General features: G+C 67.2%; 46 protein-coding genes (2 of these 46 only partly in view). 21 read left to right on the top strand and 25 right to left on the bottom strand.

Going from position 1 to position 57,671, the window contains the following annotated elements; translation table 11 throughout:
• The 5 genes from ACFWF1_RS09025 to ACFWF1_RS09005 all read left to right on the top strand — a co-directional run.
• Positions 1 to 1,572 carry the 3' portion of a magnesium chelatase subunit D family protein gene (locus tag ACFWF1_RS09025; RefSeq protein WP_379284865.1) on the top strand. It extends 432 nt beyond the left edge of the window, so the window shows 1,572 of its 2,004 coding nt (coding positions 433-2,004); its start codon lies beyond the left edge, outside the window; the stop codon is at positions 1,570 to 1,572.
• 58 nt (positions 1,573 to 1,630) lie between these two features.
• The gene (gene cobO / locus ACFWF1_RS09020) at positions 1,631 to 2,245 is read left to right on the top strand and encodes a cob(I)yrinic acid a,c-diamide adenosyltransferase (RefSeq protein ID WP_379284632.1); all 615 of its coding nucleotides are present in this window, start codon (positions 1,631 to 1,633) and stop codon (positions 2,243 to 2,245) included.
• A gap of 97 nt (positions 2,246 to 2,342) precedes the next feature.
• Positions 2,343 to 3,890, top strand: a complete 1,548-nt coding sequence (locus ACFWF1_RS09015; RefSeq protein WP_379284864.1) for a cobyrinate a,c-diamide synthase — start codon at positions 2,343 to 2,345, stop codon at positions 3,888 to 3,890.
• A 189-nt stretch (positions 3,891 to 4,079) separates the two neighbouring features.
• On the top strand, positions 4,080 to 4,472 hold the full coding sequence (locus ACFWF1_RS09010; RefSeq protein WP_379284631.1) for a cobalamin biosynthesis protein: 393 nt from the start codon (positions 4,080 to 4,082) through the stop codon (positions 4,470 to 4,472).
• Positions 4,473 to 4,536: 64 nt separating this feature from the next.
• On the top strand, positions 4,537 to 4,905 hold the full coding sequence (locus ACFWF1_RS09005) for a VOC family protein (protein WP_379284630.1): 369 nt from the start codon (positions 4,537 to 4,539) through the stop codon (positions 4,903 to 4,905).
• A 1-nt stretch (position 4,906) separates the two neighbouring features.
• Here the strand turns inward: ACFWF1_RS09005 and ACFWF1_RS09000 are convergent, their stop codons facing one another.
• Positions 4,907 to 6,004 (bottom strand): hypothetical protein, encoded by a 1,098-nt coding sequence (locus tag ACFWF1_RS09000; RefSeq protein WP_379284629.1) that lies wholly within the window; start codon positions 6,002 to 6,004, stop codon positions 4,907 to 4,909.
• Between the two features lie 9 nt (positions 6,005 to 6,013).
• Positions 6,014 to 7,144, bottom strand: coding sequence for a phosphotransferase family protein (locus ACFWF1_RS08995; RefSeq protein WP_379284628.1), 1,131 nt, complete (start codon positions 7,142 to 7,144; stop codon positions 6,014 to 6,016).
• A 320-nt stretch (positions 7,145 to 7,464) separates the two neighbouring features.
• On the opposite strand from ACFWF1_RS08995, the gene ACFWF1_RS08990 reads away from it, so the two are divergent.
• Complete coding sequence (locus ACFWF1_RS08990; protein ID WP_379284627.1) at positions 7,465 to 8,844, top strand: DoxX family protein; 1,380 nt, start codon at positions 7,465 to 7,467, stop codon at positions 8,842 to 8,844.
• Positions 8,845 to 9,411: 567 nt separating this feature from the next.
• Positions 9,412 to 10,179: a class I SAM-dependent methyltransferase gene (locus ACFWF1_RS08985; protein WP_379284626.1), complete on the top strand. Its 768-nt coding sequence runs from the start codon at positions 9,412 to 9,414 to the stop codon at positions 10,177 to 10,179.
• Here ACFWF1_RS08985 and ACFWF1_RS08980 read toward each other — a convergent pair.
• From ACFWF1_RS08980 to ACFWF1_RS08965, 4 genes are read right to left on the bottom strand one after another with little or no spacing between them, the layout of a single operon-like run.
• Positions 10,172 to 11,464, bottom strand: coding sequence for an ATP-grasp domain-containing protein (locus ACFWF1_RS08980; protein WP_379284625.1), 1,293 nt, complete (start codon positions 11,462 to 11,464; stop codon positions 10,172 to 10,174). The two genes, ACFWF1_RS08985 and ACFWF1_RS08980, sit on opposite strands and share 8 nt — an antisense overlap.
• Positions 11,465 to 11,467: 3 nt before the next feature.
• The gene (locus ACFWF1_RS08975) at positions 11,468 to 14,623 is read right to left on the bottom strand and encodes an amino acid adenylation domain-containing protein (protein ID WP_379284624.1); all 3,156 of its coding nucleotides are present in this window, start codon (positions 14,621 to 14,623) and stop codon (positions 11,468 to 11,470) included.
• A gap of 5 nt (positions 14,624 to 14,628) precedes the next feature.
• Positions 14,629 to 16,458 (bottom strand): amino acid adenylation domain-containing protein, encoded by a 1,830-nt coding sequence (locus tag ACFWF1_RS08970; protein WP_379284623.1) that lies wholly within the window; start codon positions 16,456 to 16,458, stop codon positions 14,629 to 14,631.
• Positions 16,459 to 16,499: 41 nt separating this feature from the next.
• A complete protein-coding gene (locus ACFWF1_RS08965; protein WP_379284622.1) occupies positions 16,500 to 17,687 on the bottom strand; it encodes a cytochrome P450 in 1,188 nt (395 codons plus the stop codon).
• A gap of 199 nt (positions 17,688 to 17,886) precedes the next feature.
• Here ACFWF1_RS08965 and ACFWF1_RS08960 point away from each other — a divergent pair, with 199 nt between their 5' ends.
• Genes ACFWF1_RS08960 through ACFWF1_RS08945 form a run of 4 tightly spaced genes read left to right on the top strand, consistent with a single transcriptional unit; the run spans position 17,887 to position 22,958 of the window.
• Positions 17,887 to 19,155 carry an MFS transporter gene (locus ACFWF1_RS08960; protein WP_379284621.1) on the top strand — a complete coding sequence of 423 codons (1,269 nt, stop codon included), beginning with the start codon at positions 17,887 to 17,889 and terminating at the stop codon, positions 19,153 to 19,155.
• Positions 19,156 to 19,169: 14 nt separating this feature from the next.
• Entirely contained in the window at positions 19,170 to 19,913 is a 744-nt protein-coding gene (locus ACFWF1_RS08955; RefSeq protein WP_379284620.1) for a thioesterase II family protein, read from the top strand.
• A gap of 13 nt (positions 19,914 to 19,926) precedes the next feature.
• Positions 19,927 to 21,702: an amino acid adenylation domain-containing protein gene (locus ACFWF1_RS08950; protein WP_379284619.1), complete on the top strand. Its 1,776-nt coding sequence runs from the start codon at positions 19,927 to 19,929 to the stop codon at positions 21,700 to 21,702.
• Complete coding sequence (locus ACFWF1_RS08945) at positions 21,699 to 22,958, top strand: cytochrome P450 (protein ID WP_379284618.1); 1,260 nt, start codon at positions 21,699 to 21,701, stop codon at positions 22,956 to 22,958. The genes ACFWF1_RS08950 and ACFWF1_RS08945 overlap by 4 nt, the downstream gene beginning before the upstream one ends.
• Here ACFWF1_RS08945 and ACFWF1_RS08940 read toward each other — a convergent pair.
• The 5 genes from ACFWF1_RS08940 to ACFWF1_RS08920 are packed head-to-tail and all read right to left on the bottom strand — an operon-like array spanning position 22,945 to position 29,198.
• Positions 22,945 to 24,204, bottom strand: a complete 1,260-nt coding sequence (locus ACFWF1_RS08940) for an acetyl-CoA carboxylase biotin carboxylase subunit family protein (protein WP_379284617.1) — start codon at positions 24,202 to 24,204, stop codon at positions 22,945 to 22,947. The two genes, ACFWF1_RS08945 and ACFWF1_RS08940, sit on opposite strands and share 14 nt — an antisense overlap.
• A 2-nt stretch (positions 24,205 to 24,206) precedes the next feature.
• Positions 24,207 to 25,760: a condensation domain-containing protein gene (locus tag ACFWF1_RS08935; protein ID WP_379284616.1), complete on the bottom strand. Its 1,554-nt coding sequence runs from the start codon at positions 25,758 to 25,760 to the stop codon at positions 24,207 to 24,209.
• Between the two features lie 11 nt (positions 25,761 to 25,771).
• Positions 25,772 to 26,419 carry an FMN-binding negative transcriptional regulator gene (locus ACFWF1_RS08930; RefSeq protein ID WP_379284615.1) on the bottom strand — a complete coding sequence of 216 codons (648 nt, stop codon included), beginning with the start codon at positions 26,417 to 26,419 and terminating at the stop codon, positions 25,772 to 25,774.
• Complete coding sequence (locus ACFWF1_RS08925) at positions 26,416 to 27,684, bottom strand: lysine N(6)-hydroxylase/L-ornithine N(5)-oxygenase family protein (protein ID WP_379284863.1); 1,269 nt, start codon at positions 27,682 to 27,684, stop codon at positions 26,416 to 26,418. Before ACFWF1_RS08925 ends, ACFWF1_RS08930 begins: the two co-directional genes overlap by 4 nt.
• A gap of 20 nt (positions 27,685 to 27,704) precedes the next feature.
• Positions 27,705 to 29,198: a condensation domain-containing protein gene (locus ACFWF1_RS08920; protein WP_379284614.1), complete on the bottom strand. Its 1,494-nt coding sequence runs from the start codon at positions 29,196 to 29,198 to the stop codon at positions 27,705 to 27,707.
• A 174-nt stretch (positions 29,199 to 29,372) separates the two neighbouring features.
• Between ACFWF1_RS08920 and ACFWF1_RS08915 the strand changes: the two genes are divergently transcribed.
• Complete coding sequence (locus ACFWF1_RS08915; protein ID WP_379284613.1) at positions 29,373 to 29,600, top strand: MbtH family protein; 228 nt, start codon at positions 29,373 to 29,375, stop codon at positions 29,598 to 29,600.
• Positions 29,597 to 31,423, top strand: a complete 1,827-nt coding sequence (locus ACFWF1_RS08910) for an amino acid adenylation domain-containing protein (RefSeq protein ID WP_379322165.1) — start codon at positions 29,597 to 29,599, stop codon at positions 31,421 to 31,423. The genes ACFWF1_RS08915 and ACFWF1_RS08910 overlap by 4 nt, the downstream gene beginning before the upstream one ends.
• On the opposite strand, the gene ACFWF1_RS08905 is transcribed toward ACFWF1_RS08910, so the two are convergent.
• From ACFWF1_RS08905 to ACFWF1_RS08875, 7 genes are all read right to left on the bottom strand, one after another.
• Entirely contained in the window at positions 31,405 to 31,536 is a 132-nt protein-coding gene (locus tag ACFWF1_RS08905) for a hypothetical protein (RefSeq protein WP_379284612.1), read from the bottom strand. The two genes, ACFWF1_RS08910 and ACFWF1_RS08905, sit on opposite strands and share 19 nt — an antisense overlap.
• Before the next feature lie 26 nt (positions 31,537 to 31,562).
• Positions 31,563 to 33,398, bottom strand: coding sequence for a carbamoyltransferase (locus ACFWF1_RS08900; RefSeq protein WP_379284611.1), 1,836 nt, complete (start codon positions 33,396 to 33,398; stop codon positions 31,563 to 31,565).
• Positions 33,398 to 35,449, bottom strand: coding sequence for an iron-containing redox enzyme family protein (locus tag ACFWF1_RS08895; protein ID WP_379284610.1), 2,052 nt, complete (start codon positions 35,447 to 35,449; stop codon positions 33,398 to 33,400). The genes ACFWF1_RS08900 and ACFWF1_RS08895 overlap by 1 nt, the downstream gene beginning before the upstream one ends.
• A 197-nt stretch (positions 35,450 to 35,646) precedes the next feature.
• Positions 35,647 to 36,423 (bottom strand): hypothetical protein, encoded by a 777-nt coding sequence (locus tag ACFWF1_RS08890; protein WP_379284609.1) that lies wholly within the window; start codon positions 36,421 to 36,423, stop codon positions 35,647 to 35,649.
• Between the two features lie 303 nt (positions 36,424 to 36,726).
• Positions 36,727 to 37,269 (bottom strand): LmbU family transcriptional regulator, encoded by a 543-nt coding sequence (locus ACFWF1_RS08885; RefSeq protein WP_379284608.1) that lies wholly within the window; start codon positions 37,267 to 37,269, stop codon positions 36,727 to 36,729.
• A 692-nt stretch (positions 37,270 to 37,961) separates the two neighbouring features.
• Complete coding sequence (locus ACFWF1_RS08880) at positions 37,962 to 38,921, bottom strand: isopenicillin N synthase family dioxygenase (RefSeq protein WP_379284607.1); 960 nt, start codon at positions 38,919 to 38,921, stop codon at positions 37,962 to 37,964.
• A 6-nt stretch (positions 38,922 to 38,927) separates the two neighbouring features.
• Positions 38,928 to 39,410 carry a nucleoside deaminase gene (locus tag ACFWF1_RS08875; RefSeq protein ID WP_379284606.1) on the bottom strand — a complete coding sequence of 161 codons (483 nt, stop codon included), beginning with the start codon at positions 39,408 to 39,410 and terminating at the stop codon, positions 38,928 to 38,930.
• A gap of 84 nt (positions 39,411 to 39,494) precedes the next feature.
• Here ACFWF1_RS08875 and ACFWF1_RS08870 point away from each other — a divergent pair, with 84 nt between their 5' ends.
• Entirely contained in the window at positions 39,495 to 41,030 is a 1,536-nt protein-coding gene (locus ACFWF1_RS08870) for a PucR family transcriptional regulator (protein WP_379284605.1), read from the top strand.
• A 233-nt stretch (positions 41,031 to 41,263) separates the two neighbouring features.
• On the opposite strand, the gene ACFWF1_RS08865 is transcribed toward ACFWF1_RS08870, so the two are convergent.
• Both ACFWF1_RS08865 and ACFWF1_RS08860 read right to left on the bottom strand, forming a co-directional pair.
• On the bottom strand, positions 41,264 to 42,649 hold the full coding sequence (locus tag ACFWF1_RS08865; protein ID WP_379284604.1) for a purine-cytosine permease family protein: 1,386 nt from the start codon (positions 42,647 to 42,649) through the stop codon (positions 41,264 to 41,266).
• A gap of 94 nt (positions 42,650 to 42,743) precedes the next feature.
• Positions 42,744 to 43,715, bottom strand: a complete 972-nt coding sequence (locus tag ACFWF1_RS08860; protein ID WP_379284603.1) for a hypothetical protein — start codon at positions 43,713 to 43,715, stop codon at positions 42,744 to 42,746.
• A 239-nt stretch (positions 43,716 to 43,954) separates the two neighbouring features.
• On the opposite strand from ACFWF1_RS08860, the gene cobA reads away from it, so the two are divergent.
• Complete coding sequence (gene cobA, locus ACFWF1_RS08855; RefSeq protein ID WP_379284861.1) at positions 43,955 to 45,145, top strand: uroporphyrinogen-III C-methyltransferase; 1,191 nt, start codon at positions 43,955 to 43,957, stop codon at positions 45,143 to 45,145.
• A 321-nt stretch (positions 45,146 to 45,466) separates the two neighbouring features.
• Complete coding sequence (locus ACFWF1_RS08850; protein ID WP_379284860.1) at positions 45,467 to 46,927, top strand: MFS transporter; 1,461 nt, start codon at positions 45,467 to 45,469, stop codon at positions 46,925 to 46,927.
• A gap of 22 nt (positions 46,928 to 46,949) precedes the next feature.
• On the opposite strand, the gene ACFWF1_RS08845 is transcribed toward ACFWF1_RS08850, so the two are convergent.
• The 3 genes from ACFWF1_RS08845 to ACFWF1_RS08835 form a co-directional block, all read right to left on the bottom strand.
• Positions 46,950 to 47,363: a PPOX class F420-dependent oxidoreductase gene (locus ACFWF1_RS08845; RefSeq protein WP_379284602.1), complete on the bottom strand. Its 414-nt coding sequence runs from the start codon at positions 47,361 to 47,363 to the stop codon at positions 46,950 to 46,952.
• A gap of 96 nt (positions 47,364 to 47,459) precedes the next feature.
• On the bottom strand, positions 47,460 to 48,827 hold the full coding sequence (locus ACFWF1_RS08840) for an aspartate aminotransferase family protein (RefSeq protein ID WP_379284601.1): 1,368 nt from the start codon (positions 48,825 to 48,827) through the stop codon (positions 47,460 to 47,462).
• Between the two features lie 44 nt (positions 48,828 to 48,871).
• Entirely contained in the window at positions 48,872 to 50,362 is a 1,491-nt protein-coding gene (locus tag ACFWF1_RS08835; RefSeq protein ID WP_379284859.1) for a CoA-acylating methylmalonate-semialdehyde dehydrogenase, read from the bottom strand.
• A gap of 218 nt (positions 50,363 to 50,580) precedes the next feature.
• Between ACFWF1_RS08835 and ACFWF1_RS08830 the strand changes: the two genes are divergently transcribed.
• The 5 genes from ACFWF1_RS08830 (at position 50,581) to ACFWF1_RS08810 (ending at position 56,509) form a co-directional block, all read left to right on the top strand.
• Positions 50,581 to 52,149: a PucR family transcriptional regulator gene (locus ACFWF1_RS08830; protein ID WP_379284858.1), complete on the top strand. Its 1,569-nt coding sequence runs from the start codon at positions 50,581 to 50,583 to the stop codon at positions 52,147 to 52,149.
• 84 nt (positions 52,150 to 52,233) lie between these two features.
• Positions 52,234 to 52,911 carry an NADPH-dependent F420 reductase gene (locus ACFWF1_RS08825; RefSeq protein WP_379284600.1) on the top strand — a complete coding sequence of 226 codons (678 nt, stop codon included), beginning with the start codon at positions 52,234 to 52,236 and terminating at the stop codon, positions 52,909 to 52,911.
• 559 nt (positions 52,912 to 53,470) lie between these two features.
• Complete coding sequence (locus ACFWF1_RS08820) at positions 53,471 to 54,544, top strand: hypothetical protein (protein ID WP_379284599.1); 1,074 nt, start codon at positions 53,471 to 53,473, stop codon at positions 54,542 to 54,544.
• The gene (locus tag ACFWF1_RS08815; RefSeq protein WP_379284598.1) at positions 54,531 to 55,580 is read left to right on the top strand and encodes an iron-containing redox enzyme family protein; all 1,050 of its coding nucleotides are present in this window, start codon (positions 54,531 to 54,533) and stop codon (positions 55,578 to 55,580) included. Before ACFWF1_RS08820 ends, ACFWF1_RS08815 begins: the two co-directional genes overlap by 14 nt.
• A complete protein-coding gene (locus tag ACFWF1_RS08810) occupies positions 55,553 to 56,509 on the top strand; it encodes a DMT family transporter (RefSeq protein ID WP_379284597.1) in 957 nt (318 codons plus the stop codon). The genes ACFWF1_RS08815 and ACFWF1_RS08810 overlap by 28 nt, the downstream gene beginning before the upstream one ends.
• A 73-nt stretch (positions 56,510 to 56,582) precedes the next feature.
• Here ACFWF1_RS08810 and ACFWF1_RS08805 read toward each other — a convergent pair whose 3' ends face one another.
• Both ACFWF1_RS08805 and yaaA read right to left on the bottom strand, forming a co-directional pair.
• A complete protein-coding gene (locus ACFWF1_RS08805; RefSeq protein ID WP_379322164.1) occupies positions 56,583 to 56,795 on the bottom strand; it encodes a hypothetical protein in 213 nt (70 codons plus the stop codon).
• A 210-nt stretch (positions 56,796 to 57,005) separates the two neighbouring features.
• Positions 57,006 to 57,671, bottom strand: partial view of a peroxide stress protein YaaA gene (gene yaaA / locus ACFWF1_RS08800; protein WP_379284595.1) — the 3' portion only. Its footprint extends 78 nt past the window's final position; 666 of the gene's 744 nt are visible here — the last part of the coding sequence; its start codon lies off the right edge, out of view; it ends in the stop codon at positions 57,006 to 57,008.

The raw sequence follows: 57,671 nt of genomic DNA, 5'->3' as shown, positions 1-57,671 counted from the left end.
GCCGCGGCGATGGGCCGGGTGCACATCGAGCGCGACGGCGTCTCGCATTCGCATCCGGCGCGATTCGTGCTCGTCGGCACCATGAACCCCGAAGAGGGGGAACTGCGTCCGCAGCTGCTGGACCGGTTCGGGCTCACCGTCGACGTGGCCGCCTCACGGAACGTGGACGTGCGAATGTCGGTGGTGCGCAGGCGACTCGACTACGAGGCCGATCCGGCCGGGTTCGCCGACAGTTACGCCGCCGCCGACCGCGCGGTGGCCGAGCGCATCCTCGGCGCCCGGGATCGGGTCGCGCAAGTGCTGCTCGACGACGGCGAGTTGCGCCGAATTGCCGCGCTGTGCGCCGCATTCGACGTCGACGGCATGCGCGCGGACCTGGTGGTCGCGCGGACCGCGACGGCGCATGCCGCGTGGCGTGGTGCGGACGCGGTGACCGAGGAGGATGTGCGGATCGCCGCCGAACTCGCGCTGCCGCATCGGCGTCGGCGTGATCCGTTCGACGAGCCCGGTATCAGCGAGGATCAGCTCGACGACGCGATGCGCGATGCCGCTGAAGAAGTGGATCGCGAAGCGCAGTCGCCCAGTGCGACAGAAGAATTCGAGTCGAGCGAGTCACCCGGAGCGTCGGACGGTGCTGATCAGTCGCCGTCGGCGGGTGACAGCGATACCGATCCGGAGGACGACCCGGACTCGCCGCCCGACGGCCCCGGCGACGGGCAGCGGCCGAGCGCTCGCGAAGGCCGCAGTGGCGCACCGACTTCCGCCGCCGCGAAACCGCCGCGCTGGGAGGTGCCCGGCATCGGCGAAGGCGCTCCCGGCCGTCGTTCCAGGGCCGAGTCGCGGCACGGTCGTGTCGTTCGGCCCAGCACCGACACCGCCACCGGCCTGCACCTGCTCGGCACCGTCTTCGCCGCCGCGCCGCATCAATGGTCGCGTGGCCGTGGCGACGGTCCGCTGAAGCTGGCCGCCGAGGACCTGCGTGGCGCGTATCGCGAAGGGCGCGAGGGCAATCTGGTCGTCTTCGTGGTGGACGCCTCCGGGTCGATGGCGTCCAGGGATCGGCTGTCCGCTGTGACCGGCGCGGTCGTCACCTTGCTGCGTGATTCTTACCAGCGGCGCGACAAGGTCGCCGTCATCACCGTCCGTGGGCAGGAGGCGGAACTTGTACTGCCGCCGACGTCTTCGGTCGATATCGCCGTGCGCCGCCTGTCCGGGATGCGCACCGGCGGCAAGACGCCACTCGCCTCGGGTCTGGTGAAGGCGCGCGAGATCGTGCTGCGCGAGCGGGTCCGCGACCCGCGCCGCCGCCCGATGCTGGTGCTGCTCACCGACGGTCGCGCCACCGGTGGTGTCGACCCGCTGCCGCGGGCCCGTGCGGCCGCCGCGCGCCTCGCGAACGACGGGGTCACCTCGATCGTGGTCGACTGCGAGCGCGGGATGATCCGGCTCGGTCTCGCCGCCGAGCTGGCTCGCGAACTCCGCGGCGGATATCTGAAATTGGCCGAGCTGACCGGAGATTCGGTCGCCGACGTGGTGCGCTCGGGCGTCGGGTCCGCGACCCGCGCCGCGTGACCCGCGGCGTGCCGACGACGGTGCGGTAGCGGTTTACCAGGACTATCAAGGAGATTCGATGCCCAAGGGTGTTCCGGAGACCGTGCCCGAGGACGGACTCACCACGCGCCAGCGACGGAACCAACCGGTGTTCGCGGTGCATACGGGGCCGGGCAAGGGGAAGTCGACCGCGGCGTTCGGCATGGCGCTGCGGGCCTGGAACCAGGGTTTCGATGTCGCGGTGTTCCAGTTCGTGAAGAGCGCCAAGTGGAAGGTGGGGGAGGAGGCGGCTTTCCGCACCCTCGGCACCCTGCACGACGAGACCGGTGCGGGCGGCGCGGTCGAATGGCACAAGATGGGTGAAGGCTGGTCCTGGACCCGCAAGCCGGGCACCGACGAGGATCACGCGGCCGCCGCGCTCGCCGGGTGGCAGGAGATCGCCCGCAGGCTGAAGGACGAGCAGCACCGCTTCTACGTCCTCGACGAATTCACCTACCCGCTCAAATGGGGTTGGGTCGATGTCGATGAGGTCGTCGAAACGCTCACCACCCGGCCCGGCAACCAGCACGTGGTGATCACCGGCCGCGACGCCCCGCAGGCGCTCATCGACGCCGCCGACCTCGTCACCGAGATGACCAAGCTCAAACACCCCATGGACGCGGGCCGCAAAGGCCAGCGCGGCATCGAATGGTGAACTCCCGCACTCTCTCTCGGGATCCGCACCCGGTACGGGGCCCTAGAGCCGGTGCAGGTCCCGAGAGTCGGTGCGGATTCCGCTACCAGGGGCGTGGCTGGTGAGCGCGGGTGTGCCTGCGGTCGTGATCGCGGCGCCTGCGTCCGGGAGTGGGAAGACCACGGTGGCAACGGGGTTGATCGGGGCGCTGCGGCGGGTCGGGCATCGGGTCGCGCCGTTCAAGGTGGGGCCGGATTACATCGATCCCGGATACCACGGGCTGGCGGCGGGGCGGCCGGGGCGCAATCTCGATCCGGTGCTCGTCGGCGCGGAACGTGTTGTGCCGCTGTATCAGCACGGTGCGCGGGACTGTGATCTCGCGGTGGTCGAGGGTGTGATGGGGCTGTTCGACGGCCGCATCGATGAGAACCATGCGGGGTCGGTGGCCGAAGGGTCTACCGCGCAGGTCGCGAGTTTGCTCGGTGCGCCCGTGGTTTTGGTGGTCGATGCGCGTGGGCACAGTCAGAGTTTGGCCGCGCTGCTGCATGGTTTCGCCACCTTCGACAGCAGTGTTCGGCTAGGCGGAGTGATCCTGAATCGGGTCGGCAGCGAACGGCACGATCAGGTGCTGCGTGCGGCCTGTGATCGGGTCGGAATTCCGGTCCTGGGCTCGTTGCCCCGGATGACCGAATTGGAGGTGCCCTCGCGGCATCTCGGGCTGATCCCAGCCGTTGAGCACGGTACCGCCGCCACCGCCGCGGTATCCGCGATGACGGATCTTGTTGCGGCGCACGTCGACCTAGGTGCGATCGCGGCGCTGGCCCGCTCGACCGCGAGCGGTCCAGCCTGGGATGCGGTGGAAGCCGTGCGAGGGGAGTACGCCACGGACGGTGCGAATGGCGATACGGACAACACGGGAACTGTGCTCGGCGCCAACGAATTCGGCGTTGCGGATATATCGACCGGGGGAGTCGGCGGTCTGACGCACGGTCCGGTCGGAGACCGATCTGCTGCTATCGCGGACCTGTCCGTAGCCTCTGGACCGCTGATTGCGATGGCAGGAGGGCCCGCGTTCACTTTCGGCTATGCCGAGCACCGCGAACTGCTGCTGGCCGCTGGCGCGCAGGTGGTGGTGTTCGATCCGCTGCGGGACGAATTGCCCAGCGGGACGGCAGGTTTGGTGCTGCCCGGTGGGTTCCCGGAGGAGCATGCGCCGGAGCTGGCGGCGAACACGGAGCTGCTGACCGCCGTGGCGGCGCACGCTCGGTGCGGCCTGCCCGTGCACGCGGAATGCGCCGGATTGCTCTACCTGACACGCTCACTCGACGGACATCCGATGGCCGGGGTGATCGACGCCGACACGGAGTTCGGCCCACGACTCACCCTCGGTTACCGGGATGCGGTGGCGCTGGCGGATTCCCCGCTGTGGCGTGCCGGGGAACGCGTCCGTGGGCACGAGTTTCATCGGACCCGCCTCACGGTCGCATCCTCGGCTACCCCGGCCTGGGGCTGGCACGGCAGCGACGGCGCACGCATGCTCGAGGGTGCGCTCGTCCACCAGGTGCATGCCTCTTACCTGCACACCCACCCTGCCGGAAACCCCCAAGCCACAACACGTTTCGTCGAAGTCGCGGCCGAGTACGCGGGTGCTCGTGCCAGCCGGTGAACGGACTGCTGCTCGTCGGCCGGAAATCCTGGAGCCACAAGTCTTTTCGCAGCGGCGTCGTCCGCGTATGAGGTTGTTCGGGTCAGTGGTTGGCTGATTCGCGCCCGGCAGTGCGACTGCTGCCGCAATTCCGTTTGTCGCACGCGTGCGACTTCTGGACTCTCCGCTCCACTGAGCTCGAAGGTGATGATGGCTGAATTGATCGTTGGACTGGGACTGCGTCCCGGTACTTCTGCTGACCGCATCGTGGTGGTGGTGCGTAAAGTGCTGGCTTTCAACGAGATAACCTGTTTGGCGACCATCGATCGACGTGCTGCCGAGCCCGGCCTGCTCGACGCGGCCGCTGTGCTCGGCGTGCCGATTCGGACCTTCACCGCCGCCGAACTGGCCGAAGTGTCGGTGCCCAACCCGGACTCGCGAACGGTGGCCGCGGTGGGCACCGCGAGTGTCGCCGAGGCGGCCGCCATCCTCGCCGCCGGGGGCGGCACCCTCGTGGTCCCCAAACGCACCGTGCACGGCGTCGTCATCGCTGCGGCACGACGTGACGTACCCCCGGCAGGGCGGCGGGGGCGGGTGTCCTGAACCAGGTGAGCCGACCGGCATCGAGTGGTTTGATGACGGAGTGGATATCCGAGGGATCGATAACGTGCTGGTTCCCGTTGGGGACCTGGCCGCAGCAGTGGAGTTCTACGAGAACCAGCTCGGGCTCTCGCTGCGGTTCACGGTGCCAGAGCGCGGGATCGCCCTGTTCGGGGTCGCGGCGGAAACGCCGGGCATCATGGCGATGGTCGACCCGGCCGCCGGGCAGGGCGCACCGCCCGCGATGCGGGTCTGGCTGGAGGTGCCGGACGCGCAGGCCGCCGCAGCCGAACTCGAAGAGCGCGGTGCCGAAATGCTCACCGCGCCCTTCGAAGTCGGAACCGGGTGGAGCGTGGAAGTCGCCGACCCGTGGGGCAATGTGATCGGGCTGACCGACTACAGCAAGCGCCCGGAACTGGCCCGCCCCGAGCTCTGACCTACGGCGCGACCGAACCCCAGTCGGCGAAGCCGGTGGGATCGTGCCGGCCGAGGCTGGCGTGTTCGAACAGCCCCCAGCCCTCGGCATCGCCGCAGCGGGCGCGGGCCACGTGGTCGATGACGCCATAGGGCGCGCGCGCGACGATGGCCGGATCGGTGAGGTCGTACCTGCTGGACAACGACCAGTCGCGCCCCTTCCACTGGCCGTGCTGCCAGTCCGGATCGCCGCCGTACCCGCAACCGACATGCAGCGGCACATTGGTGCCCGTGGTCACCTCGATCTCCAGCGGCTTGCCGTCCGGCGTGGTCAGCTCCAGCCGTGCGCCCACGGGATGCCTTGTGCCGGAACGGTAGTCGATCGAGATGCGCGGCCAGCCGAGCTGCTCGGTGCGCCCGTCCGGCCAGATCCGCACGGCGTCGTTGAGCGTGCGCTTGCCGTCCGGCTCCTCCTGCACGATGACCACGACCGCGAAATCGTCGAACCGCAGCGGCACATACATCCACCAGAAGCCGCCGGACGGCTCACTGGCGGTCCGGCCGGGCGGCTCGCTCTCGCCGACCGGGCGGATGCCCCACGACCGATCCCTGGTCCCGGTCCACACCGCCGGATCGACGGTGAGGTCGTCCCCGTCGACGTGCAGCGTGCCCGCCCACGAGCCGAGCTGGGCGAACCGGCTCGCCTCGATGATCGGCCGATTGCCCGACAGGATCAGATGCGGCTGCTCCTGCACGGTCGGGAAGGCGCCCTCCCAGGTGAGATCGAAGGACAGGTCGTCGTGCTCGCAGATCACCCGGATCCGCCGCAGCGGCTCGACCACCTCGATGCGATAGCCGCCCACCTTTTGCTCCAGGCTGCGGTCACCGAGCGCGTCGGAGAAGCGGACGGACCGCTGCGTATCACCGCGCCGGACCAGGGCGTAGGCATCGGTCACCCCGAGGTTCGGGTAGACACCGAACCCGGTGATGAAGAAGGTGCCGCCGTCGCGGTTGTGACCGTTGAAATAGCTTCGGTCATAGAAGTTTCGGTCGCTGCTGGCCACCCGGGCCAGCGATAGGCCGGTCTGGTGAATCGGGTACTCGTCCAACGGAACTGGCATGACTGAATCTCAATCCCACTCGTAGGTTCCATCGAGCAGCCGTTCCAGGCTCGCTCGGTGCATCACATAGTCGTCTCGGTCCGGAGTGTCGGTGTCCTCGCCGAAATGGATCATCCGGCGTTTCACCCTGGCCATCACGATGCCGTGCCGCAGTGCGGCGTAGACGATGTGCCAATCCAGGTTCCGCACCGTATGACCGGTCAGTTCTTCGTATTTCGCGACGACGTCGGCGCGGCGCAGGAAGTCGGGCAGGCCCGGCTGATCGAACCGGGTGGCGATGTCCTGGAAGAACCGGTGGATGAAGATCACCCAGGCGACGTCGAGTTCGCGCGGGCCCAGCGCGGCCATCTCCCAGTCCAGCACCGCGGCGGGCTCGAATTCGCGGAAGATGATGTTGCCGGGGCGCGCGTCGCCCCAGCTGAGGACATCAGGTCCGGGGTCCGCGGGCCAGTGCTCGTCCAGCCAGGCGAAAGTCCGCTCCAGCAACGGGATCTCGAAGCCGTCGTCGGCCAGAGCCCAGCGATACCACGCCTTCTGGGCCTCGACATGCCTGCGCAGCGACTGGCCGGGCCCGCGCAGGGCCGGGAAGCGGATCGCCGGATCGGGGATGGCATGCACCTTCGAGATCACCTCGACGGTGTTCGCGGTGAGCAGCGCGCGCTCCTCGGCGCTCGCGTCGAACAGCCAGCCGATGAACACGTACGGCGGATTGTCCGTCGGCACCCGTCCGTCGACCCGTTTCATCACGAAAAACGGTGTGCCGAGCGGCTTCTCGTCCTCCTCCAGCCAGCACAGGCCCGGCACCGGCACGTCGGTGGTCTCGGCGACACCGGCCATCACCTTGTACTGGGTGGCCAGATCGTAGGTCTCGAACACCGGGAACGACCCGGCCTCCGGCGCCATCCTGGCGACGAACGACCCGCTCTCGTGCCGCCCGTCCACGCTCCACTCGGCGTCGAAAAGGATGGACGTGCTCGACATCCCACCCGCCTGCGGGCGCGACAGATTGGCGACCGTCGGCGGATGATCGGCGGAGACCCTCGAATCCAGCCAGCGCGCCAAGTCCTCGGCGAGCACGTCGAGATCCCGCTCGCTGACGGTCAGCTGCTGCCGCTTAGCGGGATCCGGATCTTCGGCCATCGTTGTCCTCCTGACGCCATGACGCGCGGGCCTGCCTGCGCACAGCCCACATCAGCGGCGGTGCCGCGATACGCGACAGTAACGCGTTCCAGTCCGCCCGTGGGTGGAAAACGATCGAGGTTCTCGAACCCGCTCACTGGTCGGAACCGGGCCTTGACATGGGAGTACTCGGCGGTGCCCGGGCTGGCACGAGTGCCTGGGTGTGGGTAGCACGTACGACTGATTACCTAGGGAAAGACCGGGGATTTCCTGGAGGTTCGCGACTCGTCGCCGCAATACCGTTGCCTGCACGCGGAGATTGTCGGATTGAGGGGTTCGTTGTGAGTGCTGTCAGCACGGCGTCGGTTGATCGGGACAGTGGAGCGTTGGATGTCGGCCCGGACTCGCGGTGGAATCTGTTGACCCGCATCGCATTCCGGTTCTGCTTCACCTATTTCGGCCTGTTCTGCCTGATATTTCCGCAGTTCCTGTTCGTGTACAGCGGAGTGCTCGGGCCGAAGCTGCCCGAGCGGGCGATCAATGGACTTCTGGATCCGCTGAGTCCGATCTGGGAGTGGGTCGGTCGGCACGTCTTCGGCGCTGACGTCCAGTTGCATCTGGATTCCGGCAGCGGCGACCAGGCGATCATCTGGGTTTTCCTGTTCTGCGACCTCGTGGTCGCCGTACTGGCCACCGTGGTGTGGTCCGTACTGGATCGGCACCGCCCGAACTATCAGCGGCTGAACGCCTGGTTCATGCTCTTCATACGGCTCTGCCTCGCCGGGCAGATGCTGTTCTACGGCATGGCCAAGGTCATTCCCACCCAGATGCCGGAGCCGGCACTGACCACCCTGCTCACCCAGTACGGCGACTTCACGCCGGCGGCGGTGCTCTGGACGCAGGTGGGTAGTTCGCCCGTCTACGAAATCCTGCTCGGCTCAGCGGAAGTGCTCGGCGGCCTGCTGCTGTTCCTGCCGCGGACCGCAACGCTGGGCGCGATGCTCAGCCTGGTGAGCTTGGCCCAGGTGTTCGTGCTGAACATGACCTTCGATGTGCCGGTGAAGATCCTGGCCGGACACCTCATGCTGATTTCGCTGGTGCTGCTCGCGCCGCAAGCCCGGAGGCTGGCGAATGTGCTTGTGCTGCAACGTTCATCGGAGCCCGCTACACAGCCCGAACCGTTCCGTTCGCGTCGCATCCGGTGGATCGCGGTCGGTGTGCAGGCCGTGCTCGCCGTGTGGGTGCTACTCGGTCTAGTGCAACAAGACATGAAGTTCTGGAACGAAGGTGGCGGCGGCACCGAAAAGCCTGTTCTGTACGGGATTTGGACGGTATCGGAGTTCACTCAGGACGGTCGGCCGCTGGCGCCGTTGACCACCGACCAGGATCGTTGGCAGCGTGTGATTTTCGACATCGGCGGCATGACTTACCAGAAGATGGACGGCAGCCTGGTGCCCGTCGTCGGTGCGGTCGACACCGAGGCACACACCGTGATGGTGTCGAAGGCAGCAGACGATGCTTTGCCGGGCCAGATCGCCCAGGCTCAGCCAACCCGAATCGGCAACTTCACCTTCACCCAACCCGCACCGGATCGGCTGCGGCTGGACGGTCAACTCAACGGCCACCAGGTGACGCTGACGCTCGAGCAGGTGGACCTGAACTCATTCCCCTTGCGCAGCACCGGTTTCAAGTGGGTCCAGGACTACCCGCACTTCAACTGATCGACGCACGCCTTCCGATTGGCTGGGTTCAGCCGATGGTGATGGTGCCGAGGCGGGAGGGATATGGCTTCCGGTTGCCTTCGGTGCAGATCTCGACAGAAAAGCGAATGCACACATAGCGACCGGCTTGTTCAGCCCTCGAATGTTATTTCATATACACCTCAGCAGAATCCGGGGGCAGTGCGCAAGGCATCCGGATCGAAGTGCAAGGGCGGCCGCAGAGAATTGATCACCGGTCAGGATTTGTCGTAGGGTTAGACCGCAATAACCAGTTCGAGGCCGTCGATACAAGTGACTCCTTCTGGCAGAGAACGTCCATTCAGCAGCAAAGGTCTACGAATGTCTGCGACTAGTGAGTCCGCACTCAGGGCCGGAACACTTCGGCGATTCCGACGGTTTGCCGACGTCGTCTGGGATACGCGACCGGATATGAATTCAGTAGCTCGAATCATATCTGCCGGGAATGAGTTCGACGATGATACGACCGGGCGAGGCGACTCCTATCGGGAGGCGCAGCGGCGTATCGGCGTGCGCGCCAAGGGGATGCGGAACCTATTGGCGTTGGCCATGCCCGGAATATCGCTCCGGGAGGCGCCAGCGGATTTCCGATTGCTCGACGTGCTCGGCGGCGACGGCACCGTCGCCAAGACCGCGAGTCGGCTCTGGGGTGTCGACCCCATGGATACCTGGATCCTGACGGCAGATGTCTCCCTGCGGATGATCGACCGAGCCATAGCCGACGGACTGCCCGCGCTCTGCCAGCCGGCGCAGCGAATGATATTGCGAGACAGCACATTCGACGCGGTGCTCCTCGCCTATGGTACCCACCACATCCCGCTTGCCGAGCGGGCGATGGTCTATCGAGAGGCGTACCGCGTGCTCAAACCCGGCGGGCGGCTCGTGGTGCACGATTTCGAGGTGGGCGGACCGGTCGATCGCTGGTTCGCGGAAGTGGTCCACCACTACGCGACGGTCGGCCATCCGTATCCGCATTTCCAACGGAACAACCTGCACAGTGACCTCATTTCCGCGGGATTCTCCGAAGTCACTGTCCAAGATATATACGACCCCTTCGAAATTCACGGCGAGACCGAGTACGAGGCGCGGTCGGCGCTTTGCGACTATGTGTTCGACATGTACGGGCTGGTCAAGATCCGGGAGGAATGCGCGGGCCAGGCCGAGGTGCGGCACCGAACCGAACAGCTCATCACCAAACACTTGCGATACGGCTCGGACGGCCCGGCTGCGGTTGCGGCACTGACTGTGCGCCGCAACCACAACGGCGTGGTGGCGATCATGCCCCGGGTCGCGTTGGTCGGGGTCGGTGTCAAATGAGCGGATTCGCTGCCGGACGGGTGTGAATACGCACCATGGCCGCGCCCCGGTCGGCCGCCTTCGCCGCGGCCGCCGGGTTCTCGCCCACCGCGATCACGTGTGCTTTCCTGGCCAGCGCACTGGTCAACGGTTCCATCACATCGCCGACCCTGGTCTCAACCGCGACACCGACGACCCCGGCTACCCGTCTGGCCTCGGCGACTCCACTGATCTCGGTGACCACTCCGGGCGGCCCGGAACAAAACCGAATAGCCGCCGCACCCATCGGCCGGCTCGACACGCTCACCGGCTCGCCGCTCAACACCGAGACCAGGGCCTTGGTGATGTCTACTCCATAGACCAACCCGATCAGGAACATGAACCTGGCCCCGGGCGGGCGCGCGGCGCAGTCCACCACCACCGGTCCGGCCTCGGTGCGGATCCAGTCGCTGGTCATGATCGCGGTGCGCAGGCCGGTGCTGTCCACCAGGTGCCGCATCGCGGACAGCAGCTCGGCCTGGATCTCCTCGGTGATCGGGGCGGGAATCGTGTGGCCGCGCTCCAGCGGATACGCACCCGGATACAGCAGAGTTTCGCCTATCTTGTGGAACACCACCGCGCCGTCGCGTACTAGCAGGCCCACGGTGTACTCCGGTCCACGCATCCGCTGCTCCACCAGGAATCGGCGGTGCAGCGGTCGGGTGGGGATCAGCGGGTCGGAATCATCGCCGAGGGCGTGCACCCAGGCCTGCTCCAGATCGCTGTCCTGGTCGAGCAGTTGGACCCCGTGGCTACCCGCCCGATCGGCCGGCTTCAGCACGAAGTCACCCGCCACTTCGGCGGCGAATCGGGCCACATCCCGGACGCCGTGCACTTCCGCCCAACGGGGGGACGGCAGACCAGCGCGGTCGACGGCCTGGCGGAGCAGGATCTTGTCGCGGAAAATCGGCGCGACCGAGGCGCCGGCGCCCGGGAGGCCGAGGCGCTCGGCCAGCAGCGCCGCCGCCGGAACGGTGTACTCGCCGCCGGGAAGCACGGCGGTGAAGGGGCACCTCGCGTGTTCGGCGAGCGCTACCTCGAGGAATTCCTCGGATTGGATGTAGTCCGCACACACGACCTTCTCGACACATCGATAGTCCCCGTTCGGGCCGCTGAGCCCGCCCACCTGGCCGGTCCGGCGGTGCAGTACGCACTCCCGCGCGGCAAGCACACCCGGCTCTTCGAGCACCACGACGCTGCCCGGGGGCAGGAATTCGTTCATTGCCTCGAGCACTGTGGGATTCACGCTGAACAGCAGCACTCGCACGGCTCAGCCTCCTTGCCGTAGTTCCGCGGTGATCTGGGCCGCCGACATCGCCGCGATGTCGGCCACCACCCGCGCTTCGATGGCCGAGCCGAACAGAGCCACGGTGCGGTGGTCGAACAGCTCGCGCAGGGAGAGTTCGATATCGAAGGTGGCCCTGATCCTGGCCAGTAGCTTGGCCGCGATCATCGAGTTGCCGCCGAGCGCGAAGAAGTCGTCGCTGACACCGACCGAGTCGATGCCGAGCACCTCGCCCCACAAGTCGCAGAGCACGCACTCCACCTCGGTCCGTGGCGCGACACGGCCGTGCTGACCGGAATCGGCCGCAGGCAACCGCTTTCGATCCACTTTGCCACTCGTGGTCATCGGAAGGGAGTCGAGAACCACGACCACCTGCGGCACCAGATAGGCAGGCAGGACGGACGACAGTCCGGCCAGGAGCCGTTCGACGTCGAGCGATTCGGAGGCCGGCACCACGTAACCAACGAGCACCGGCTGTCCCGCTCGACTCTGGCCGGCCACCACGACCGCCTGGGCCACGCACGAGTCGGCCAAGAGGGCGGTCTCCACCTCGGTGGGCTCGACACGATAGCCCCGCACCTCGATCTGGTTGTCCGATCGGCCGAGGAACTGCAGCGTGCCGTCCGGCCGCCAGCGGGCCAGATCGCCGGTCCGGTACATCCTCGCTCCCGGCTCGCCGATGAACGGGTCGGGGAGAAACCGCTCGGCGGTCTGACCCGGTTTTCGCCAGTAGCCCATGGCCACCGAGTGCCCACCGAGGCACAGTTCTCCCACTGCGCCACGGGGCGCCAGGCGGAGTCGGCGGTCGACCAGATAGGCGCATACCCCGGTGATCGGCCGCCCTAGAGAACTCCCTGTCCACGGTGCGCGCAGCGACCGGGTCGCCGTGGCCACCACCACGTTCTCGGTAGGACCGTAGTGATCGACCACGGGGACTCCGGGGTCGGTGGTGGAGGTCGGCCGGAACACATCGCCCCCGGTGCGCAAGATCCGCAGCGCGGTGCGTTCACTGAGTGGCAGGCGGATCAGCTGCTCGGCGAGCGGGGTTGGCACGAATGTCTGGGTGCAGCCACGCTGGCCTAGCCAGGTCACCAACGCATCGGGGTTGCGCACGACCTGATCCGGACAGATCTCCAGTCGCGCGCCCGACAGCAAGGTCGGCCAGACCTCCCAGCCTGCTGCGTCGAAGGAACTGCTGGCGACCTGGCCGATCCGGTCGCCGGGACCGGTCGGGTAGCGGTCCAGATGCCAGCGGACCAGCGTGCCGAAGGCGGCGTGACTCACGACGACGCCTTTGGGTCGGCCGGTCGAGCCGGAGGTGTAGACCAGGTAGAGCGCGGCCCCGGCAACGGGGGGCGCCGGCTGCGAGACCGGGCCCGGATCGTCTTCCTCCTCGATGAGAAGCAGCTGGGCGGCTTCCGCGCCGAGCTTGTGGCTGGACGCACTGTCGGTGAGGACGACGCAGACTCCGGAGTCGCTGAGCAGATAATCGACACGCGCCGTGGGCAATTCGGTGTCGATCGGGAGGTACGCCGCGCCGGCCTTGACTACACCCAAAAGCGCCAGCACCCAGTCCACACCCCGAGGCAGGAAGATGCCGACCACACTCGCCGGACCGACCCCCGCCTTGCGTAGCCGCCCGGCCAGCCGCGCCGCCCGGTCGGCCAGTTCCCGGTAGGTCATCTCGGTTGCGGAATCGGCCACGGCGACGCTATCCGGAGAGCGTGCGGCCTGGCGGTCGAACCAGGCCCCGATCGTCGGCGCGTCCGCGGGGGCGTCGGCGCGCTCGCCGGCCAGTTGCCGGAGTTCGGCGCGCTCGGCCGCGCCGACCAGGGCGACATCGTCGAGCCGGACGCCCGGCTCCACCGTGACATGAGCGAGGAACCTCAGATAGCAGCCGAGAAACCGGTCCATCGTGGACTCATCGAACAGTTCGGCGGCATAGACCAGGGTTGCGGTCAGCTCTTCGCCGGTCAGCGCGAGTTCGAGCTCGGTGTCGAAGCGGCACAGAGTGTCGAAAACCTCCACCGGCCCGCACTCGATCCCCGGCAGTCGCAGCCCTGCCTCGGCTAGGTCGCCGTCGACCAGGCTGAACCAATGCTGCGCCAGCGGATTGCGGTCGGCGTCACGGTCGGGCCGTACGAGGTCCACGATCCGTTCGAACGGCAGATCCTGGTAGTCCATGCTCTCCAGCACCCGGTTCCGCACCAGCCGGAGCAGGTCGCGAAACGTCGTGGCCCCGGCCACCTCCGCTCGGATCACCACCGTGTTGACGAACAACCCGACCGTCCGCTCGAACTCGGGAATGGGACGGCCGGCGACCGGGATTGCAATGAGCACATCGCGGGCGTCGGCGAAGCGGCCGAGCACCGCATGGTAGGCCGCCAGCGCCACTACGAATGCGCTGGTGCGCTCCTGCCTCGCGAGGACGAGCATGTTCGCGCTCACCTCGCGGGCAACGGGCAAACGCAACCGCGCCCCGCGCAGCGTGGGGACCGCAGGCCGTTGGCTGTCGGCCGGCAGTTGCAGCATCGCGGGAGCCCCGGCCAACCGATCACGCCAGTACCGCTCCTGTTCCTCCCATTCGGCGTCGCCGACCTGGGCGTGCTGCCATTCGGCATAGTCGGCATATCGCAGGGGCAGCGGGTCGAGACCGGGTGGCCGACCGGCGGCGAATGCGGCGTACGCGACGCCGAGTTCCTCCTCGAACACCACTCGGGACACACCGTCGAAGGCGATGTGATGCACGGTGTAGTGGAACAGGTACGCATCCTCGGCCACCCGCAGCAGCGCGGCGCGCAGCAGCGGACCGGCGGCGAGATCACAGGGCTGCACCACCAATTCGGCGATACACCGCAGCGCCGCTCGCCACGGTTGCGCGTCCGCGCTCAGATCGATCCGCCGCAGGCGCACGATGTTGTCGGCGTCGAACACCGGGTACGGTTCGCCGTCGCGCACCGATATCCGGGACAGCAGGACATCGTGGCGACGCGCCACCCAGCGCAGTGCGCGCTCGATGAGGTCGGGGTCAAGTGATCCGGTCAGCGCACAGGTGCGCTGACTCAGGTAGGCGGCATGGTTATCGGTGAGCTGGTCGAGGAACCACAGTCGCCGCTGCGCGAAGGACAGCGCCGGCGCCATCGCCGCTATCCCTGCTCCGCCATGGCCCGGCGCAGCTCGACCGCGAGCGCTTCGACGGTCGGCCGCTGGAACAGCGAACTGAGCGGCAGTTCGACCCGCAGTGTCTCCCTGATCTGATACACCACCCGCGTCACCAGCAGCGAATGGCCGCCGAGCCAGAAGAAGTTGTGCCGCACACCGACCCGGTCCATGCCGAGCGCCTCCGCCCAGATGCCCGCAATGGCCGACTCGAGTTCGTCCCGGGGCGCGACGAACTCCGGTTCGACGGCCTCAGGCCGCGGCAGCCGGGCCCGGTCCACCTTGCCGGTTCCGGTGAGCGGCAACCGATCGATGGGCACGATGGCCTGCGGCACCATGTGAGCGGGCAGGTGCGCGGCCAAGTAGTCGCGCAGCGGCTCGGTGTGCAGTACTTCCCCGGGAGGCAGGGGTGCGGGGACCACGTACGCCGCCAGCAGCGGCTCGCCCCCCGCATCAGGCTCGGGGCGCACCAGGGTGACCGCGGCCTTGGCCACCTCGTCCCGTTCGGCCAGCCGCGCCTCGATCTCACCGGGCTCGATTCGGTAGCCCCGCAGCTTGATCTGGAAGTCGGCCCGGCCGAGAAACTCGAGCATGCCGCCGGCTCGCCACCTGCCGAGATCCCCGGTGCGGTACAGCCGAGCGCCCGGAATCCGACCGAACGGATCAGGGATGAAGGACTCCGCAGTGAGCGCCCCGCGGCCGGAGTAGCCCCAGGCGAGAGGGCCGCCGCCGACGTAGATCTCGCCGGACACGTTCTTGGGCACCGGGTTCAGATCAAGGTCGAGGACATAGAGCCGAGCCAGCGGTAGGGGCCGACCGAGTACCGGGTGATCCGGCCAACTCGCCGCGGGGGCCGACAGACGCGGTGCGTTGACGACGTTGACCTCGGTGGAGCCGTAGTGGTCATCGAACACCGCTTCGGGGAGCCGATCGCACATCAGCCGAATCTCGGGAGTAATCGCCAGCCGGTCACCCGTGGTAATCAGCTCGCGCAGGCTCGCGACGTCCTCCGGATGCGCGACCGCGTGCCGCGCCAGCTGCTGCATGGCCACCACGGGGAGCAGGATCTTGGTGATCCGATGTTCCCGGATCAGCCTGGCTATCGCCGTGATGTCGTACCGATCGCGTTCGGTGGCGATCACCACGCAGCCGCCGGACCACCACGCCGACAGCAGCTCCAGGGCGGCGACGTCGGCCGTGATGGGAAAGTATTGGAGGGCACGCGGCCCCTCTGCATACTGCGTGCGACTCCAGTCGAGGAGGCGGACCTGCGGCCCGTGCTGCATCGCGATGCCCTTGGGCTTGCCGGTCGAGCCCGAGGTGTAGATCACGTAGAGCAGGTCGTCGTTCCCGGTTTCGGACGGGACAGGCTGCGCGGGAAAGGATTCCATGCTGTCGTCGGTGAACAGCACCGGTACGGTCCCGGCGAGCTCGGTTTCGGCGGGCAGCACCGACCGGTCCGCCAGCAATAGCATCGCCGCGGAATCGACGAGCGCCGCGCGGATCCGGTCGACCGGATACTCCGGCTCCAGCGGCAGGTACGCCGCGCCGGCTTTGATCACCGCCGACACCGCGACAGCCAACCCGACATCCCGGCGCAGGCACAGGCCGACGACGGCGCCCGGGCCCACCCCGCGCCCGCGCAGCGCCCACGCCATCCGATTGGCCATCCGGTCGAGCTCGAGGTAGGTCAGGCTGGTCTCACCTGCGATCACGCAGAGATCATCCGGGGCCTTCGCCACCCAGTCGTCGAATCCGCCGAGCACGCCTCGGTGGTGTCCGGTCGGGATCGCACTGTCTTCCACTACCTGCCGCACAGGTCCTCCAGTTTCTCGCTGTTCGCTCTACCCGTCTCGCCTCATCGACCGACGATCACCTCGAGCTCGCGCGGCCCGCGCAGCATCGGTCCGTACGCCCAGACCACGTCCGCCGGCGCGCCGACCAGTCGGAGGTCGGGCAGCCTGCGGAAGAGGGCGTCCAGGGCCACTGCGCCTTCGAGGCGGGCGAGGTGCGCGCCGAGGCATAAATGCGCGCCGTGCCCGAAGGCAAGGTTCGACTGGATGGTCCGATCGAGGGCGAAGCGCTCGGGATCGCCGAACCGCTGCGGATCACGGTTCGCAGCGGCCAGCGAAATCAGCACGGCGTCCCCCTTTGCCACCGCGACCTCGCCGATCTGCATGTCCGCCAACGCATATCGGTAGACGCTGGCCTGGATCGGCGAGTCGTAGCGCAGCACCTCGTTCACCGTGTCCGCCCAGCCCACCCGCGCTGCCATCAGGTCGGCCAGCTGTTCGGGGTGCTCGAGCAGACGGAACACGGCACAACCCAGGAACTGCACCGTGGTCACATGCCCGGCTCCGAGCAAGGCGAGCAGCATGGTGCGTAACTCTCGCCGGTCACGCAGTCGGCCGGACCGCAGATGGTCCAACAGCGCGGTGGTGATGTCGTCGCCGGGATGGCCCCGCTTGTACTCGGCGATGTGGTCGACGTAGTCGATCAGCTCGTCGATACAGCTGGAGTCGGGTGGCTTGGCCAACCCGGCCCGGTAGAACAAATCGAAGCACCGGGCGGGGTCCTTTCGCTCGGACTCCGGTACGCCGAGCACCTCGTGGATGATCGCCACCGGAACAGGAAGGGCATATTCCGCAACGAGATCCGCTGTTGCTCGATCGGCGAACCGGTCGACCGCGGCCTGGCACAACCGCTCCATCATTGGCCGGAATCGCTCGGCGGCGATCGGGCTGAAGGCGTTGGAAACCAGCTTGCGCAGTCGAGTGTGCTCCGGTCGATCCAGGTCGAGCAGGCCGCGCGCGGTGGTGGTACTGCGTTCCTCCCCGAGTTGCTCGGCGTGCCCCATAGGCCTGCGTTTGTCGTTGCTGAGCCGCGAATCGGCAAGACAGGCCCGGGCAAGTTCGTACGAGGTGACGAACCAGGTCCGGCCAGCGCCATGCGGACTGTACACAGCGCTCACCGGAGCCTGCTTGCGCAACCATGCGTAATTCGGATAGGGATCTGGATCGCCACGCCGGATTTGTCCGGAGATCATTCAATCCCCTTTCCATGAATTCGAACGGCGACAAGTGCGCGCTGTCCCGCCGGCGGGACGGCGTGTGGACATTTCGGATGTTACGGAATGGACTCCGGTCGAGGAAAGGTTTGCCGCCTTCCGACGCAAACACCAAGGGGGACAAGCGAAGTAGGCGATATTCGTTGACAAGCTCGATTGCGCCGTGTTTCAGTTGAGCATGGTCTTTCGGCGACGGCCGCCCGCTAGTCGACCCAGTCGCTTCGCCCCGTTTCGGCACGGCAGATTCGGGCTGTTTTTCGCCACCTATTCGATATCGTTGTTCGGTACCTCGATGGCCGCCGTCGCATTGTCTTTCGGTGTACTGGAGAACAATGGTTCGGCGGCTGACCTCGGGTACGTAAACGCGGCACGAATCGTGCCCATGGTGTTATTCCTGCTCGGCGGTGGAGTGGTCGGCGACTGGCTCCCGCGCCGCTGGGTGATGCTCACCGCCGACTGCATCAGAACGGTGAGTCAGGCATCGATCGCCCTGCTGTTCGCCCTCGGCCACGCACCGCTGTGGGCATTGCTGCTGCTGGCCGCGACCGGCGGGCTGAGCGAGGCGTTCTTCAATCCCGCGCTGAGCGGCATGATCCCGACCCTCGCCCCGAAAGACCAACTCCAGGAGGCCAACGCGCTACTGAGCCTGTCCCGCTCCGCCACCAACGTGGCCGGTCCCGCCCTGGCGGGGGTCCTGGTCGCCGTCGTGGGAGCGCAGACCGTGTTGGCCATCGACGCCGCGAGCTACGCGGTCAGCGTCGTCGGCCTGCTCCTACTACGGCTGCCGACACCCGCGCTCCGCCCGCGCCCGTCGATGATCACGCAATTGCGGGAGGGCTGGACGATCTTCCGCTCGCGCACCTGGCTGTGGATCGTCACCGTGCAGTTCTCCCTGTTCAACCTCATCGTGTGGGCCCCCTATTTGATCCTCGGCCCGGTAACGGCGTATCGGAGCTACGGCGGAGCCTCGGCGTGGGGCGCGATAATGGCCGGATACGGAGCCGGCTCCATCCTCGGCGGCCTTGCACTGCTCGGGCGCCGTCCGGCACGGCCGCTGCTCGTCGCGGTCGCAGCCACCTTCCTGTGGGCGGCGCCCTCGGCGTGCCTGCTGCTCGGCACGCCGGTGGCTGTGGTCGTGGTCGGGGCGGCCTGCGCAGGCACAGCGAGCGCGGTTTTCAACACATTGTGGTCGACGACCATGCAGCAGCAGATTCCCGCCGAGGCACTGTCGCGGATCAGCTCGTATGTGTCGCTGGGGGCATATGCGGCGGGCCCGCTCGGATTCGCTATCGCGGGTCCGATCGCGCAGCTGGTCGGCACCGCGCCCGTGCTCGCGGTCGGCGTGGGGTGGCAGCTGGTCGCCAGCGCTGTGGTCCTCGCTCTGCCTGCGATCCGCGCCGTCCGCCAACCGGCGAAGCTCGGCGAGAGTGCCGCGGTGGGAGTCTGAATGGGGGACAGCCGATGTTGACAGCACAGGGTGCCCAATCTGCCCGGTATCTGCTGCGCAAACCGTCCGAGGACGCGCGGGCGCGCATCTTCTGCTTCCCCTACTCGGGAGTGGGCGCCTCGATGTTCAACCAGTGGCCGCGTTGGATAGATGAGGTGGAGATCTGTCCGGTACAGCTGCCTGCGCGGGAGAATCGCATCCGCGAACCGCATTTCGGCACGTTCCAGGCGCTCGCCGCGGAACTGGCCCCGGCCCTCGCGCCGCATCTCGACCGGCCGTTCGCCTTCTTCGGACACTGCGCGGGAGCGCTGCCCGCGTTCGAGACCGTGCGCCGCCTCGCGGACCTCGGGGCGCCCGCCCCGCGCCGTCTCGTGATGTCCGCACAGGTCGCTCCACACGACTGCCCGCATGATCGCTTCCTCGAACTCAGCGACGCGGAGCTCACCGATGAGCTGGCGCGGTTGACGATCGCCAGGGGCGGCCGGCCGCATCCCACGCTCATCGAACTCACGCTGGCCGTACTGCGCCAGGATCTCGCGGCGAACAGGGCCTACCACCTGGACCGCCCGACATCCTTGGCGGTCGGCATCACCGTTCTGCATTGGCGACAGGACACCGAGGTCACGCCGGCCGAGCTCGCGGGCTGGCGGCACTACTCGCCGGATGTTCGCTTCGTGGCACTCGACGGTGGCCATTACGGATTTCTCTCGGCTCCACCACCGCTGATGAGCGAACTTGCTCGTGCAGCGGGCTCCTAGACAGGTGAAAGGCATGGCGGCGCAGACGATTTGCACGGCATTCGGCCGATATGGCGCGACGTCTCCCGACGCGGTGGCGGTGTCCGATGCCGAAGGCGAGCTGACGTACGCGCAACTCGCGGCCCGAGCCAACCAGTTGGCCAGACAGCTGCGCCGAGTCGGCGTCACTCCTGGCGCCATCGTGGGCATCTGGGCGGAACGTTCGGCCGCCACCGTCGTGATGGTGCTGGCCGTGCTCAAGGCCGGGGCTGCCTATCTCGCGCTGGACCAGCGGCAGCCGGCCGAGTACAGGGAACTGATCCTGCGCGACGCCGCCGTCAGGGTCGTGCTGACGCAGGAGCAGCTGGCCGCTGACCTGCCTGAGACGGTACAGAAGATCTGTGTCGACCGGGATTGGCCTGCGATCTCTCGTCATCCGGCAACCCCGCTGGACGTGGTCGACACCCCGGATGCCCTTGCGTATGTCGCCTACACCTCCGGCTCCACCGGCCGTCCGAAGGGGGTGTGTGTGCCGCACCGGGCAGTGCTGCGCTTGGTAGTGGACTCCGACATGCTCGCTGTCCGGGCCGATGATGTCTTCCTCCAGTTCGCGCCGATCGCCTTCGACGCGTCGACACTGGAGATCTGGGGGCCACTGCTCAACGGGGCTCGCCTGGTGGTCGCGCCGCCGGGGGACCAGTCACCCGGCGCGCTGGCGAAACTGGTTCGCCGCGAGCGTGTCACGATCCTCTGGTTGACCGCAGGGCTGTTCCACCAGCTCGCGGATACCGACCTCGACGAGCTGCGCGGGCTGCGCTATCTGCTGGCCGGTGGGGATGTGCTGTCACCGCCGCGGGTCAACCGCGCGGTCCTCGCGTTACCTCGGACCATCCTGATCAACGGCTACGGCCCCACCGAGAACACGACATTCACCTGTTGCATGCCGGTCACCGAGACGGTGGGCAAGGACACCGTGCCGATCGGGCGGGCGATCCGGGGCACCGGGGTGTACCTGCTCGACGAGCAGCTGGGCCTGGTGACCCCCGGTGCCGTTGGCGAGATATACGCGACCGGGGACGGACTGGCCCACGGATATCTGAACAGCCCGGGCTGCACCGCCACGCGATTCGTGCCGAATCCCTTCGCGGACACCGACAGCGCACGCATGTACCGCACCGGAGACCTGGCGCGGGAAGACCCCGCAGGTGACCTGGTCTTCCTCGGCCGCGCCGATAGCCAGGTCAAGATCCGTGGCTTCCGAGTGGAGCTGGGCGAGGTGGAGGCGCTGATCGCCGGACTCCCCAGCGTCGCCCGGGTTGCCGTGGTGGCGCAGCGACACTCACCGGGTGGTGTCCGTCTGATCGCCCATGTGGTCGGCTCCACCGCGGCGATCTCCGCGTTGGCGATCCGACAACAGTTGGCACGGTTGTTGCCCTCCTATGCGGTGCCTGCGCTGGTGCGGGTCGTCGACATCCTGCCGTTGACCTCCAGCGGCAAGGTGGACCGGTCCGCGCTGGAGAATGTGCCCGTCGAGACGCGGCCGGAGGTACATGCCGACTATCGTGTCGCCGAATTTCCGCTGGAGCAGGAGGTGATCGACATGTGGACCGATCATCTCGGCATCGTCGGCATCGGCGCGGACGACGACTTCTTCGAACTCGGCGGGCATTCGCTGCTGGCCGTGTCGGTCCTGGAGGAGCTGCGCGCGACTTTTGCGGTGGAGATCTCCCCGCTGTCGTTTTACCTCGATCCCAGCCCGGCCGGATTGGCGCGAGCCCTGCACAAGGCGACGATCGAGGCCGCGTCGTGAAGATCGCCGCCGGGGTGGAGCACGACCCGGTGGACCTGGATACGGTCGATCTCTTCGACGCGGAGTTCTATGCGACCGGCGATCCACATCGGGTCTGGGCTCAGATGCGCGCCCACGCCCCGCTACATCGGCAGGTGCTCGCGGATGGCCGGGCCTTCTGGTCGGTCACTCGATATTCCGACGCCTGCCGGGTGCTCGGAGACCATCGAGAGTTCACCTCGGAACGCGGCAGCCTGCTGAACCAGCTCGGCCACGGCGATGCGGCGGCGGGCAAGATGCTGGTTGCCACCGACCCCCCTCGGCACGGCGAGCTACGTCGTCCGCTGCACCGGATGTTCACAGGTAGGGCGCTCGCCGGTTCGATCGAGCGGATTCGGGACGCGGTGCGGGCGGTGTTGGCCGCGGCGGGCGACGGCGGGGCATGGGATCTTGCCCAGCATGCCGCGATGCTGCCCATGGCGGTGGCGGCCGGGCTCATGGATCTGCCCGAATCGGACTGGGCACAGCTGGTCCGCTTGACCGGAATGGCCGCTGCCCCAGAGGATCCCGCGTTTCGGGTGGGCAGCAGCGGGGCGACTCTTGCCATCGCGCACCACGAGCTGTTCGAGTACTTCTCCCGGTGTCATCGGGACCGGGCGGGAACGGCGGGGAGCGACCTGATCCGTCATCTCATGACCATGTCCGTCGCGGGGGAGGCACTGACCCGCGAGGAGGTCGTGTTCAACTGCTACAGCCTGTTGCTCGGCGCGAACGCGACGACACCGCACACCGTCTCCGGCACGGTACTCGCGCTGATGGAACACGGTGACCAGTACCGAGCCGCCGCCGACCCGTCGTTGATTCGGTCCCTGGTCGAAGAGGGGCTGCGTTGGACATCGCCGGCGAACAGTTTCCTGCGGCACACGACATCCAGGGTCCGACTCGGTGACGGTTGGGTCGACGAGGGTGCGGCGGTTGTTGTCTGGATCGGCTCGGCCAATCGAGACGAGAACGTCTTCCACGATCCGTACCGCTTCGACATCACCCGCGCGGACAATCGGCACATCGCGTTCGGCCACGGGCCGCATTACTGCCTCGGGGCGGCCCTGGCCCGGCTGACGCTCCGGGTGTTCTTCGAGGAGGCCATCGGGTTGTTCGAGGAAATCGACATGTCCGGCCCGCCAATCCATCTGCGGTCCAACTTCATCGCCGGGCTCACCAGTCTCCCCGTCCGAACCACGCGGCGGAGCGCGGCGGGCTCGTTCACCGCCGGGTGAGCGTGAACTGCTCCCCGTCCGCCCCCACGAAGTCGAAGGACAGCTCCGACAGCGCACTCGCGAGGATCTCGAACATTGCGCGATGGTCCTCGGCCACTCCGTAGAGCTGGCCGATCTGCCGTGTTCCGACCCCGCCGGGAACCAGGTCGCCGGGACGTACCGCCGCGCGGTACGTCGTGATCCCGGCCACCTCCCGGAGGTTCTCGACCCCGTGCGCCGCCACCATCCGGCACGGCCGGATCGGCGTCAAGAACATGTACTGGAAGTAGACCTTGTCCGGCTGGGCCGGTGCGATTCGGACCGGCTCGCCCAACGCGGCAAGTCCGCAGACCCGAACCAGGTCGGCGGCCCTGGAACGCAGGGCCAGATCTTGGATGTTGCCGCCGAGGCGCCCGTTGACCTCGATGATGCGGGGTTCGGCCGTGGTGAGCTTGACTTCCGTGTGAGCCATGCCGATCCGCATATCGAGCGCGGCGAGCGCCCGGGTGACCAGGTCGACCACCTGGGCCTGCTCGGCGGCAGGCAGCGCGGCGGGCCAGAACTGCCCACACTCGCGAAACGGTGGCTCTAGCGGGAACTTGCCGGTCAACGCGACGTGCACGGGCCCATGCGGCCCGCAGAAACTCTCCACGGAAACGTAGTCACCATAGGGATGACCAGGCCTGCCTTGGAGATACTCCTCCACCACCCACCCACGCCGAGAGCTCAGCCGATCGGAAAGCTCGGCGAGCACCCGTCGGGCCGCGGCGGCGTCCGGTAGGAAATGGGTGTCCTCGCTGCCTCCGCCCCAAGCCGGCTTGACTACCGCGGGCATGCCGACCCGCGCCAAGGCGGGCCACCAGTCCGACTCCTTATCGATCCGTGCGGACCGTACCGAATCCACTCCCGCCGAACGCAACCGCGCCCGCTGTGCGAACTTGTCGGTGAGCAACCACGTTGTCTCCGGCTGGTGGAAAGGGAGGCCGAGCTCGGCCGCCACACCGGAGGCGAAGCGCAGCATGGGCTCGCTGAAGGTCACCACTGCGCGAGGTGCGAATGCGCGGATCGCGGCGGCATCGGTGGCGATGTCACCGGTCACCGGCACGCATCGACCGAACTCGGCAAGCACCGGACGAACTTCTCGGGTGTGCTCGGAGTCGGCGACCAGGAACACCAGCTCGGCCACGTCTCCCAGGCTCGCCGCGATCTCGGTGGCCGAGGCCGCGCCCAGGTCGTACGCCACGGCAAGCACCTGCCCGCGCGGCATACTCACTCCGCCTCGACGGCCAGGTCCAGACCCTCGTCCAGTAGCGCTGTGAGCACGTCGATCCGCTCGTAGGCCACCATCGTCGGATCGAACGCGATCTGCACCCCGGTACCGAATTCCGGCGCGTCCACGACGAAGTTCACCAGCAGCGGAAAACTGGCCCTGTCGTAGGCCCACCAGCCGTCGACCCGGACTCGACGAAGGTCGGCCAACTCTCGGTAGACGTGGAAATGGGTGAAGTTGAACGACACGTCGAAGGCCGGTCGGCCCAGCGTGTGCTCGATCCGCGCGAGTGGGTAGCGCCGGTGCGGCATGGCGTGCTGCTCGGCCGCCAGGGCCTGCGCGGCGAGTTCGCGGAGGGGACCGGTGACCGAGCGCAGCCGCAGTGGCACTGTATTCAGGAAGAGACCGACCAGCAGATCGGAGCCCTCGATCTCCGGACGCCCGTTGACGACGAGTCCGGTCACCACGTCGTGTGCCCGCCCCACCCAGCGTCCGAGCGCCCAGCCATGCACCGCGAGCAGCAGGCTCTTCAACGGAACCCCGGCTGCCGCGGCGGCCCGCCGCAGAGCCGCGGCTCGTCCGGGATGGAGCGGCAGCGCGCGCTCGGCCGAGGGGTCGGCCGAGCCGGCGAAACGGGGGCGCGCAAACAGCAGCGGGCGCGCATCAGCCTGCTCCTGCCAAAATCGCGCTGAATCCGCCGACTCGGCGGCAGCATGTTCGAGGGCGCGGAACTCGCGGTGGCCCGCCGACGGGGCCGGTGCCAGCCGGGCGGGTCGGCCGGCCAGTTCCGCGTCGTAGAGGCTCAGCAGGTCGACGAGCAGTCGGGCGAAACTCCATCCGTCGATGATCGAATGGTGAATCCCGATGGTCAGCCGGAACCAGTCGGGGCCGGCGACCACGTGGCATCGGAACAGTGGCGCACTCGCCCAGTCGAATCCCTCGGCCAGGCGGCGGGACCGCCAGTGCGCGACCAGGTCGTCCGCGTCGCGCTCCGCCGCACTGGATTCGACAGTGAGTGGATCGTCGATGTCGAACCAGATGAGCTGCGCGGCCGAATCATAGGAGGCGAGGTCGAAGGAGCTGCGCAGCGCGGCGTGTCTGCGGCACACACCGTGCAGCGCCGAGCGGAACAGCGGCTCAACGAAGTCGGCGGCCACGCGGATCCCGAGGAAATCGTGATACAGGCCGGGATTGTCGGCGGCCATCTCGCACAGATAGATGAGTCCGGACTGCAGTGCGCTGGCCTGCCAGCGGTCCGCGACGCCCGCGGGCAGGTCGATCGGTGCTGCGCTGTCCGGCCCGGCAAGCGGCTCGTCGGCCACGGACTCGGCCGCCGCCGCTAACACTCCGGCCAGCTCGCCCACGGTCGGCTGGAGCAGCAGATCCGCCAGCCCGATGTCCAGGCCGTGCTCCTGGGCCGCGGCCACCACCCGCAGCGCGATGATCGAGTCCCCGCCCTTGGTGTAGAAGTTGTCCTCGAGTTCGATGTCGTCGTCCACGAACGCCCGCAGGACGAGCAGCAGGGTCTTTTCCACCTCGGTCACGTCCGGCACTGCGCGTTCTCCTATCCCGCCCGGCGGATGTACTCGGCCAGCGCCTGGTGCACCGCGCACTGACTGGCGGCGAAGGACGCCGCGACCCGGTTCCGCACCTGGGGCTGCTGTTCCTGGCTGAGCTTGAACATCCCGTCCACCGTGTGCACGGTGAACTGGAAGGCGCCGACGCCGGGGAGTAGGCGCCCGAAGTATCGGAGAGATTCGGTCATATCCCACCCGGAGCCGAGGTCATGCTCGAACGTGGTCACCGTCTGCCGCACGATTTCGAGCGTCCGCTCGGCATCCTCGATCGGATCGAGGGTTCCCCGGATATGCACCGAGGTGAAATCCCAAGTCGGCGCGGCCGGTGTGGTCTGGTACACGGTCGGCGACACGTAGCCGTTCGGCCCCTGAAAAACCAGCAGCGCCGACTGTTGCGCACGCAGGGTCCGCCAATGCGGGTTACCCCGGTTCAGGTGACCGAGCAGCCGCGCCCCGACGAGTCCGGCGGGGTCGTCGGTGTCCACCGGTCCGGTGGGGTCGACAATGATCGGCACGTGTGTGGCCAGCGGCCACGGCTCCCCGTTGGTCACCAGGCAGGCCAGTGCGTGCTGGCGGATCAGCTGGGCCGTCCAGGAGGGGTCCGTTCGGCGATACTCCTTGGGTACGAACATCATCCGGCCGCTCTGTCCGGCTCCGCGGCCCGCAGGACCGAGGCGAGGATATCGCCGGCTCGACCGGCCAGGTTGGACAGCAGCAGTGAGGAGATCCCGTGCGTGTGCTCGGTGTCGCCCTGGAGGTAGATCCCACACTGCACGTCCGTTCCGCTGATCACGCGGTAATCGCGTTCCACCCGCAGCCGTCCTCTGCTGTCTCGTTTGGCCAGTTCCGCTGCCGCCCCGAGGATCTGGATCGGATCGGCAGGCCGGTATCCGGTCGCGTATACCAACTGATCGAGTTCCAGAGTGCGGATATCGCCATCCGCAAGGGACCGGACGGCCGCGCGTAACCCGTCCCCCCGCTCGTCGATGTCGGCCACCGTAGACAGCGGATGGATGTGCAACCGCCGCCGCCCGGTCACCGACTCCCGATACACCCGTGCGTACAGGTCCTCGATGAGCGCGATGTCCACCACCGAGTAGTTGGTGTTGGCGTGATAGTCGAAGAGTTTTTCCTGCACCGAGGGTGGCGCATGGAAGAAGTGGTCGACGGCGTCCGGATCGAATATCCGGTTGGCGAACGGTGTGTCGTCGGCGGGGCTGTAGCCGTAGCGAGAAAAGATCGCGTGCACCTCGGCCATCGGATAGGCGCGATGCAGATAGGCGGTCACCTCGGCGGCGCTCTGGCCCGCACCGATCACGCCGAAACGCAACGGCCGGTCTGTCGGCAGATCGGAGGTGCGGCTGAGCAGTTCGGCGCTGTGCCACACCTTGGTCGACACGGTCACCCCGGCGGGGAGTTTCGGAACCAGTCCGGGAGCGACCACCACGTGGCGGGTTCGCCGGGTGATCACGGCCGAGCCGACCCTGCCCACGACGTCGAGCCAGGCGACCGTACCGTTTTCCAGCACCGGCCGGACGTCGACCACCTCGGTGGCGTAATCGACCCGATCGGCGAGCCGGTGGGCGGCCCACTCCAGATAGTCGTGGTATTCCACCCTGGTGGGGTACAACGTCTTGTGATTGACGAAGTCGACCAGACGGCCGCGTTCCCCGAGATAGGCCAGGAAGCTGAACGTACTGGTCGGATTCCGCAGGGTCGCCAGGTCTTTGAGGAAGCTGACCTGCATCGTCGCATCGTCGATCAACATGTCCTCGTGCCAGCCGAATCGGCGCCTGCGCTCCAAGAAGCGCGTCGACAACCGTTTGCCGCCCGCCCCGTGGTGCTCCTCGAGCGCGACGGCCAGGGCCAGGTTGGCCGGACCGAATCCGATGCCGACCAGATCATCCGATGCCGTACTCGTCATGAGGCCGCTCCCCAAGTGTCGAGTATGCGGCTCAGTTCGGCCGGTTCGAGGATGGGAATCCGCGCGAGACGAAGTCCGGGATCGTGGGCCACCGCGGTCAGCAGACTTTGGTAGTGCCCCACCAACTCCTGCGCCGTGGTGGAGTCGAAAAGGTCTGTCGCGTACAGCAATCGACCGGACAGGGTCCCCGCCGCCGTCTCGACCAGATGCAATTCCAGATCGAAGCGGGTGCGCGCGCATCCGGTCGGGAACGGTTCCACCTGACAGCCGGGCAGAAGCAGGCCGGGACCCGCGGCGGCACCGCCCGCCGATCCGGTCAGATCGAACCACACCTGGAACACCGGATTGTGGCTGAGATCCCGTGGTGGCGCGAGTTCGACCACGATCTCCTCGAACGGCAGGTCCTGGTGCTCATGCGCCTCGAGCATGGCCTCGCGCGTCGCGTCGACCATCGCGGTGAACGGCGGATTCGCCGACAGGTCGACGAGGATCGGCAGCGAATTGGCGAAAAAACCCAGCACACCCTCGAATTCGAGCCTGCTGCGCCCGTTGAATCCACAGCCGACCACCACCGGCTCCTCGGCCCCACGGTACCTGGCGAGCAGGCCCTGGAAGCCGGCGAGCGCGACCGTGAACAGCGTGGTGCCGCGCTCTCGCGCGAGCCGGCCTAGGCAGGCTACGGCCTCGGCCGGCAGCGAGACCGCCACCTCGCCGGCCCGATACGACGGCTGAGCGGGTCGTGACCGATCCGCAGGCAGCTCGAGGAAAACCGGTGCCGACATCAGCCGCTCCCGCCAGTACCGGCGATGGGCGGCGAAACCATTCGCCTCGGACCGGCGAATCTGCCACAGTGCGAAATCGGTGTACTGGGCCGGTATTTCGCCCAGTTCCGGCGCCCTGCCCTGTTCGCGCTCGGCGTAGGCCTGGCCGAGCTCGTCGACCAGTATCGCCAGCGACTCGTGATCGAAGATCAGGTGGTGTGCACCGATCCCGAAGACGTGATCACGCTCGCCCAGCCGGGCCAGCCACGCACGGAACAGGGGGTCATCGGTGAGCGAGTACGGCGTGTCCGCCACCCGTGCCGCCAACGTCACGGTGCTGCCGATCGGATCGGGTTCGCTGGACATATCGTGCAGTGCCAGAACTTTCTCCGCTTGCCGCGCCACCACCTGGAACGGCTCTCCGTCGACCATCTCGAACCGGGTGCGCAATGCCTCGTGCCGGCGAACCATGTCCTGGACCGCCGCGCCGAGCGCGTCGTGGTCGAGCGGGCCGCGGATTCGATAGGCCGCATCGACGTTGTAGGCCAGAATATCCGGGGCCATCTGGCTGATGAACCAGAGCCTGCGTTGGACGAGTGAAATCGGAATACGGTCGGGCTTCTTTTCTTCCCGCGCGGCCGAGGACTTTCGGCCTGGACGACCGGAGAGACGTAACTCGAGAAGTCTTCGACCCTCGGCAGAAAGGGATGGTGGATATTCTTGCGCCACTGCGAAATTCTTTCGTTGACGGCTGTGCGCTGAACGAATTTCCACGTTACCGACGTCCGGGGATGTTGGCAATGAGTTCACACCGCTCTCGACGGCGCGCGAATCAGATCGCTATGCTCCTCCAACGGAGGGAGTTCCGACACTATTCTATTGAAATTCGTGGAGGCATACGCAATGACTTCCGAAGAGACCGACGCCCTTTCCGCTCAGCGTTATCGCGTCGTCGTCAATCATGAGGAGCAGTACTCGATCTGGCCGAGTGACCGGGAGATCCCACTCGGCTGGCGCGCCGCCGGGACGACCGGGAGCAAGGAGGAATGCCTGAGTTATATCGACCAGGTGTGGACAGATATCACGCCACTCAGCGTCCGCACGAGACTGGCCGAGACGAACACGAAATGACCGACAGGCTCGCCGATGCCGGGGTGGTGCTGTCCCGCTGGCGGGACAGCACCACCCCGGCCCGTTTCCGCGCGGCTGCGGTCCGCTTCGCCGATCAGGTCGCGGTTCGCGACGACACACGCGCGCTGACCTATGCCGAACTGGCGCGCCGGGTGGGGTGCGCGGCGAACGCCTTGCGCCACCGGGGAATCGGGCGGGGCGACCTGGTCGCGCTCTACGCAACCCGCTCGGCCGATCTGGTCGTCGCCGTGCTCGGGGTCATGGCCGCCGGCGGCGCCCCCGCTCCGTTGGACGTGAGCCAGGCGGGTTCGAGCGCCAGGGACGCCCGCACGGAGCTCCGTCCGAAGCTGACACTGGCGGACCGGGACGCCCTTTCCGTCGTGCCGGCGGCGACCCCACTCGCCGATCTGGTCGACTCCGCAGGCGAACCAGCCGAGCACACCACGCCGAACGCGCGGGATCTGGCTTATGTGCTGCACACCTCCGGCTCTACCGGCCGCCCCCGGCCGGTCTACGTCCCCCACGGTGCACTGGCCAACCGCATCGCCTGGGCGCAAGCGACCTATCCGCTCGGCCCGGGCGACGCCATCCTGCACGCGGGCTCGATGATCTATGACTTCTCCTTCTGGGATGTCCTCGCGCCGCTGTGCACCGGAGCGGCCGTGGTCATCGCGCCCGAAGGAATCGAAGCCGAGCCGACGGCACTGGCCGACTTCATCGTTCGTCAGCAGGTGACGGCCGCCCATTTCATCCCGACCCTGCTTGCCGAATTCCTGGCAGGCACCGATGGTGCCGCACTGCGTGGCCTGCGTCTGGTCTTCTGCGGCGGCGAAGCCCTGTCCATCGACCTCGCGCGGCGGCTGCGGGCGGCGACCTCGGGGCGGATCTTCAACCAGTACGGCCCCACGGAGGCCTGCATAGACGTGCTGGCCTGGGAGTTGTGCGACGAGGACCTCGCGAGGGAGTCCGTCCCGGTGGGCAAGCCCCTCTCGGGGGTCACCGCCTGTCTGCTCGATGCCGCCGCCAGACCGGTCTCGCCCGGCCAACCGGGCGTGCTTTATGTCGGCGGCGAATGCCTGGCCTGGGGGTACGGCAATATGGGTGCCGCGACGGCCGCCGCGTTCGTTCCCGATCCGACCGGCCGGGACCGCGGTGCACGCCTGTACCGCACCGGCGACTTGATGCGCATGCGGCCCGATGGGGTATTCGAGTTCATCGGCCGAGCCGATAGCCAGGTGAAGATCCGCGGGGTGCGGGTGGAGCCCGGCGAGGTGGAGACGGCCCTGCAGACCCATCCTCAGGTACGACAGGCCGCGGTGGTACCGATGACCGGCCGCCACGGCACGGTGACCCTCACCGCGCACGTCGTCGGCGCCGACGGCCCCGTGGATCCGAGTGAGCTGCGCAGATTCCTTGCCGAGCGGCTGCCCGCCGCCGCACTGCCCAGTGCCTACCGGCACCATCGGAGCCTGCCGAAACTGGCAAGCGGCAAGGTCGACCGTTCGGAACTTGTCGGCCTCCCCGGCGAGTCGGGCAGGCCCGGTGAAGAGGAGAACAACGAGCCGCAGACCCCGACGCAGGCTCGGCTGGTCGCGCTCTGGGCCGAGGTGCTCGGGGTGCGGACCTGCGGTCGTTCCGCCGATTTCTTCGAGCTCGGCGGGCATTCCTTGCACGCGTTGCGCCTCATCGCCCGAGTGCGCAGGCAATTCGGGATTCGGATACCGGCACGCGCCCTGTTCGATGCCCCGACACCGGAGAGTTTCGGCGCACTACTCGATGCGGAGGTCTCCGCCCGGCAATCGGATCAGACCATCCGCCAATAGCTGAAGGCTTGTCGGTCCCATCGGCGGTGCAGCGGATCGCGAATCAGGCGCAAGAGCAATCCCAGCGGCGTGACCAGAAGAAAGTAGATCGGCGCGAGCAGCGGTGTGCGCATCATGACTCCAGGGGTCGAATTCGGGCTCAGTCCGCGGGAATGGCGTCGCGCCATCTGCCCGCCTCCTGCCACTTCGGCTGGTCTGTCTTGTCCAGCAGGAAATTACCGATTGCCAACATATCGATACCGGTACGCATGAAGCAGGTGTAGGCATCCCGCGGGGAGTGCACGATCGGCTCCCCGCGAACGTTGAACGAGGTGTTCACCAGCACCGGGCAACCGGTGGCCTTCTCGAATGCCGACAGCAACCGGTGGTAGCGGGGATTGCTGTGCTCGGCGACCGTCTGCACCCTTGCCGAGTAGTCGACATGGGTGACGGCGGGGATGCTCGACCGGCACACCCGCAACAGGTCCAGTCCCGTTTGCCGGTCCTGTCCATCGACCTGTCGCCGCTGGCTGTCGGCCACGTCGGCCACCACCAGCATGTACGGACTCTCGCCGCGCAGGCCGAAGTATTCCGGCGCCCGCTCGGCAAGCACCGACGGAGCGAACGGGCGGAAGGACTCCCGGAACTTGATCTTGAGGTTCATCGTGGACTGCATCGCCGGATCGCGCGGATCACCGAGAATCGACCGTGCGCCCAGCGCGCGAGGTCCGAATTCCATTCTGCCCTGGAACCATCCGACGACTTTGCCCACGGCGAGCGCGCCGACCACCCTCTCGATCAGATCGTCCTGATCCAGTCGGCGGTACACCGCTGCGACACTGTCGAGATAGGACCGGATCTGCTCATCGCGGAAACTCGGCCCGAGCAAGGCGCCGGCCATCGCGTCCGTACCTTGCGCCACATGGGCCCGGCCAGCGCCCCGGTCCATGGCCAGGGCGAGCGCCGCCCCGACCGCGCCGCCCGCGTCACCAGCCGCAGGCTGAATCCACAGCTCGTCCACCAGGCCCTCGCCGAGTATTTTGCCGTTCGCCACGCAATTCAGCGCGACACCGCCGGCGAGGCAGAGCTTCCGCTCTCCGGTCAGTCGCAATGCGGTGCCGACCAGTCGGCGCAGCACGTCCTCGGTGACCTGCTGCACCGAGGCGGCCAGATCGAATTCCCGTTCGGTGAGCGTGCCTTCCGGCTCCCGTCGCGGCCCGCCGAACAGCTGCTCGAATCCGCGACCGGTCATGACCTGCCCGCGCGGGAACGCGAAGTACTTCATGTTCAGCCGGAAGGATCCGTCCGGCTTCACATCGATGAGCCGCTCGCGGATCAGCCGCGCATACTTCGGCGTCCCGTATGGGGCGAGCCCCATCAGCTTGTACTCGCCCGAATCCACTTTGAAGCCACAGAAATACGTGAAGGCCGAGTACAGCAGGCCGAGCGAGTGCGGGTACCGCAGCTCGCACAGTTGCCGCAGCGTGGTGCCCCGACCGTGCCAGATCGTGGTGGTCGCCCATTCGCCCACCCCGTCGACGCAGAGCACGGCCGCGCTGGAGTACGGGCTGGGGTAGAACGCGGAGGCCGCATGGGATTCGTGATGCCTACGGGAAACGACGGGCGGCACTTCGCCCTGCCCCAACCCCGCGAGCTCGTTGCGTACCGTCCGCTCCATCGTTGCCTTCCAGGACAGCCATTGCGGCAGGGTGTCGCGGAAGGAGGCGAAGCCGGTCGGTGCCGCGCCCAGATAGTTCGCCAGCACGCGCCGAAACTTCAGCGCCGAATCCTCGTAGAAGGCGACCCGCGCCACGTCACCCGGCGAAAGCCCTGCCTCCCGCAGGCAGTATCGCGCCGCGTCGATCGGGAAGGCCGGATCATGCCGGATTCGGCTGAACCGCTCCTGCTGCGCGGCGGCAACCAATCGGCCGTCCTGGACGAGGGCTGCCGCGCTGTCGTGATAGAACGCCGACACCCCGAGAATAACTTCGGACATCACTGCGCCCTTTCCGAGGTTGCCGTGCTGCGACGCGTTTCCCTGCGACCGGCGAGCCGTGCCCGCCAGCCGCTCGGTGGGTTCAGCGACCGATAGCCGGCGCGGATCCGGTCCCATACCAGCTGTCGGTCCGGGGAGCCCGGCGAGCCGGTAGCCGAGGCCAGGTATGCGCCGATCGCGTCCGCCGCCCAGGCGGCGTGTCCGGTAGCCACATTGTCGATCGTGTTGTGGACGTCCACGAATTTCGTGCTGAAACCGTTGGCCGCCAGCGAGATATGAGCCCTGCGATAGCTGCCACCGACCCCCGACAGCTCCATCGCGAGATTCAGGCCTAACACCTCAGGCAGGAAGGTGCGCGGAAAGCGGCCGATGCACAACCAGTACACCGGCAACGCGAAGGACTGCTCCCGGAATCCCGGCCACCTGGCGAATTCCAGGGAGGCCGTCGGCGGCAGCGTCACCCCCATCTCCAGGAGCAGTTCGCGATAGATCAGGGGATGATTCAGCCCGGCCTCGCCATTGCCCAGTTCGTCCCAGTAGGTGTCGAACAGCGAGAACCCGATTTCCGAGCAGGCTTGCCGGTAGTCGGTGAACCCCTGCAACCACGTCCCGTCGATCAGCGTCAGCGGGGCCAACTGCACCGTGGAATCGATCAACTCCCGGCGGGTCTGCACGTCGCCGCCTGCATTGTCCTCGAACTCCTTCGCGTGGCGGTCGTGCTGCTCCGCCAGCCAGGGGCGCAGCCCGGCCGCAGGACACGTGGCAGGCAGGGGCGTGTCGTCCCGGTCTATGCCGTATCGCGCACGGCCGAGCCAGCCCCGTGCGTAAGTCAGGGCGTAGCGCCGTGCTGCAGGGGTATGTTCGCGCACCTGCAGCCGGTGGTATGCCTCCCGCAGGTCCGCAGGAGCACTGTCGGCTGCGGGGGCGGACTCTGCGAGGGATGGATGGAACGGCGAGGGGCTCGCCGGCAGTGCCGGGGTCTGGCTCGTCGGCGACCTGGCCGGTAGCGAGTCGATCCAGCGCCTGATCACGGCGAGATCGGCGGGGTCGAAGATCCGGAACATCGGGCCGTGCTCGCTGACCAATCCCGTGACCAAGGGGCTCGCCGATGAGCGCCCCGGCCGGACCACAGGGCTCCCGGCCAGGGCGTCCAACAGCGGCCACGGGTCTGATCGGCATTCGGTCAGCCAGTGGGCCAACGTCTTTCCGGCGATCCGATACTTCCCGTGATATATCGCGCCTTGGCTGCCCCGCAGCCGCAACAGCTCGGCCATCTCGAAGGCCGGATCGCGGGCGGCCGCCACTTCCGCGTAGAGCTCCGCATGCGAAGCTCGCAATGTCGCCAGCGCCCACCGAAACCCTGCGATCAGTCGTTGTGCGACATCCGAGGGCTGGGCGACCAAGAAGGCGGCCACCGCCGCTCGGCACACGTCTACTGCGGCGGCCTCTCCCGTAACCCGGGCCGCACCGAAGTCGATCGAATGCCAGTCCACCGCCGACGGCATGACCTCGGCGACCGGGGCAAGCGCGGGCAGCAGCCCCACCACCCGTAGACACAGATCGGCGCCGAGGATCTCCGGGCGGAACTCATCGGGACGACGGCTCATCGCGAGCAGCACAGCCGGCAGGGCGAACGCCTGGTCGGCGATCCGCTGCTCGAGCGCGATCATGGTGGTCGGCGCCGCGCGCCCGGCCAAACGCAGTCGATCCAGCAACGCCAAGTACGCGCTGCCCCGCGAGGCGCGTGGTCGTCCGACGCCGACATCGGCGGCATACACGGCCAATACGCGCATTACAGCCGGATCGTCGGCATTGCCGGGTGCACTGAACCACTGCAGCCACGCCCCGGACACCAGACCCAACGGCGCGCACCCGAGCACCGCTCTGCGCACCAGGACGTCGGCCTCCGCCGCGGTGGCCGCCCGCGTCAACGCCACAAAGCGGGCGGCCTCGGCCGCCGACCATTGCGCTGCCTGCCGTTCGCACTCCGTCAATCGGCCCGGCTCGTCCCCGGCCGAACGCCGGATCTCGGCACGAATCTCGGCTGTCAACGCGCTCCCGGGAAGCACGCACTCCGGATCCAGGAACTGTCGATACGCCGATCGGGCATCATGATGGGGCACCGTGCCTCCCCGTCAGAACATCGGGTAGACGGAGTTGTCACGCGGCGGCTTAGGCTTACGCCGAAACACTTTGTCGATGAACTGCTTCAACCATGTCACGGGGAACAACCTTTCTCCTCCGCGGATCAGCGGAGACCGAGCCGATCGGCCAGCAAAGCGGCAACGATGTCATATCCGTTGTCGGTGAAATGCGCTCGGTCCACGAACAACCATTCGTCGGAGGCCACGGACTCACCGAGCACGGTGTTCATATCGAGAAACGGAACGGATATCTTCTCGCAGCCGGCTCGAAGCGTGTCCGCGTACGATCGGCCCACGTCCCGCGGCGTGACGTCCCCGAAGGTGGAGCCGAAATCGAATTTGGCGTCCAGCTCGTCGAACAGCAGCTGCTCCTGATGCGCCGGGCGCTCACGCACCCAGGGCGCCAGCGGTTGCAGGACGAACGATAATCGCGCTCCCAGCCCAGCGGCGAGCACCCGCCAGGCGTCGAGGTGCCGAACGGTCAATTCGGCGGCGACAGCGATCTGGTCGGCGGCCGAGGGCGCAGCGTCGCCGTCCGGCTCGATCAGTTCCGGACGGGGGCGCTTGCGCAATTCCTCGGTTTTCGCGAAGTACGAATTGCACAGGTAGAACGCGCCGTGGTCACCCCGCTTCGCCTCCGGCAGCCTGGCCAACCCGAGGTTGTTGAAGCCGGAGAAGACGATGATCTCCTCGACCTCCGGTATCAGGTGGCGGTAGAGCAGGAACAGCAATAGTTCCTGCGCAGAATTATGGCTTCGCCCACCGAAATTCAGCCACGGCCGAGAAGGGGCGTGCCGCGACCACAGCCGTGAGGGCAGGGTCGCTTCGTCGCCGGTCGCACCGACACCGAAAACTACAGAGCTGCCGACTACCAATCGCACTGGCCCGCTCGGCACGCCCGCGCCCGGCGCGGACCGCGTACCGGCACCGTGGGAGTAACGAAATCCGTAACGGTCCGTATTCGCGATATCAGATCGATGGTCCGCAGGATGGAAATACATCAGATAAGGGAGCCATCGAACATCGCCGTTCTCGTACAACTTCTCGGTGTACTCGACCATTTGAGGCGTTAGGGCGGCGCGCTGAGATTGCACGGAGGAAACCTCCTGAATTCATGCTGAAATACTGCTCAGGGTGACGTTATCAAATCGGACTCGCCGGTGTCCCGCCGGCGAGACACCGGCTCAGTAGTCGAGAACTTCTGCCGCGGCACCGTCCAGGTGTGCCAGCACCCAATCCGCCAGGGGGCGCGTCTCCCGCTCGGCCGCGTCCATCCAGCGGGACAGCTGTTCCTTACTGACGGAGATCCCGCCGAGCACCTTGGCAGGAGACGGGAGGGGCCCTTTACCTTCTCCGCCACGGAGATAACCGCGCAGTTGATTCCTCGACCAGCCGAAGCGCTCGGCTCGCTCGAGCCAGAATTCCTGTTTCTCCGGGGGCAACGCGGCGACCTCCGCATGGTGCTGGAAGCTGAGGTTCGGCTTCCTGCGCTCCAGCGGGAACCGCCGGACGACCCACGCATAATTGCGCAGCGTCTGATAATCCAGCTTGACCTCGTTGATGGCTTTTCGATATCTGCCCTCGAACCTGTCTTCGCCGTATACGAGCCAGTCCCCGAGACACCATGCCGACGAATTGTGTGCGTCGGCCAGGCGAATTCCGGCATGTTCCCAGGTGCTGTACGAGAGAGGACTTCGTATCCGGAGCCCGACCCGAGTCACGTGCACGGTCGACTCCGGAACTGAAACAGAGCGGTCAATAGGAGCGGTAGCCTTACTTTCCCCCATAGCATCCTCAAGCTTTTCTGGAATAGGATTGAGTTTTCCGCAAGCGAGTTACTCGAAATTGCCCAAGAGTCCCCCTCGGTAATTCAAAACACTCAGCCGACTATTCGGAATTCGAGACCAGCTGGTACTGTATGGAAGCTTATCATGCGGTCGTTTTGCTGGGCGAGCTCTTGGGTCGAGCCAATTGGCCCCCTATATCTTCGGGCTTGCTAAAGCGCGGATCGCTACTACTGGCAGAAATGTGGCTTCGACTATGTATCCACGTCGAATAAGACATAACAGACTAAACGCCGGTCCCGCAGCGTCGCGAACTGCGGTTATAGCTGAATAGAATTTCCGGGCAATCGGTTCGGGGTGAGCGAGTACCGACGCGACAGCGTGGAAGTCGCACAACTCGTGGGTGCGCATATGTTGCCGCCTACGGCGGTCCAGCGGCGGATCACGGCGATGATCTCGGTCGATACTCGGCTGAGATGTCGGGGATAGGGCGTGCAGGTCCACAGATATTCATCAGGTAACCGTTCCGCAGCTGGGACAGGCCAGGTAGGGGTGCGGATTGTCGCGGTTTTGATGCGGCGCACCTGAATCGCATGCGATTACAGGTGCGGGAAATCGGCAGGGTGCGGCTGTGGTCAGCCGATGGTGATGGCGTCGAGGCGGGTGCGGAGGAAGTCGGCGGAGATGACCGGGGGTAGGCCGCTCACCTGTCCGATCGGTGGTTCGAGGGGGGTGACGACGGCGTCGTGGTCGAGTTCGTAGAAGTAGATCAGCGAGACCAAGTCTTCCTCTGGCGCTTCCGCTTGCGGTGGGAGCACCCGGTGCCGGCCGGACGGCCAGCGCTCGCCGCTCCAATAGGCAAGCAGGTCACCGATATTCACCGTCAGGGCGGTGGGGTCGTACGGGGCGTCGGCCCAGCCCTCGGCCTCGGTGAATATCTGTAGTCCGCCCGCGCCGGGCTCGCGGTCGAGCACGGTGACGGTGCCGAAATCGGTGTGTGGGCCAATGCGGAACTGGCCGGGCTCCGGAGTGCCGACGGCGGTCAGCGGTGGGTAGTGGTTGATGTTGCAGGTCCAGGTGGGGCGGGCGGCCAAATCCTGAAATGGGTTGGTGGGTAGGTGAAGTGCGGCCGCGAACAGGGCGAGTAGTTCGTCGGACAGGGTGTGTACGGCGTCGGTGTAGGCGATCGCCAGTTCGCGTAGCTCGATCACCTCGTCCGGCCAGACATTGGGCAGGAACCAGGCGTCGTCGATCTGTCGATCACCGGTCGCGGTGTCCGCGCCGACGGCGAAGGTCTCCTTCAGATCGGGCGGCGTCTCGGTGCCCTCCGCGTAGCCGTTGGCCTCCTTGCCCGGGCCGATCCACCCGCGGCCCCCGACCGTGACGGCGTACTTCTCCTTCACCGAGTCGGGTAGTGCGAAGAACCGCCGCGCCGCCGCGCGCACCTGACCGGCCAGTCCTTCCGGCACACCGTGGCCATGGACGAGTAGAAACCCGGCGCGACGCAACCCCTCGTCCACCTCGCGCTCGACCTCAGCGGCCCCGGCGCCACCGGCACGCCACTTGGCCAGATCGATCGAAGCGATCGCGTTCATGTCGACTCACTCTCTGCTGGAGGTGTTCACTTCGTCTGCGACCCCGATGTCTTCATTCCAGAGTGCGGGTTGCTCGGTGATGAACTTGGTCATCATCTCGACGCAACGATCGTCCTCCAACACGGTCACCGCGACGCCGTGCTCGGCCAGCCAGTCGTGGCCGCCGTAGAAGGTCTGGGATTCGCCGACGATGACCGAGCCGATGCCGAACTGGCGGACCAGGCCGCTGCAGTACCAGCACGGCGACAGGGTGGTCACCATGATCGTCGGCCCGTAGTCGCGGCGGCGGCCCGCGGCGCGGAAGGCGTCGGTTTCGGCGTGGATGCTGGGATCGCCGGACTGCACGCGCCGATTGTGGCCGCGGCCGAGTAGCGTGCCGTCGGCGGCGAACAGTGCCGCGCCGATCGGGATGCCGCCCTCGGCGAGCCCGAGCTGAGCCTCGTCGTACGCCACCTCGAGCAGTTCTCGTGCCGGTATCGACTGCGTCATCGCTCAAGCCTCCAAGGGAACCACTCTCACCGCAACGTACATATCGTCCGCACGGTCCTGGGCCGTGGATGACAGGATGACCGTATGTTGCCTACCGTGCGCGAATTGCTCGACGATCAGTTCGTCGCGGCCGATCCGCTCGTCTTGGCAGGTCACAGCGCGCTGCGGCGGGCGGTGCGCTGGGTGCATTCGAGCGAGATCTACGAGATCAGCCCGCTGCTGTCCGGTGGTGAACTGCTGCTCACCACCGGGCTCGGGCTGGCCGGGATGGACGCGGGGACGCGGCGGCACTACCTGCGGGAAATCGCCGGTCGCGAGGTCGCCGGGGTGGCCTTCGAGCTCGGCCGCACCTTCGACGCCATCCCGCCGGACATGGTGGCGGAGGCGTCGCGGGATGGGTTGCCATTGATCGCGCTGCGCAGCGTGGTGCCATTCATCGATCTGTGCCGGGCCGCGAACACCGAGATCGTGTCACGGGAGGTGCGTTCGTTGCGGCTGCTCAACGAGTTGGCGCGCGATCTCACCGGGGAGCTGGCGGCGGGCAATGGGCTTGCGCAGCTGCTCGCCCGGATCGGCGAGGTGACCGGTTGCGCGTTGATCGTGACGAGTGGCAACGGGGCGTTGATCGCCGCGCACGGCGTCGACGATGATCGATCAGCTTGGGCGGCAGTCGAATCCGCGGCTGCGTCGGCATCGATCCGGGCCAGGGAGAACACCTGGGGAACGCTCACAGCGGGGCCCGGCTCGTCACTGGATGGCGCTACCCTCGCCACCGTCCTCGATCAATCCGCGCCGAGTCTCGGCCTCGCGCTGGCCAACTCGGGCGCACCGACCGGTCGTCCGCAGCTCGCGGCGACGACATTGCTCGCGGATCTGCTGGACGGCAAGCCGATTCGGCAGGCCGATCTGAAGGTAAGGGCCGCTGGTGCCGGTGTGCCCGCGCTGGTGCGGCGCACCCTGGTGCCGGTCGCGGTCGACGCACCCGACGCCCGCATCGCGACCCGCCTGATCGACACCGCGGCAAAGGAACTCGGCAGACCCGGCCTGGTCGCCGAGGTGCACGCCACGACCTACGGGGTGCTCGCACTGGACGAGGCGACCGCGGACCCGGTCGGCGAGACTGTCCGGCTGCTACGAAACGCCTTCGCCACCAACACCGTCGAAGGCGTAACCCTCGTGGTCGGCGATCCCTGCGAGTTCACCTCCGCCGCGCTCACCGGATCACTGGACGCCACCAGGTCAGCACTACGCCTTGCCACCCGGCACCGCCGCGACTGGCTGGCGGGCAGCCCCATCTCCACCTGCCGCGAACTGGCCACCGAACTCGTCGTCGAATCCCTGGCGCCAGCCGAACGAAACCGCCTGATCGCCACCACCATCGCCCCGCTGATCGCCTGGGACACAACCCATCACAGCAACCTGACCCGCACCCTCGAGGTCTACCTACGCCACGGCGCCAGCCCCACCCGCTGCGCCACCGCCCTGCACATCGGCCGCCAATCCCTTTATCAGCGCCTGGACCGCATCCGCGACCTCCTGGGCTACGACCCCGCCAACCCCGCCCTCACCGGCACCCTCCTGCTGGCTTTGTGCGCCCACCGCCTCACCACCACCGCCTGACACCGCAGTCGCCAGCTGTGGTCCGCCGGACCTACCGCGGTGAGATCCCGCACCGGCTCTCGGGATCTGCACCGATTGGGGGCGTCCGCAGCGGGTGCAGATCCCGAGAGCGGGTGCGGCAGTTGCTTGCTGCGGCCCCTGCCCGATGGAACAGCAAGTCGTGAGGGATTGGCACCCTCAGCTGGCCGAGTAGTGCGGGTCCTGAGGAAGAGTGCGGCTGTTGGTGTTGGCGTTCAGGAGGAGGTGACGCGGCGGCGGGCGAGTGCGAGGTAGGCCGCGGCGGCGAGGACGAAGCCGACGAAGAAGGTGATGTCGCCCAGGTCGGGGAGTTCGCGGACGATGTAGCCGGTGAACTTGGCCTGGTTGGAGAACAGCAGGACCGAGATCGTCAAGCCGAGTAGGAAGGCCGCCACGCCTGGCCAATTGGTGTAGGCGCGGTTGTAGAGCAGGTCGTCGATCTTGCGGCCGCGGCGCAGATACTGGTCGACGAACATCACGCCGAGCCACGGGCCGATCCAGTACGCGACGATCAGCAGGAACGCCTCATAGCTGGCGGCGGCGTCGGGTAGTGCCCACCAGGCGACGAGAAAACCGATGGCGCCGAAGCAGATCGAGACGACGGCCCGTTGCATGCGGATCGGCAGCTTGATACCAATCGTCACGAATGCCATCGCACCCGAATACACGTTCAACGCGTTGGCCGCGACGGCACCGAGCGCGATGGCGAGCAGAGTCAGGTTCGCCAGTACGCCAGGCAGATTCGCGGTGAACACATCCGTCGGACTGCCCTGCACCGAGCCGACGATGGTGGCCGAGGCCGCGCCCAACGCGGACAACCACAGGCACGAGACGAACAGCCCGGCCCCGGCATAGCCGCCGGTGGCGACCCGCGACACGGTCTTGGGCAGGTAGCGGGAGTAGTCCGCCGCGTACGGATTCCAGCCGCCCGCATAGCCGAACGCGGTGCCGACCGTCAGCAGGAATCCGCCGATCCCGCCGACGCCACCCGACGGCGCGGCGGCACCGAGGTCCGCCTTGCTGAAGATCACCACGGTCACCACCAGGAACACGACCGCGAGCACCGGGAACACGAACCGCTCGAACGCATGCACCAGGTTGTGCCCGAACGCGGCAAAACCGGTCTGCACCAATACGATCAGGATCAGCGCGGTGAGCTTCGGCATGCCTGTCAGCGTGCTCAACGCGAACGCGCCGCTCACGCTGTTGGTGGCGAACCAGCCGACCCCGCACATGATCGACATGAACGCCGCGGGCAGCGCGTTGCCTCGATAGCCGAATGCCAAGCGCCCCAACACCATTTGCGGTACACCATGCGCGGGCCCACGCGCGGACAGCACGTAATGCGCTGCCGCGCCGAGCCCGACGCCGACCGCGAGACCGAGCGTCGCCTGCCAGAAGTTCATGCCGAACGCGGTGACCGACAGCACGCCGATGAAAATGGTGGCGAATTCCAGGTTCGGCGACATCCAGGTCCAGAACAGCTGGCGCGGGCCGCCGTGCCGGGCGTCGTCGGGGATGTGCTCATTGCCGCCCGGTTCGACCGCGATGACGCGGTCGGCGTATTCGGACGCCAACGGCGTGTCATCGGTTAAAGCCATACATGAACACTGGTCGGTGCTGGGCCGGTCGGCAACGGACGAACCGTACGCCCTTCGGCGCCGGGAAGTGGACAGTTCGCCCGCCCGGCGCGGCTCAGCCGATGGCGCTGACCTGGTTGCTCCAATTCGGTGACGGCGTGAAGAACTCACCGCCGGTACGGAAGGCGTCGCGCGCGGTGGCATCGCCTTGCAGCTGCGCCATCAACCACGCCGTCGGATAACCGAGATAGCCGTACACCCCGGTCGTGCACGGAATCGACGCGGACGCGCAGTCCGGCTGCCCCTGCACGTCGTTGTGATTCGGGCCGTTGAGCGTGCCCCAGACCTTCGGGAGATTCGCCGGAGTCGCCTCGTAGTAGCCCTGATTCGACTGCAAGCCCTCCGCCTGCCAGGGCAGCAGTTGCTGCGACGGCGAGATGAGACCATCGGACGACCCGTTCACCAGGAACACCGAACCCGTTGTCAGCGAACGAGTATCGGCGCAGGAGGCCGAGGTGGAGCAGAAGTGCTGCGCCGGAAGCTCCAGCGGCACCGCGGTTTTGATCGCCCCGCCCGAATCGCGCAGCGCGTTCAGCACCCCGGAAGCGCCTTGCGAATGTCCCATCGCGCCGACCGCCGCCTTGTCCAACTTCCCGTAGAACACGCTCGCCGGATCGTCGCCCTGCGCCAGCAGGTAGTCCAGGGACTTCCGAATGTCGGCTCCGGACCCGGTGTTCTGGTTCTCGGTGCCGATCACGACAAAGCCCCAGGACGCCAAATGCCGCAGCAGATAGGCGTATTGGCCCGGCACCGCACTGGTCCCGTCACCCCACAGCACAATCGGATGCCGACCGGCTCCCAGATCGGTCGGATACCAGACATCGAACTTCGCCCCGGTGGAGTCGCAGCACCCGAAGCCGAGCTGCTCGGTCACCGCCGCGGGACCCGGCTGGAAGTACTTCGACTCGACACCCTGCGTCGGCACATACGGTGCCGGATCAGCGTGTGCCACACCGGCTGTGGCGGGCACGAAGGCCAGCGCTATCGAGGCGACGACCATCTGCACTGTCCGGCTCCAGCGGTTCATCCGCCCGAGTATAGGAACGTTCGCCACCGTCTCGGCCGGTGGTCGACGCACGACCGTTTCCCGCTGGTCGAGTGCCGTCGCCGGGCCCGTCCCGGACCTCGGACCAGCGGTAACCGAGTCGATTGCCGTCGCGCCGAACCAAGGCCGTAGGCTCGAAAACTGTGCCGAACACGTCAGACCACACCGCCGACCAGGCGGTATCCGATACCGTCGCGCCGCATGAGGGCGACCCGAACTACCTGGTCGGGCTCGATCTCGATGGTCGCCGGGTCGTAGTGGTCGGCGGCGGCACGGTGGCGCAGCGCAGGCTCGGATTGCTGATCGCCTCCGGCGCGGAGGTGCACGTGGTGAGCCGCGAGGTCACGCCTGCGGTCGAGGGCATGGCGACCTCCGGGCAGATCACAGTCACGCTGCGGGCTTACGCGGACGGTGACCTGGACGGCGCTTGGTACGCGATCGCCTGCACCGACGAACCGGAGACCAACGCGGCCGTCGTCGAGGAGGCCACTCGCCGCCGGATCTTCTGCGTGCGCGCCGACAACGCGCGCCTCGGTACCGCGGTCACCCCGGCGACCGCCCGCTACGACGGCATGACCCTCGGCGTGCTGGCCGGCGGTCAGCACCGGCGCTCGGCCGCGGTGCGCAACGCGCTGCTGGAGGCGCTGCAATCCGGTGTGGTGACCGATGATTCGACCCCGATCACGCCGGGCGTGGCACTGGTCGGCGGCGGGCCCGGCGACCCGGACCTGATCACGGTGCGTGGTCGCCGCCTGCTCGGCCGCGCGAATCTGGTGGTCGCCGACCGCCTCGCCCCGCCGGAACTGCTGGCCGAACTCGGCCCCGACGTCGAGGTGATCGACGCGGCCAAGATCCCCTACGGGCGCGCGATGGCCCAGGACGCGATCAATGCCGCGCTCATCGAGGGCGCCAAGGCAGGCAAGTTCGTGGTGCGGCTCAAGGGCGGCGACCCGTACGTATTCGGCCGCGGCTTCGAAGAACTCGAGGCCTGCGTCGACGCGGGCATCCCGGTCACCGTCGTCCCCGGCATCACCAGCCCGATCTCGGTCCCCGCCGCCGCGGGCATCCCGGTCACCCACCGCGGCGTCACCCACGAATTCGTGGTGGTCAGCGGCCACGTCGCCCCCGACCACCCCGACTCCCTGGTCGACTGGCCCGCCCTCGCCCGCCTCCGCGGCACCATCGTCCTGATGATGGCCGTCGAACGCATAGAACAATTCGCCACCGTCCTCATCGACAACGGCCGCGCCCCAACCACACCCGCCACGGTCATCCAAGAAGGCACCATGCGCACCCAACGCGTCGTGCGCGCCGACCTCGGCACCGTCGCCGCCCGCGTCCGCGACGAAGGCATCCGCCCACCCGCCATCGTGGTCATCGGCCCCACTGCAGGATTCTCAGCGGACAGCTGAACAGGCGCGGAGCCCGCAGCCGCACGCCTTCTGATTCCCCGCACCCCGACTCGCCGCCCTAACACGCGTGCGTATGTCAGAAGTCGTGCAGCTATGTCCCGCCACCGGAGCCACCGCAGGATTCTCGGCGGACAGCGAAACGGAGTGCTGAAGGCAGCGCCGCACGGGTATTGATTCCCCGCACTCGGACTTGCCGCGCTGACACGCGTGCGTGTGTCAGAAGACGTGCGGCGGCGGGGTGAGGCTGGCAGGCTGCCGGTATCGCGGCGCGTGAGCGGGTCAGTACAGTGGCTCACTGTGCTCCAGAATCCCGCTGCGCGGATGCAGTATCCAGTGACAGACCGGGCTTTCGGGCTCGCGATTCTCGTGCTCAGCGGGATGCAGCTGATGAGCGTGCTGGACGGCACGGTCATGATTCTGGTGGTCCCGCGGTTGCAGGCGGATTTCGGGATGTCCGCGTCCAACGCGAACTGGGTGATCACGTCCTACGCGCTCACCTACGCCGGGCTCATGCTGCTCGGCGGGCGGGTCGGTGACGCGTTCGGGCGGAAGAAGATGTTCTTGCTCGGGGTCGGCCTGTTCACCTTGTCCTCGCTGCTGTGCGGTCTGGCGATCAACGGCGGGATGCTGATCGGTATGCGGGCCGTGCAGGGCGTCGGTGCGGCGTTCGCCTCACCTACAGCCCTGGCCTTGGTCGCGACGACCTTCGCGCCGGGCAAGGCGCGCAATCAGGCCATCGCGATCTTCGGTGCGATGGTCGGTGTCGGATCGGTCGGCGGCCTGGTGGTCGGCGGTGCGCTGGCCGATGTCTGGTGGCGCGGCATCTTCCTGATCAACGTGCCGATCGGCCTGCTGGTTTTCGTCGGCGCGCTGCGCTGCCTGCGCGATACCGAACATCATCGCCTCTCCCTCGACGTGCGCGGCGCCGTGCTGGCCACCATCGGCGTCGCCACCCTGGTGTTCGGCGGCATGGAGGGGCCCGTACTGGGTTGGGGGCACCCCGCGATCATCGGTTCGCTGGTGACCGGCGGCGTCCTGCTGATCACCTTCGTCCTGACCGAGCGCAACGTGGACAATCCGCTGCTGCCCTGGTCGCTGTTCAGCAGTCAGGATCGGGTGGCGACCTTCGTCGCGGTGCTGCTGGCCAGCGGGGTGATGGGCGGCATCTCGGTCTTCGGCGCGCAGTATGTGCAGAATGTGCTGGGCTACACCGCTTTACAGGCCGGTCTGATCTTCATTCCGTTCACCATCGGCATGGGCATCGGCGGTGCGCTGACCTCCAAACTGGTCATGCGGGTCGCGCCACGGATCCTGATCGGTGCCGGCGCGGGCCTGGCCGCCGCCGCCCTGCTGTTCAGCTCGACCCTGGACCGCACCGCGAACCTGCCCACGCTGCTCGTGTTGTTCCTGGTGATCGGCACCGGCGTCGGCATTGTGCTGGTCATCGTGCCGCTGTGCCTGATCGTGGGCGTCGAGGCCACCGAGATCGGCCCGCTGAGCGCGGTCGGCCAGATGTTGCTGGCGTTCGGACCGGCCTTGGCCCTGGGTTTCCTCGGCCCGGTCGTGATCTCGCGAAGCCTGGCGCTCGGCGGCAGCGACACCATCAAGCCCAGCGCGATGAACACGTCCCAGCTCGACGCATTGAGCAGTGGCTACACTCTGGCGCTGTTCCTGTGCGGCGTCGGCGTGCTGCTGACCCTGCTGATCGCGCTCGCCATCCGCTACACGGCTGCGCAGGTCGCGCAGGCGCAGCACGCGCAGGAAGAGACCCAGCAGGCCTGAACCTGCTGGGCCCGCTCGTTTTTCAGAGGCGACCCGCGACCTTGCGTGGTGTCACGCGGACGATCACCCGCGGGCCGTCGTTGACCGACGCGGGATTGAAGTCCCGGTACTTCTGACCGGTGTACTTCGATGACAATTCGTCCGGCAGTGTCTTGTCCGGATCCGCCGTGAGCGTCGCGGTGCCGCGGATCTCCGCGTACCTGTACGGCTCCTCCGGTGGGTTGATCATCACCGTGATTCGCGGATCGCGCGCCAGGTTCTTGCCCTGCTGGCGATCGGTGGTGGTGGAGAATACGAGGTCGTCGCCATCACGCTTGAGCCAGATGACGGTCAGGTGGGGTTGCCCATTGGGCCCGATGGTCGCCGCGGTCGCGAACACCTTGGACTCGTCCAGATACTTCTTCAGATCTTCGGAAAGCTCAGTGGTATCGGTCACGCACAAGTGGAACACCGGGTGAGCCAACGGCATTCCGGACCGGCGAAAGCCGGGACCGACCATGCGATCGGCCCCGGCCGTCGCCAGGACGTGTCGTCAGGAAGCGTGCTGGTCGGCCACGGTCAGCGTCTGGTCGAGAATGGCCAGCCCTTCCTTGGCTTCGGCCTCGCTGACAATGCACGGCGGCACCACGTGCAGCCGGTTGAAGTTGACGAACATCAGCAGCCCGGCGGCCTTGCACGCGGCGACGACCTCGTTCATCGCCGGACTCGTTCCGCCATAGGGTGCGAGGGGTTCGCGAGTCGTCCGATCGCGGACGAGTTCCAGCGCCCAGAACACCCCGGTGCCGCGCACCTCGCCGATGCTCGGGTGCCGATCGGCGAGCTCACGCAGGCCGGGACCGAGTACCCGGGCACCGATCTCGGCCGCGTTCTCGATGACGCGTTCGTCCGCCATCGCGTTGATCGTCGCGACCGCGGCGGCCGTGGCCAGCGGATGACCCGAGTAGGTGAGCCCGCCGGGGTAGGGGGTGTCGTCGAAGGTCGCGGCGATCGCCGGGCTGATCGCCACCCCGCCGAGCGGCACGTAGCCGGAGTTCACGCCCTTCGCGAAGGTGAGCAGATCGGGCACGACGCCCTCGAAATGCTCTATCGCGAACCACTTTCCGGTGCGGCCGAAGCCCGACATCACCTCGTCGGCGATGAAGATGATGCCGTACTTGTCACACAGCGCCCGAACACCCGCCATATAGCCGGGCGGCGGAACCATGATTCCCGCTGTGCCCGGGATGGATTCGAGCACGATCGCCGCGATGGTGTTCGGCCCCTCGAACGCGATGGTCTGCTCGAGATGCGCCAAAGCGCGTGCGGTTTCCTCGGTTTCGTCCGTCGAGTGGAACTGCGTCCGATAGAGGAACGGGCCGAAGAAGTGCACCACGCCGCTGTTGCCGTGATCGTTCGGCCAGCGCCGCGGATCACCGGTCAGGTTGACCGCGGTCTCGGTGCCGCCGTGATAGGAGCGGTAGCGCGCCAGCACTTTGTAGCGGCCGGTGTGCAGCCGGGCCATCCGCACCGCATGCTCGACGGCTTCCGCGCCACCGTTGGTGAAGAAGATCCTGTTCAGCTCACCGGGTGTCCGCTCGGCGATCAGCCGGGCCGCCTCCGAGCGGGCGTCGTTGACGTGCGGCGGTGCGATGGTGCACAGCTTGGCGGCCTGCTCCTGGATCGCCGCAACGACTTTCGGGTGCTGATGGCCGATATTGGTGTTCACCATCTGAGAGGAGAAGTCGAGCAGCCGGTTGCCCTCCCCGTCCCAGACGTAACAGCCCTGGGCGGCGCTGATCGTCATCGGGTGGAGATGCGCCTGGGCGGACCAGGAGTGGAAGACGTGGCGGCGATCGAGTTCGTACGCGCGGGCGGCCGCCGCGCGTACGGTCTCCGGTGTCGATCCGTTCGGGAGGGTCATCGGCGAGTTCTCCTGCGTCGCTGGGGTTGTCGGTTACTTGTGCGCTATTTGTTCTCGGGGAAACCGAGGTTGATCCCACCGTGGCTCGGGTCCAGCCACCGCGTCGTCACCGCTTTACCGCGGGTGAAGAAGTGCACCCCGTCGGCGCCGTGCGCGTGCGAGTCGCCGAACAGCGAGTTCTTCCAGCCGCCGAAGCTGTAGTAGGACATGGGCACCGGGATCGGCACGTTGATGCCGACCATGCCGACCTCGACCTCGTTGTGGAAGCGCCGCGCCGCGCCGCCGTCGTTGGTGAAGATGGCGGTGCCGTTGCCGTACGGGTTGGCGTTGATCAGCGCGAGCGCGTCGTCGTAACTGTCCACCCGCACCACCGAGAGGACGGGGCCGAAGATTTCGTCGGTGTAGACGCTCATCTCGGTGCCGACATGATCGAGAATCGTTGGCCCGAGCCAGAAGCCGTCCGCCGCGCCGTCGGCCTCGATCCCGCGACCGTCGAGTACCACACTGGCACCGGCGGATTCGCCCGCCGCGATGTACTCGGCGACCTTGTCGCGGTGCGCGCGGGTGACCAGCGGGCCCATGTCGGTACCGCGGGTGCCGTCGCCGGTCTTGATGGTGCCGGCCCGCTCGGTGATCTTGCCGACCAGCTCGTCGGCCGGGTCGCCGACCGCGACCACCACGCTGATCGCCATGCATCGCTCACCCGCGGAACCGAATCCGGCGTTCACCGCGGCGTCGGCGGCCAGATCCAGGTCGGCGTCCGGCAGCACCACCATGTGGTTCTTCGCGCCGCCGAGCGCCTGCACCCGCTTACCCGCGGTGGTTCCGCGCTGGTAGACGTACTTCGCGATCGGGGTCGAGCCGACGAACGAGACCGCCTTGATCGCCGGGTTGTCCAGCAGCTCGTCGACCGCGACCTTGTCGCCCTGCACCACGTTGAAAACGCCGGCAGGCAAACCCGCTTCGTCCCACAGCTCGGCCAGCCACAGCGACGCCGACGGATCCTTCTCACTCGGCTTGAGCACCACCGTATTGCCCGCCGCGATGGCCAGCGGGAAGAACCACATCGGCACCATCGCCGGGAAATTGAACGGCGAGATGACGGCCACCGGACCCAACGGCTGGCGGATGGAGAAGATGTCCACCTTCGTCGACGCGTTCTCGCTGTAGCCGCCCTTCAGCAGATGCGATACGCCGCAAGCGAATTCGACGACCTCCAGGCCGCGGCTCACCTCGCCCATCGCGTCCGCCAGCACCTTGCCGTGCTCCGCGGTGATCAGCTTCGCGAGGTCTTCCTTGCGCTCGTTCAGCAATTCGCGGAACCGGAACAGGATCTGCGTGCGCCGCGCCAGCGAGGTGTCCCGCCAGGCCGGGAAGGCGTCGGCGGCGGCGTCGATCGCCGCGCGGGTGTCCGCGACATTGGCGAGCGCGACCTGTCCGGTCACCACCCCGGTCGCCGGATTGGTCACCGGTGCGGTCGCCTCGCTGGTGCCTGCGAAAGCCTTGCCGTCGAGCCAGTGCGCGATAGTCCGCATCGCGTAGCGATTCCGTGGGGGGTGGCGGTCGGGTGACGGGTGGGCCTGCATGTCTCCTCGATTCGATCCGTGAGCGTCGCGGTGCGTCGGCGGGATGGACGCCTCCTCGGTACTACTCTCCGGCATCAACCTTCCTGGATGGCCCGACGATCTGTACGTGATTTCGGATTTCGTATTACGATTCGTCGGTGCTTCCCTCTGTGGCCGATGTGCTGGCGATGCCGGTGGTGCGCGCCGGGGAACCCGAGGTCGTCGCGGGCGGATCGCTTGATCGGCCGGTGCGCTGGGTGCACGTCAGCGATGTGGCGGATGTGGCGCAGCTGCTGGTCGGCGGCGAACTGATCCTCACCACCGGGCAGGCCATGAGCCACGGCGACATCGCGACGGTCGGCTATTTGACCGCGCTGGCCGCCGCCGGGGTCGCGGGGCTGGTCATCGAGCTGGGCGGCTACGTGCCGGAACTCGCGCCGGTCGTCGCCGCGACCGCGGACGCGCTCGGCCTGCCGTTGATCGTGCTGCACAGGATCACCCGGTTCGTCGAGATCACCGAGGCGGTGCACCGGGTGATCGTGGCCGAGCAGTACGCCGAACTCGAGTTCGCGCGCACCGTGCACGAGACCTTCACCGACCTCAGCGTGCGCCGCGCCTCGCTCGCCGAAATCGTGAAAACCGCTGCGGACATGCTCGATTCGTCGGTGGTGCTGGAGGACCTGTCGCACCGGGTGCTCACGCTCACCGCCAAGCACGCGTCCACCTCGGCGCTGCTCGACGACTGGGAGACTACCTCGCGGCTGCTGCCCGACGGCTGGGACGCGGTGGCCGTCGGCCCGCACACCCAGCGGTGGGGGCGGCTGATCCTGCCCGCCGGCGACGTGCCGACCGCCCGCGCCACGATGGTGCTGGAGCGGGCCGCCCAGACGCTCACCCTGCACCGGATGATCGAGAAGGATCGCTTCGGCCTGCACCGGCAGGCACAGACCGGCCTCATCGACGACATGGTCAACGGCCGGGTGCTGGACGAGCGGGACGCGGTGGCACGCGCCGCCGCGCTCGGCCTGGCCCGCCGCGCCGCCTACGTGCCCCTGGCGATCGATATCGCCGCGGTCGCGGAGACCGATCCGGTGGCCAGGCAGCGCCGCGCCGCGGGCATCCTGGACGCGGTCACGCACGGCCTCGGGCTGGCGAAGCTGACCGCGCTCGCCGCCGCCGACCAGGGCGATCGGGTCGGCATGATTCTGGCGCTGCCCCGCGGTGGCGAGCTCGACGCGAGCCTGACGGTCGCGTGCACCGCGATCACCGGCGAGGTGCGCCGGGTGGACGGCGTCGAGCGGGTGGTGATCGGCGTTGGCGCGGAATCGGATTCGCTGCTCGACACCGCGCACGAGCTGCCGCATGCCGCGCACGTCGCGGAAGTGGCACTGTCGCTGGCGACTTCGCCGCCGCGGCCGTTCTACCGCAGCGGCGATGTCCGGCTGCGCGGGCTGCTTTCGCTGATCCGCAACGAACCCGGCGTGCAACGCTTCGCCGAGACCGAGCTGAGTGCGTTGCTGCGCCACGACATTCGGCACACCGCCGACCTGACCCGCACCCTGCGCCAGTTCCTCGACCTGGCGGGCAACAAGACCGAACTCGCGCGCAGGCTCAACATCAGCAGACCCACGCTCTATGACCGGCTGGCCCGCATCGAACGCATCCTCGCCGTCGATCTGGAGGACGGTGAATCCCGCACGTCGCTGCATGCCGCGCTGCTCATCCGCGACCTCACCGCCACCGCCGACGTGCCGTAGCGCCCCGCGTGACGCCGCTCACGCCGCTGAGCTTGCCGGACCGCGCGCGGGAACATCGCAGGTCGTGGCGTCGTTCGACGGTGTATGACCATCGTTGGATTGATCGGTAGCGGAAACATCGGCAGTACCGTGGCGCGGCTCGCCATCGTTTCGGGACTGGATGTGGTGCTCAGCAACTCGCGTGGTCCGGAGACGCTGGCCGATCTCGTCGCGGAACTCGGCCCGCGGGCCCGGGCGGCGACCGCCGAGGAGGCGGGCGCGGCGGGCGACATCGTGGTGGTCACCGTGCCGTTGCGCAACTATCGGCAGGTGCCGGTGGCGCCGCTGGCGGGCAAGGTCGTGATCGACACCAACAATTACTACCCGGATCGGGACGGCACCTTCGCCGAGATCGAGGACGGGTCGACCACGAGCAGCGAACTGCTGCAGCGGCATCTGCCGACCTCGAAGGTCGTGAAGGCGTTCAACAACATCTATTTCGCGCATCTCGGCCAGCTGGCCCGGCCGGTCGGCGCGCCGGATCGCACGGCGCTGCCCATCGCGGGCGACGACGCGGCGGCGAAAGCCGCAGCGGCACAACTGCTCGACGTACTCGGGTACGACGTCGTCGATGTCGGCCCGTTGAGCGAGAGCTGGCGCTTCCAAGTGAACACGCCGGTGTACGGGGACGTGTACTCGTCGGCACTTCCGTTCTGGGAGAACGACGGTGCACCGGCCGGTGTCGAGAAGATTCGCGCATTGGTGGACGCGGCTCAGCGGTAGCGCCGGGCACTATCGGTTTACCTCGAACCCGGGAGCGATGCGGCGCTCCCGGGTTCAGTGGTGTCAAGGGGTGCTTTACCCTTTCGATGTCGTGTCAGGTTTCGCGGACGCGGCTGATCCGTTGCCGTGCAGGCGAACTCGGTGAGATCCGAGTAAGTGACCACTCAATTACCTCCGCCGCCGTTGCTGTGCTCATTGCCTAGTCCGCGCCGCCGCAAAGGCGTTGAGCTTTCATCGCTGACGAAATGCGCGGTGTCATGCCCCGAGAAATGGGGGACGACATTCCAAATGTTAAGGCGAGCAACAGATTTCGCTTTACTTCTGATGGTCCGCTGTTATTCTTGGGACGTCCGGAATCGGACATTTCCGTTAGCCGCTCGGCGTCAGCCCACCCAGCGGTTGGCGCATCAGCGCATGGTCCCCGAGGGGAGGTTCTGTCATGAAAATTCGTCGTACTTCGAAGGTTGTTGCTCTGACCGCAGTTCACCTCTGAGTTCGCAGCAGAGTAAAGGGTGGGGCGGCCCCCGCATCGGTGCGCCCCACCCGCCCCTTGAATTCCATGGCAGGAAAGGTCGACGGCGCGGTGACTCGAACAATCCCGGGCAAACCCCAGCTCTTGGCGGAGGTATCGGACACCTCCGCCGACACTCTCGAATTGCGCAGTGGGGAGGTGACATTCGAGGTCGAGCCGGAAGGCGACATCACCGCCGAGCAGCTCGGCGCGGTGCTGCGCTCGACCGATGGTTCCACTTCCCTGGCGGAGATCTCGGCGAAGACGGGCGTCGCGCCGGACCAGCTCGCGACGATTCTGCTCCCCGCGCAGATCGCCGGCCTGCTCGCCGACCGCTCGGTGCCCGCGGCCGAATCGCCGATGGCCGTGCTCAGCGCCGTCGAACACGTGGTGAATCGGCTGCTCGAAGAACTGATCTACGACGGCCCGTTCTGGCGTGCGATCCTCGATCATCCGGAGCAGGTCGAGCCGAACGTGTATTACGGGTTCGGCCTGGAGAATTGGTTCTTCCTTTCTCGGGAAAGCGAATTCGACTCCGCGATCCTGTCCTACCCGAGCAGCGACGCGATCCGCACCATGGCGAACGACTTCTATCACGAGGAGCACCGCCACGACGACATCGTGGTCCGGGCCTTCGAAGGCTTGGGCATCAGCCGCCAGGACCTGGTGGCCGCCCGACCGCTGTCCACCACGTCGGGTTTGATCAAATTGCTGTCCTGGTGGGCGCGGACCGATCCACTGTTCTTCATCGCCACCATCGGCATTCTCGAAGGACGCCTCGAAAAGGCCGAAGACGAAGGCGCCTACTACGATTCGTTCCTGCGCGCGTGCGCCACCGCGGGTATCGCGCCGCATTTCGTCGAGCCGCTGCGGCAGCACGCGAAAGTCAACGCCGGTCATGATCACGGCAGTGTCAGCCGGGAATTCTTCGCGGCGCTGCCGCCCCTGCCCGTCGGCACCGAAGCGCGTCTGGTCGGTAAGGCGCATCTGTTCGTCGAGGCCTATGCCGAGTTCTTCAACGGAATCCTCGACTATTACGGCGATCCCGGTCGGCCGCTGGTGCGCACGATCGGCTCGTCACCCGTTCCTACTACCGCAGGAGTTGACGATGGCCGGTCATGACATGTTGCGGCGCCCGACCTTGCGCCGCGAGGTCGAACGGACCGAAACGGCCGACGGTATCCGGCTGTCCTATCTGGCGGACAAGCATTGGATCGAACTCGAATACCTCGAGGGACGCGCCGACGAATCCCGAAAGTTCTTTCTGTCGTTGGCATCCGGTGCCCGGTCGGCCGACGATCTCGCCGCCGAATTCCCCGGGAGCCGGGAAGAATTCGACGCGGTACTGGCGGCACTCGACGAACAGGGCATGCTGGCCGACTCGGATGCGGTCGATCCGGCGAGCGGAACCACCGGCGTCGGTGCTTACGCGCACCTCAAGCGCGCCGCCGACGCGGCGCGGGCGACCATCAACAGCCCGTTCAGCGACGCTCTCGTTTCCGGCGAGCTGAGCAGGGAGCAGATCATCGGCTATGCCATCGAATACTGGCACGTCACGCATCTGTGCCCGCGCGCATTGGCCCCGCTGTTGGCGCGCGACGATATCGGCATCGAGGTCTGGCAGCAGTTCATGGCGTTCTATCAAGCCGAACGCAACCACGACCGCATGCTGGAAAAGTCACTGAAAGCGGTGGGCATTACCCGTGATCAGCTGCTGCGCATGCAGCCGTTGCCCGCGACCATGTCGATCATGGCGACGATGGGCGTGCACGCCTGCCAATTCCCGCTCGGCATCATCAGCACGCTGTTCCCGATGGAGGAACCCGAGCCCGACTTCCTCGACCTGTTCCTCACGCGCTGCCGGGAACATGATCTGTCAGAAGAGTTTTCCAAGCCGATCGCCGCGCATTCCGGGGTCAACGAGGACGAGGAACACGAGGCGGTCACCCTCGATCTACTCGCCGAATTCTCGTTCGTCGGCCACGAAGAACTCAACGAATGCGCCAAGGCGGTCGTCGACATCATCGAGCTGCGGGCGCGGCTGGATGGCCAGATCATGTCCTGGTACGCCGACGGTGGGCTGCGCATCTTCACCGACGACTATCCGGTGGCGTCGGGAAGGGCGCTCACGTGCACGCCGCTGGCCGCCTTGCTCTGATCGCACTCGCGGCCATCTGGGGATCCAACTTCCTGCTGGTCGACGTGGCACTGGGTGGCGCCGATCCGGCGCAGATCGTGGCGGCACGACTGTGGCTGGGCGGGGCCATCCTGCTGGCCATTTGCGTGGCGATGCGGCGGCAGTTGCCGCGTGGGTGGGGTATCTGGGCGCGGCTGTTGCTGATGGGGGTGCTCGGGCAGGCCTTGCCGTGGATGCTGTTTGCCTGGGGTCAGCAGAACGTGTCGGTGAGCATGGCGGGCATCTACAACAGTGTGACGCCGTTGGCGTCGCTGCCTGTTGTCTGGTTGCTGTTGCGGCACAAGGGGAGTCGTGGCGAGGTGGTCGCGTCGGTGCTGGGATTCGGTGGGATCATCGTGCTGATGGCGCCGTGGGGTGAGCAGTCCCGGTCGTCGTTGACAGGGCAGCTCGCGTGCCTTGGCGGCGCTGTCTGTTACGCCGTCGCCTATGCGTACGCGAAGCACTTGATCAGCACGCTCGGCTATTCCAAGGTCGCGCTGGCGGCCAGTCAGGCGATGGTCGCCGGGCTCCTGATGCTCGTGGTCACCGCGCCGCAGTTGCTGGAAAAGATGAATCCCACACCCGCGGTGACTGGTTCGCTGATCGCGATGGGCATCGGGACGGCGGTGGCGTTCCTGCTCAACTACTGGTTGATCGGTGCGGTCGGGCCGTTGCAAGCCGGGCTGGCCTTTTATCTGATGCCGCTGGTTGCCGTGGCGCTCGGGGTGGGAGTGCGCGGCGATGTGCTCTACGGGCATCAGATTGCCGGTGCCGTAATCGTATTCGGCGCGCTGGCGCTGCAATACGCGCTCGATCGACGGGAGTCGCTCGAGGAGGGACAAGACCACCAAGTGTCGGAGGGCATCGTGGTCGATCAGGGAGAACCGTCGGCGGGGCGCGGCTCGGGGTGAGCAACGGCGCATTGTCGGCGGACGGGTGGCTCGGCAGACTGTCTGGATGGGGAGACCGACAGAGACAGACCTGCTAGAGCGTTGGGCGGAACTTGCGGGGGCGGAAGCCGGCGCTGTTGGAGCTGACCTGGTCCGCCGCTATCAGGAAGAGCATCGGCGGTACCACACGGTTGATCACCTGGCTGCGATGTTGGGCGTCATCGATGAGCTGGCCGGGGATGCCGAGGATGTCGATGCGGTTCGGTACGCCGCGTACACCGCTGCGGTCAGAGCCGAGTACCGGCACGTGCCCGACGATCTGTTCCGTGCCGGGCGTGCGGCCGTACTCCAGAGCTTGGCCGGGCAGCCGATACTCTTCCGAACCCCCACCGCCCGAACACGATTCGAGGCTGCGGCACGGGCCAACCTCCACCGGGAACTGGCGACGCTAACGGCGTAGGCGAGCTCGTCCTGTCGTCGGGCGAGCTCGGTTTGATGGACAGCCGCCGACGTTCGCTCAGGTGATGATCAACAGCTCGGTGGGCGAGGCGATTTCGGTGCGCAATCCAGCCTTGTCCGCGACCTTGGCGAGGCCGCGGACGTCGGTGGGCTCGGCGCGGGTGAGGACCAGGGCACGGGCGAGCAGCCCTTTGTGATGCTTGTTGAAATGGCTCACCACGGTGCGTGATCCGTCGGCATGCTCGGTGAGCACATTGGCGGTGACGGCCCCCGGAACACGACCGAGCTGCTGATACGTGCCCGAGCGCAGGTCGACAACGAGGTCACCTGCGGCCTCGGCGAGCAGCGCATCCGCGAGCGAGTCCCGCCAGACGGCCGAAAGGGTCGGCAGCCCGGGCAGTTTCGAGCCGCCGGACAGCCGGTAGGCCGGAATCGGGTCGCTCGCGCGAACCGCACCGAACAGCGCGGAGCCGATACCGAGCCGCGCGTACGCCTTGGCGCGCTGCGGTTTGGTGAACGAGCTCGCGTCCAGCGCGTCGTAGAGCACGCCGGTGTAGCGCTCCAGCGCGGGGCGAGTGGGGGAGGTGCGCAGGGTCGCGTTCCGGGCGATCTCACTGTCAGCCCCCTTGCCGAGGCCGAGCACGGCGCGGGAGGCGTCCGGGTCGGTCGCTAACTTGGTGACCTCATCGATGAGCCGGTCGCGCACCGCCGTGAGCTGCGGCAT

The sequence above is a fragment of the Nocardia sp. NPDC060255 genome (assembly GCF_042727395.1).
Taxonomy (GTDB): Bacteria; Actinomycetota; Actinomycetes; order Mycobacteriales; family Mycobacteriaceae; genus Nocardia.
This window is presented reverse-complemented; position numbering and strand designations above follow the sequence as displayed.

Coding starts and splice junctions, on each gene's coding strand:
- cobO (WP_379284632.1), top strand. CDS start 1,631: ATGCCCAAGGGTGTTCCGGAGACCGTGCCCGAGGACGGACTCACCACG.
- ACFWF1_RS09010 (WP_379284631.1), top strand. CDS start 4,080: ATGGCTGAATTGATCGTTGGACTGGGACTGCGTCCCGGTACTTCTGCT.
- ACFWF1_RS09000 (WP_379284629.1), bottom strand. CDS start 6,004: ATGCCAGTTCCGTTGGACGAGTACCCGATTCACCAGACCGGCCTATCG.
- ACFWF1_RS08995 (WP_379284628.1), bottom strand. CDS start 7,144: ATGGCCGAAGATCCGGATCCCGCTAAGCGGCAGCAGCTGACCGTCAGC.
- ACFWF1_RS08985 (WP_379284626.1), top strand. CDS start 9,412: ATGCCCGGAATATCGCTCCGGGAGGCGCCAGCGGATTTCCGATTGCTC.
- ACFWF1_RS08975 (WP_379284624.1), bottom strand. CDS start 14,623: ATGGCGCCGGCGCTGTCCTTCGCGCAGCGGCGACTGTGGTTCCTCGAC.
- ACFWF1_RS08965 (WP_379284622.1), bottom strand. CDS start 17,687: ATGATCTCCGGACAAATCCGGCGTGGCGATCCAGATCCCTATCCGAAT.
- ACFWF1_RS08960 (WP_379284621.1), top strand. CDS start 17,887: ATGGTCTTTCGGCGACGGCCGCCCGCTAGTCGACCCAGTCGCTTCGCC.
- ACFWF1_RS08955 (WP_379284620.1), top strand. CDS start 19,170: ATGTTGACAGCACAGGGTGCCCAATCTGCCCGGTATCTGCTGCGCAAA.
- ACFWF1_RS08950 (WP_379284619.1), top strand. CDS start 19,927: ATGGCGGCGCAGACGATTTGCACGGCATTCGGCCGATATGGCGCGACG.
- ACFWF1_RS08940 (WP_379284617.1), bottom strand. CDS start 24,204: ATGCCGCGCGGGCAGGTGCTTGCCGTGGCGTACGACCTGGGCGCGGCC.
- ACFWF1_RS08930 (WP_379284615.1), bottom strand. CDS start 26,419: ATGATGTTCGTACCCAAGGAGTATCGCCGAACGGACCCCTCCTGGACG.
- ACFWF1_RS08915 (WP_379284613.1), top strand. CDS start 29,373: ATGACTTCCGAAGAGACCGACGCCCTTTCCGCTCAGCGTTATCGCGTC.
- ACFWF1_RS08910 (WP_379322165.1), top strand. CDS start 29,597: ATGACCGACAGGCTCGCCGATGCCGGGGTGGTGCTGTCCCGCTGGCGG.
- ACFWF1_RS08905 (WP_379284612.1), bottom strand. CDS start 31,536: ATGCGCACACCGCTGCTCGCGCCGATCTACTTTCTTCTGGTCACGCCG.
- ACFWF1_RS08900 (WP_379284611.1), bottom strand. CDS start 33,398: ATGTCCGAAGTTATTCTCGGGGTGTCGGCGTTCTATCACGACAGCGCG.
- ACFWF1_RS08880 (WP_379284607.1), bottom strand. CDS start 38,921: ATGAACGCGATCGCTTCGATCGATCTGGCCAAGTGGCGTGCCGGTGGC.
- ACFWF1_RS08875 (WP_379284606.1), bottom strand. CDS start 39,410: ATGACGCAGTCGATACCGGCACGAGAACTGCTCGAGGTGGCGTACGAC.
- ACFWF1_RS08870 (WP_379284605.1), top strand. CDS start 39,495: ATGTTGCCTACCGTGCGCGAATTGCTCGACGATCAGTTCGTCGCGGCC.
- ACFWF1_RS08865 (WP_379284604.1), bottom strand. CDS start 42,649: ATGGCTTTAACCGATGACACGCCGTTGGCGTCCGAATACGCCGACCGC.
- ACFWF1_RS08860 (WP_379284603.1), bottom strand. CDS start 43,715: ATGAACCGCTGGAGCCGGACAGTGCAGATGGTCGTCGCCTCGATAGCG.
- ACFWF1_RS08850 (WP_379284860.1), top strand. CDS start 45,467: ATGCAGTATCCAGTGACAGACCGGGCTTTCGGGCTCGCGATTCTCGTG.
- ACFWF1_RS08840 (WP_379284601.1), bottom strand. CDS start 48,827: ATGACCCTCCCGAACGGATCGACACCGGAGACCGTACGCGCGGCGGCC.
- ACFWF1_RS08835 (WP_379284859.1), bottom strand. CDS start 50,362: ATGCGGACTATCGCGCACTGGCTCGACGGCAAGGCTTTCGCAGGCACC.
- ACFWF1_RS08830 (WP_379284858.1), top strand. CDS start 50,581: ATGCCGGTGGTGCGCGCCGGGGAACCCGAGGTCGTCGCGGGCGGATCG.
- ACFWF1_RS08825 (WP_379284600.1), top strand. CDS start 52,234: ATGACCATCGTTGGATTGATCGGTAGCGGAAACATCGGCAGTACCGTG.
- ACFWF1_RS08820 (WP_379284599.1), top strand. CDS start 53,471: ATGGCAGGAAAGGTCGACGGCGCGGTGACTCGAACAATCCCGGGCAAA.
- ACFWF1_RS08815 (WP_379284598.1), top strand. CDS start 54,531: ATGGCCGGTCATGACATGTTGCGGCGCCCGACCTTGCGCCGCGAGGTC.